Origin of the sequence: Clostridium puniceum, assembly GCF_002006345.1 — a bacterium.
GTDB classification, from domain to species: domain Bacteria; phylum Bacillota; class Clostridia; order Clostridiales; family Clostridiaceae; genus Clostridium; species Clostridium puniceum.
The window spans coordinates 57672-109416 of sequence record NZ_LZZM01000011.1 but is presented as its reverse complement, the minus strand read 5'-3'; the positions used below and the strand labels follow the sequence as shown (position 1 = coordinate 109416).

Sequence of the window (51745 nt, the reverse complement as noted above, 5' to 3'; positions counted from 1 at the left end):
AATATTAATATTTATTATGGGAAGCTTATACATGGTTTTAGAAGGTTTTTGGCGAGGGTGGACAAACATAAGTATGCTTTTTGTTGGAGGCCTTTGCGCTTTCTTAGTTGGTAAGTTAAACGAGCATTCAACTTTTTATGACAGAAAGATGTGGCAGCAATGTTTAATTGGCACTGTCATAACCTTATTTATAGAATTTATCAGTGGCTTAATATTAAATATGTGGTTAAGTTTTAATATATGGGACTATTCAAATACCTGGGTAAATGTATATGGTCAAATATGTTTACCATATGCTTTTTTATGGTTTATATTAATGCCATTATGTATTTATGTAGATGATTGGTTAAGATATAAGCTATTCAATGAAGAAAAACCATTAGGAGTGAAAGAAAATTATATAAATTTATTTTTAGGCAAATAAGACTTTAAGTAGTCTTTTTTGTTTTAAATCTCTTAGGAGGTACTGAGATGTACGGAATAAATGAATATGGCACAATCAGTTATGCAGATAACTTAGCTTTTACGGAAGAAGTAACAAAAAGAATACCTAATTTAATGAAGTATTTACCTAAGTATTATTATACATCAAATGTTATGAAAAATGTACAAGGTTCAAATGGAATTGAATTAGGATTATTAGATTATAAGCTGGATGATATATTAGATCAATTACTTATTGAAACGGCTACATGGGGATTAGATTATTGGGAGAAAGAATATGGATTAGAAACTAATAAGTTATTAAGTTATGAGGAAAGAAGAGAAATTGTAAGAGCCAAAAAGCGTGGTAGAGGGACAACAACTATAGCTATGATTAAAAACACCGCAGAAGCTTTTAGCGGTGGAGAAGTTAGTGTTATACCACATAATGAGCAATATTATTTCACAGTCCATTTTATAGGGATTAAAGGTATTCCACGTAATATGCAAGCCTTTAAGGATATGCTAGAGACAATAAAGCCAGCACATTTAAACTATGACTTTGCATTTACCTATAATACTTATGGGGATATAAGAGATAATTCATTTGATTATGGAAGGTTAGAAAATTATAGTCATGATTTAATCAGAACCACAGATGATATAAAGAAAGGGATGAATATATAATGCAACTTACAGGAAATTATGGATTAAAAAAGCCAGATCAAAACGATGCTTATAATATACAAAATGAAAATGATAATATGGATATTATAGACAGAGAAATGGGGAAAATAGAAGCTAACGTAGATAATTTAAAATTGGATGCAGCTAATGTAACTTTTACGAGTTCAATTACAGCCTTTAGTCAGTTAGGTAAAAACAAAGTAAATTTAGCATTAGATTACCTTTTTCAATTAGCCAATAATGGGAAACAATACTGGGTAGACGTTATTGGTTGGCCTTTGGTGGTTACAGATACATTTGCTACCCTAAAAAGTAAAACTCAAATAATTAAGAATACTATAGCCACAAATATAGTAAGTAAAGGCATCGCTGCTAATAATACAGATTCTTTAAGTAGCTTAGCGGATGCAATTAGTAGAATTAGTATAGAAAGTTTAGGTGGGTTGAAATATCAAAGAATAGAATATTTACCCAGTGATATTCTTATACAAGATAGTGGTAATGGGATAGAAGGTACAGCTCTAAAAAAAGTACTTCCTATATCATTCACTCCTAAATATATGATAGTAAATATTCAAAGTATACAAATTTGCATAAATTTTGTTGAACATACTATATTTGCAAATATGTATAATGATCATACAGAAACAAAGGCCACATTAAATGCTACTAATAACACGTATGTATATTCAGCTAGTACAGCCAGTAGGTATTTTGAATACAGCGATTATGGGAAAAGAATTGATATATGGGCACGTAGCATAACAGGACCACTTACGCCTTGCTACGTTGATATAATATATTAAGAAAATTTAATAAAGTTATAAGTAATAGAATAGCACAAATTAAGTGCTTTTTTTATTGCTTATTTTCAGATTATATTTAATCCTGTAAAAAATTACTAAAATTCTTAGATATAAAGGAATTTGTATTACGATTTTGGTTGGAATTTACTAAGATTCCAATTAGAATAAATATAGAGAAAGAACGCGCGTTCATTTATTATTAAATAAAAGGGAGAAATGATAAATGAAAAATTACTTTAAAAAGTTTAGTATAATGTTTGTAATGTTATTGACTGTTATAGGTGTTGGGATAATTCAAAATGGAAACGTTGCTAATGCAGCTACAGTTGGACAACAGTTAACTCAGCCTGAGAATGGATGGCGAAGATATGATGATTCAGATAGTAGGATAACATCTATTAATGTTGTATCAGATCCAGGTAGGTATGGGGGAAGTGTATCTTATAATCCCACATTAAAATTTTATGGTTGTAAAATAAGAATAATAGATGCCTATTTCCCAAGTGGGTATGCTTCAAACACTATTGTTACTATAGACGGTGTGCAATACCCTTCTTATAGTTGTATAGGTAGTACTCTTTATAAAGCTGTGGTGTTTGAAAAAAACAACCTAAGTTTAGGTGTTCATATTGTTAGCATAAAGAATGGTTATGCAGATGCTATAGATATTGATGATACCGGTAAATTAATTCCATATAATGAATCAATAATATTAGACAAATCATCACTGGACTTAAAAGAAGATGATTCAAAACAATTAACAGCAACAACAACTCCAGCAGGATCAGAAGTGGTATGGACATCAAGTGATGAATCAGTTGCAACAGTAGATTCAAACGGTAAAGTTACGTCAGTAAAGGAAGGGCAAGTAACAATAACAGCTCAAATTAAAGGTTCAGAAACAAAGGCTACTTGTGATGTTACAGTGGCACTTAAGGATGAAAAACCACCTGTAGATGAACCTGCTGGTGATGGGAACTTATATATAGAAATGGTAGACGGAAATATAAAACAAGCTCAAGGCCTTGATGTAACTGATTTTATTAAATGGTTTAAAAATAGAGATTTAGATGATAATGACAATCCAATATATAAAATTAAAAATGCAAAAGGTAATGTTGAATATTTAGTACATGATAAAGTAGTTGCATTTGAATTAAGATAATAAAATATTAATGTTTATATAGGCACTTACAGAAATGTGAGTGTCTTTTGTTATGCAAAAATAAAATGAAACTAGGAAGGTGACATATGAATGAAGTAAATATAATTATAGGGATGGCTTCAACTTTAATTGGAATTTTAGTTGGAGCTATTGGGCTTAAAAGAACATTTAAAAACGATGTTAAAGAGGAAAGTAATTCACAGACAAAATTTGAAATGCAACTTAATTATATATCCAGAGGTATTGATGATATAAGGCTTGAGTTAAAGGCACAGGATAACAAAATTAACAGACTTAGTGAAAAGGTTGCAAGGTTAGAGGAAAGCTCAAAATCAGCACATAAAAGAATAGATGATATAGAAAAGGGAGAGATGTAAAATGTTAACTTTAGATTTAAAATCAAGATTCAGAAATAAAACTTTTATTTTATCAATGCTAGGAGCAATAGTATTACTTATTCAACAATTAGGATTTAAAGATTTAATTCCTTCTAATTGGGTAGATATAGTAAATACGATACTTTCAATTTTAGTTATGCTAGGGATTGTTATAGATACTTCAACTCCTGGTGTTTCAGATAAAACTCAACATGTAGAGGAAAATAATTCAGATATTATTGATCCAGTAGAAGAAAATGTTATTGATACTGAAGCTATATTAAAAGAAAATGAAACTTTAAAAGCAACATTAAGTCAAGTTCAATCAGCTGTTGCAAATAATACAAATCAAGAAACTAGTACAGCAGCACAAGCCTAATTTCTAGAGTAGCCTTTATGGTTACTCTTATTTTAAATATGGGAGGAAATGATATTATGAAAATTGGATTAAGAGCAGGACATTCAGATAATTGCACTGGAGCTATTGGAATTGTAGATGAGCATGAACAAATGAAAAAGTATTATGCAGCAGTTAAAGCAGTATTTGAGCAATATGGACACATAGTAATTGATTGCAATAGCAATGGAAGTACTCCAGGTGCAGAACTATCAGAAGGTGCTAATAAGGCTAACAGTAACAATGTAGATTTGTTTATTTCATTACATATGAATGCAAGTAATGGACAAGGCCATGGAACAGAAGCTTTAGTTAGTAGTACAAGTAGCAAAGCCTACAGTTATGCAAATAATTTATGTAATAATTTTAATTTATTAGGTTTTACAAATAGAGGTGTTAAAACATCAACAAGCCTATATGAAATGAATAATGTTGCAGCTCCAAATATTATATTTGAAATATGTTTTTGTGACAATGAAACTGATATAGGCATTTATAATCAGTATTCTTGGGAGCAACTAGCATATAATTTGTGTAATGCAATAGATCTGAACATACCAAAGGAGGTTCCAGAAGCAGCAACTAACTTAAAAGCTGATAAAGGATATGTAGTTACTGCTTATTTACCTCATGCAAGTGCTAATTATGAAGGGGTAAATATTAATAGTGTATTAATTTATTTTAAAGGCATAGAGTGTTATGCACGAGGTAATTCTAAAGGAGTTTGGATAGAAACAGAATGGCTAGGTATGGCCAAATGTAAGGAATTGCAACAAGTTCTAGGAAACTTATTCTATACAATAGAAACAAAATAATTAAAAATGGAAAGAATTTTAAGGGCAGCATGGAGATTAATTTCTCTGTGCTGCCCTTTATTTTTTTGCTATAGATGGATGTATGTAAATAGTTTGACAAAATTTCCTAATAATATACAATTAGAGTATATAAATTTCTAAAGGGGGAATAATTAATGAATCAAAAATGGTATGAAAAAAATCTAGCAATTATATTACTTTTAATTTTCTTTTTCCCAGCAGGGTTATTTCTTATGTGGAAATATAGCAAATGGAACAAGGTGGTTAAAATAGTAATATCAATATTATTAGCATTAATTGTTATAGGTAACATGGGTAGTAAGAATGCTAATCAGACTTCAACAACAAAAACAGATACTGCTATAGTAAAAGAAGAAGAAAAAGCAGCAGAAGAAGCTAAGAAAAAGGCAGATGAAGAAGCTAAAGCCAAAGCAAATGCAGAAGCAAAAAAAGCTAAAGAAGATGCAGATGCAAAAATAGCGGCAGAAAAAGCTGCAAAGGATGCAAAAAATAATATACCTAAGGAATATCAATCAGCATTAAAAAAAGCAGATCTTTATGCTAATAAAATGAATTTATCTAAAAAAGGTTTATATGAACAATTAACATCAGATTACGGAGAAAAATTTCCTAAAGAAGCTGCACAGTATGCTGTAGATAATGTAAAAGCAGATTGGAAAAAGAATGCATTAGCTAAAGCTAAAACATATCAAAATAAAATGAGTATGTCTAAGAGTGCTATACATGACCAACTAGTATCAGATGCTGGTGAAAAATTTACTGAAGAAGAAGCACAATACGCTATAAATAATTTAGATAATTAGAAACAATAAAATAAAAAAAACGTACTAGAAACGTACTTATAAATTTTATAAAGTGAAAATATATAACATAATTCATATAATATGTACAATAAAAGTAAGGGGAAATACCATTAATTAACCCTTGCTTAAATATTTTCATAGAGTGGGAATAAAAAAATCTCTTTATTAATATATGTAAAGTTTTAAGCGTATAATATCAGGCTTTTTAAATATCTATATACTTATATGTATAACCAACTCATAACTAACAAAGTGACTTTAACCCATTGATTTATCAAGCCTTCAAATTCTCAAAGAGATAATATTTGGAGTTACAGAAACCCTACAAACACAGTGTTTGCAGGGTTTTCTTATATATAAAATCTTATGAAAACAGAGGCTGTAAATATTTTTGTATATTCTGATTTTCTTCTTAGAAATAATGGATAACTTAAGTGCTTATACTAATCCTTCATTTTGTCTAATGGTGTATATTTATAGTGTGTAAATTATTTATCCACTATGTATATTATATCCAACTAGTGGTAATAATATACATAGGGAAAAATATTGTTAAGGAACTTTAATTTTAGGATATATTCTAAGTTAAGGTTCTTTTTCTTATGATGTTTTTTCTAGTATATCACTAAAAACGACATTAAGTTGATTAATAACCAAATCCCAATCCGGATAATTTCTAGTCCATTTCTTGGCTACGCGTTCAACGGCTAAGTAAAGCATCTTTAATAAGCTATCATCATTAGGGAATATCAATTTGGTCTTTGTTACTTTTCTAAATTGGCTATTTAAAATTTCTATAACATTTGTAGTATATATTATCCTTCTTATGTTATCTGGGAATGCAAAGAATGCACTCAAGTTATCCCAATTATCTTCCCAACTCGTAACTGCGTTAGGATACTTATTAGACCATTTATCTTTCAATGATAGCAAATTTTCCATTGCAACTTCTTCATTGACAGCTTTATAAATTCCTTTTAAATCAGCTACAAATGTCTTTCTATCTTTGTATGGAATATACTTCATACTAGATCTTATTTGATGCATTATGCATCTTTGTATTTTAGCAAATGGGAACGTAGCACCGATAGCTTCCTTGAAGCCATTTAAGCCATCAACACAGAATATAAGGACATTTTGAATACCTCTATTCTTAAGATCGTTTAATACAGATAACCAAAACTTACTGCTTTCATTAGCTCCTATCCATATTCCTAAAACTTCTTTTTCACCATCTAAATTAACTCCAATTACAACATAGGCAGCTTTAACTACAATTTGTTTATCTTCTCTTACTTTATAATGTATAGCATCCATAAATATGAATGAATAAGCGTTCTCTAATGGTCTATTCTAAAGGTAATATTCTATTTGTTATATTTGATACAGTTTCAGCACTTATATCCACTCCATATAACTCTTTTATTTGCTCTGATATATCTCTAGTTGTCATTCCTGTTGCATAAAGGCCTAAAATTTTGTCCTCGATACCGTTAACGGATCTTTGGTGTTTAGCCACTATTTTAGGTTGGAAATCACCATTTCTATCTCTTGGTATATTAATATTTACAGGCCCTAATTCTGTTTTAACAGTCTTTTTTGAATATCCATTTCGGCTGTTATTATTAGTTTTCTCTACATTATTATATTTTCCATAGCCTAATGCTTCATCCATTTCAGCTTCTAAAGATTCTTGCAAAACATCTCTAAACATTTCTTTTAACGCATCCAATATATCATTTGCATTAGTAAAATTCTGATCCTTTATATATTCTCTTAATAATTCTTTTGACACATTTTCCATAAAAAAACTCCTTCTTGTAATAATTTGTTATCTCAATTATTGCCAAGAAGAAGTTGTTTTTATTCAGTTTACACAAAATTTTTTACAGAGCCAATAATTTATATGTTAAAAGTTGATCTATGTGCACAAAGTAAATATTTTCATTGTTATATAAATAAATTTTAACAACTTAAATCTAATATTTTTATTAAACCAGATTTAATATTCATGATTCCACTATTATGATTAAACAGGTTATCATAATCGTTTATTATCATTTTTATTTTTTGAGTATTTTCGCGTTTATAAGACCATATAGTTAACGAAAAATTAACAATCGATTGCTTTAAAATTTCTTTCCCATCTCGTAATGTTATAATTCCATTACCGTTAATAGTAGTAATTGTATGAAGATCAGAATTCTTATTGAATTGAGATTTGTTTATATTTTGAAGATTTATATTTTGTGGAAATCCCAATAAAATTACTGAATTAATATTACTTTTATTTTCCTTTTCTAATGTATACTTGATAAATTGGTTAAGAACTCCAGGAAATTCAGGTATATTTAATGTTATATTAAAAATTCCACGATAAAATGTATCGACAGTGTTATTAACACAACCGCGACCATTTCCAATAATGTTAGTATCACATTTACATTTTTTTGTTGAAATATTTTCACAACAATCATCACAACAATCAGATTTGGGAGGAATTATACTTATAATACTTTCAAGTTTTTCCTGTAAAAGGATTTGTAATTTCATTATTTCCCGTATAACTTTTTCAACTCCTTGATTAATTTCTTTTATATCTTTTGGGAGAACGGATTTACATTTATTTTTATCTAATATATATTGAATTTTTTCACCTTCTGCGTTTAGGATGTGTGCTAACCCCATTTCTTCCATAGCAATGGAAGCAATAATCATATCAATTGCTTGTTCTCTGGTTATATTAATAAGTGGAGTTATATTTGGAATATTGGGCATAGACATTATGATACCTCCTTAATAGTAATGTGTTTGCATATAAATTTTATGACCTTAAAAGGTCTGCTAATATTAAGTGAACCTTTTAAGATCAAAAATATTAAATTATACGGACAATCATAAGTGAAGCTCCAGCTGAAGAATTCAATAAAACAGCAGTACCTAAGAGTCCAAACAATTGCAGAGATACAGTTGAACCAGCTCCTAAGTTTATATTAATTTCATTCCTAAAGTTAGAAGTACTTAAACCAACAGCTATTGTTGAGGCAGTGTTTGGTGAACCATTGATTATGAGTCTAGAACCTAGTAAAAGTGCTGCAGTTGTATTTATAATATAAGAAATTCGATATAATCCAGCAGTATTTATTGTAAAAACAGTGTTTGCACCATTTATAGTAATATTAGAAGATGTTACTTGCGCATTAGGAAGAGCTATTAATGTTCCTGCTAATATAACAGTTATAGAAGAACCTGTAGTGTTGGCAGCAAATGCAGAAATAGCAGTAGGATTAGGTCCTAAAGGTCCCGTAGAACCAGAACTCCCAGTAAAGCCGATGTTACCCGTAACTCCGGTAGCTCCGATAGAACCGTTAGATCCTGTAATACCAATTGCACCAGTTGCTCCAGAGAAACCCGATTCTCCCGTTGCTCCAATTACACCTGATGGGCCTATAGATCCAGATGGACCGTTATTTCCAGTTGGTCCGGTGATTCCAATAGATCCAGTTGGTCCAGTAAGACCTTCAGATGGACCTACTAAACCAATAGGACCAATAGGTCCAGTTTCTCCGACAGATGCTGGAGAACTAAGAACAGTTTCTAATTTTGCTCTTAGTATTAATTGATTTTGAGAAATAGTGTCAATAAGATTTCTGACACTATTGTTTATTGTTATTACATCTTGAACATTAGGAATTCTTCCACTTAGACCTGGCAGTGTTCCTAATACAAATTGAATTTTTTCTCCTTCTGTGTTTATAATATGACTTAATCCAAGTTCTTCTAAAGCAATAGAAAATAAAATCATATTTAAGGCATCTTCTCTTGTAATTGAAGGACTTAGACTAGGGAAATTAGGCTGTGACATATAAACCCTCCTTCAGAACGATTTTTAACTTAAACGTAGGATCATAAGTGAAGCACCAGAGCTATTATTAAGCAACACTGCTGTTCCTAATAAACCAAATAATTGCAAAAGTATAGTTGTTCCCGCAGTTAAATCAATTAAAATCTCATTCGAAAAATTTGCCAAACTTATAAGTGGTGTTATTGTTGAAGCAGTATTTGGAGAACCATTTATAATAAGTCTTGTGCTTAAAGCCAAGGTCGCAGTTGTATTTACATAATATGATATTCTATAACGCCCTGAAGTATTTACAGTAAAAATAGTATTGCTTGCATCGACTGTAATATCAGAAGATAAGATTTGAGCATTAGGAAGTGGAACAGAAGTGCCTGCGACAACTACAGAGATTGAAGCGCCAGTATTGTTTTCGGCAAAAGCATTAGTTGCGGTGATATTACTTCCGGTTGCTCCAGTCGGCCCAGATGGACCGGTTGTCCCAGTTGGACCAGATGGACCAGTTGCTCCAGTTGGACCTATGGGACCGGTTGTCCCAGTTGCTCCAGTTGAACCAGTTGTCCCAGATGGACCAGTTGTCCCAGTTGGACCAGTTGGACCAGTTGAACCAATCGCCCCGGTTACTCCAGTCGGCCCAGGCACTCCAGTTGCTCCAGTTGGACCTATGGGACCACCAGATGGACCAGTTGCGCCAGTTGGACCGGTTGGCCCAATTGCTCCTTGCATAGTTGATGATTCTAAAGCATTTTGCATTTTAGAATTTAATAGTGATTGATTTTGAATAATACTATTCATAGTTCTTCTTACACTATCATTAACTTCAAGTATATCGTCTATTGTTGCAGCAGGGCCTGTTATGCCTGGAATAGTTCCTAAAACAAATTGAATTTTTTCTCCTTCTGCATTAATTATATGACTCAATCCAAGTTCCTCTAAAGCGATAGATGAAAGAATCATATTAATTGCATCTTCTCTTGTTATAGGTGGGCTTATATTTGGAAAACTAGGTTGTGACATAGTTTAATCATCTCCTATTGTATTATTGATAAGGTAATTTGTTCGAAAGCTTAGTAGCATTTTCCTAATTGACATATTCATTTGTTATATGATAATCTATTCAAGGATTGTAATCACAAATTTCTTTATACTTACAAAATGATCTGTTTGTCCCAAATAGATTAGCTGTATATTTGTTCAGAAGGAAAATCGCATAGTAATTAATAATTTGAATCAAATAGATGTCTTTTTCTTTAGTTTTAAAGTTCATCAAAAAGTGCTTCTAAATTTTAAAGATCTAATATTTCGTCATAGTTAATTCACAAGATCCAATCGTTGGTGTATTATCAATCATAAAATTTCTTGCATAATAAAAGTTCTTTTTCTAAATGAAATTTTAAATTTTATTAGTATGATTTTTGAATATTTCATCAGTTTTATTGATGAATCCAGTATATATTATAATAATTTTGTTTACTAAATTTTTTTAAACTTTCCAAACAATTGTATATATTTTTTTCTTAATGGAATGTGTAAAAATCATTTGAATAACAAAATTCGTTTTACATTCTGGCATAATAACATATATATATTCATATAGTAATAATATAATATGCTTAATTAAAAAAAGTGTTATATTAAAGCGAGCATTTGTAAATATATTTATAAAAGTGTTAATGCTTTAATACTTGCAAAAAATCAAAATATTATGGTAACAATGATATATAAAACTAATGATGGATTGAGTAAAATAGCTAAGCATAATTGGTTAAAGAGCTTTTCAATTTATAATAATTAAGAAGTAATTAGGGGCAATCGAACTACTTCTTATCTTTTATTAGTCTAATTCAAAAGGTTCACAATAAGTGCATTCTACAGTCTTAGGAGTTGATTCATGAGTACCTATTTTAATCTTGTTCAATGTACAATAATTAGCATCTTTACAATTATATTTGCACTCAGTTACAGAACATCCAAGGCCTTTCGTTATGTTTCATATTAATCACTCCTAAAAATTATTTTCTATAATATTGTTTGAGAAAATTAGATTTTTATACGTTAAAGTTTCTTTAAAATTGAATCTAAAAAAGAGCGGCAGATGGAGAAGAATCCAACTACCGCTTTAGTATTTTTTAATATAAACATCGAAAATGATAAATAATATAATATTAAAGTGAATGGAAAGTGTTACTTTGTAAAAGACTTATTAGGATACCTAATTGTGAACATAAAAAGTGTTACACAGTATTATATTCATCCTTAAATTCGTAAGCCAAAAAGAATCTCTATACTATATATTATATAAAGCTATTAGAAAAGTGCTATTTTTAATAAAATAGTTATTGAATAGCAATATCATATGTATAGAAAAAGTGGAAATCCTTTTTTGTTAGTTGTATCCTATTGTTTAAAAAAGATGCAGTCATTAATTTGGCTGCATTTTTTGTCCAAATGAAAAAGGCAGAGCCGAAGCTCCACCAGTCCATTTTGCAATATAATTTTAACTCTAATTTATTTAATATTCAAGTAGATAAATCAATAAAAATAGAGATAGTAGCGTGAATTATATTAAAAATACTATTTCTATTTTTAATATCAGGAGATCTATGATATTTATACATTTAGTATATTTTACAAAAGTACCAAATAATATACAATAATATTAAATATTCAAATATAGGAGGGGAGTAAGATGCATATATTATTTGGAGCATTATTTTTTGGATGTTTAGTAGAATTAGTTTTATTATTAGTAAAGCCCAAATGGTCAACATTAGGAAGAGAATTGCCTAACCAAAAGAAAACAATTAAAAAATTAATTATAACAACACTTGTTTTTCTTTTATTATTCGCAGTTACATCTGGGAAAAGTAATACTTCGACATCTACTAAAGCAACGACTAATAATAATGCAGAAGAAGTAATAAAAAAAGAAAGTGATACTAAACAAGGTGAAAGCAAAGAAGCATCAAAATCAGTAAAAGAAAATAAGGATAAATTTTCAATATCTTCAGAGCAAAATACAAATGCAGCTGTAGACGAATTAATATTACGTGGTAAGAGTGACTCTAAAAATGCTACAGATGAAGATATTAAAACAGCAAACAAATTTATAAATGACCATTATAATAATTATTGGACAGATAATGAAACAATGCATAAGACCATGTATTATGGATCCTTATTAGAATATGCAAAAAGAGATGAAGCTAAAGAGAATCAAAAAGGAATCGATTTTATAATATATAACTTAGGAGTAGATTCAGAGCAAGTTGTAAAATATGTTTATAGGAAAGCTGATAAAATAGAAGATGCTGCCACTCAATCAAATTTGGAACAAATAAAAAAATCATTAGCTAAAATTCCAAGTGATTATAAAAAATAATTCCCACACTTTTCCCGCAAAAGTTATAAATTAATATAAATTCAAATATATTAATTAAAACTTGAAAGTTAGATAAGTACAGAATATAAGCCAATATAAATTATAATAAATTTTAAAACAACTAATCCAGAAGTCATGGGATTGGATGGCAAGATTAAAAAATTCCTACATTATTATATATATAATTTTTAACCATACAATGTTAGGCTTTTTAAATATGTATATAAGTATATGTATAATTAACATACAAGTAACAAAATCATTTCAAAGTATTGATTTATTAGTGCGTTAAATTCTCAAAGAGATAATATTTGGAGTATATGGAATCCAACAAACTCAGTGTTTGTTGGATTTTTTACGTATAAAAATCTATGAAAACATACCATTTTGCATTCACAGCTAATACACAATTAACAAGCATTTATATTAAGTTAACAGCTTTTCTAAGCGCTTTAAGATCTTTGTGTATAAATTTTTGCTACAGTAATGAAGTTGTCAATGATGATAAATTTCTTGATTAATATTCTATTGTTAAAATTTGACTTAATTTTACCCTAATTTTGTGACATAACTGTAATACTATATATCTACAATTTAATTACAATATTAAACATGAAAGTAAAAGTATAACATAAAAAATGCTTTTATATTTAATATAGTATTATAATAAATGGAGGAAAAAGATGAGAAATAAACGTATTGCAAGTAAAGTTATTACAGGATTAATGTTGGCTAGTATGACTATATCTACTAGTAGTGTGGTGTATGCTGCTGATACAGTAAATAGAAGTTTAACTACTTCTACAATTCTAGATGCTGGAGTATCAAGTGGAGTGCCAACTCCGCCACCAGATGGCGGAGGAACTAATCCACCTCCTGATGGTGAAGATACAAGTGTTACCAGTGGACCTGCAGAATACTTATTAAGCGGACAAACTGTAACGCTAGCTAATCAACAAATTTCAGCTACAGACATTAACGAATCAATTGTTAAAGTTACTGATGGTGGAAATTTAACGTTAACAAATTCAAAGCTTACAAAAACGGGAGACTCTTCTGCTGATGGTAGCAGTAATTTTTATGGTCTTAATGCTGGCGTATTAGCAACAGCTGGTAGTAAGATTACCTTAAAGGATACGTATATAAATACAAGTGCATCAGGGGCTAACGCATTATTTGCAACGGGTGAAGGAGCTTATATCGAAGTATCTAATGTTGCAATCAAAACAACAAAGGATTCATCTAGAGGATTAGATGCTACTTTAGGGGGTACTGTAATTGGTAAAAATGTAAACATAAGCACTGAGGGAGCACATTGTGGCGGTTTAGCAACAGACAGAGGCGGCGGAACGGTATCGGTATCAAATAGTTCTGTTTCTACAGCTGGAGAAGGTTCACCTGGCATTTATTCAACAGGTGCAATTTCAGCTACTAACTCTAGTTTTAAAGCTACTGGGTCAGAAGCAGCTGCAATAGAAGGTAGAAATTCTATTACATTGACAAATTGTTCTTTATCAGGAGATTTAAAGCATGGAGTAATGATATATCAAAGTTTTTCTGGTGATGCTGAAGTTGGTAAGGGTACCTTTACAATGACTGGTGGTTCACTTAAGGCAGCAGTAGGACCACTATTCTATTCTACAAATACAGATGCAGTAATAGATATAAAGGATGTTGCTCTTGAAAATCCATCAGGTAAACTCTTAATAGCTAGCGCTGATAGATGGGGGACTACTGGATTAAATGGTGCAAATATAGATTTTACAGCTGATAGTGAACAACTTAAAGGAGATATAACTTGTGATAGTATAAGCACAATTATAGCTACATTAAAAAATGGTACAACACTAAAAGGTAGTATTAATGCAGATAACACGGCTAAGAGTGTAGTTTTAAGCTTAGATTCAACAAGTTCTTGGAATGTTACAGGAACTTCTTATCTAGCAAAATTAACTGATAGTGATACAACATTAACAAATATAAAAGATAATGGAAATACTATTTACTATGATTCAAGTGCAAATAGTTGGCTTAATGGCAAAACTTATACCTTAACAGATGGAGGTAGTCTAATACCAATTAATAATTAATAATAAAGCATAATAACTATAAATACATTAGAAAATATATTTATAGTTATACTGTAAACCATCCAAATATTAATATTTATATAAAATAGAAAAAATTAAGCGTCCTACAATAAACGTAGACGCTTTTTTCATTTGCTCAGCCAATATGAGAGTTTAAGTATTCATTCAAAGCCCAACACTTTTTTTAGATAATAATAGTTACTCTGAATAATTAAGGTTGTATAGTAAACAATATATTATATAACTGAAAATAATCGGAGTATAGAGAGGTGGAGAATTAATGAGAATCAAGACGGTTCTAATAGTATTTTGCATATTTTTCTTAATATTTGGTATACCATTAAAGGTAAGTGCAGATGAAAATAAAGTTCAACATATAGTATTAATAGATCCAGGGCATGGAGGAATTGATGGTGGAGCAAAATCTAAGAATGGAACAATAGAAAAAGACATAAACTTATCAATATCTATAAAGTTAAAAGCTGAATTGGAAGCAGCTAATTATATTGTATATATGACAAGAGCAGAGGATTCGCAATTGGATTCTAGAAAAGCAAAAGATTTAAGTGCACGATGCCAAATGAAAAAGGACACTAAATGTGATATGTTTATATCTATTCATCAAAATATGTTTCCACAAGCAAATTGTTTTGGAGCGCAAGTTTGGTATGCTTCTAATGACGATAGTAAAGTTTTAGCAGAAGACATTCAAGCATCGTTAAAAGAAACAGTAGACGATAAAAATAAAAGGATTGCTAAAGCTGCTAAAGAACAATACAAGATATTAAGGGATGGTTACGAAGCTCCATGTGTTCTTGTAGAATGTGGTTTTTTATCTAATTATGAAGAAGAACAAAAATTAAAGACTAGTGAGCACCAAGATAAAATAGTAAAAGGAATAGCAAGTGGTGTTAATAAATATTTTGAACGTAAGAATAATTAAATTTTTATTTAGAAGAAATAGTTCCAACTTTTATACTATTTCTAGGTGTGTCAATGGAATAATAAGAATTATTTATAATTAAAAACAAACTATATAATATTAAACTAATTAGAGCGATGATTAAAAAATAAATTATTACAGTGATAATTTTAGTTGATTTTTGATCAGCCATAGTTTGACCTCTTAATATATAGATTATATTTAATTATAGTAGCAAAGAGTTATAAATATGAAAATATATAGTTAAAAAATAAAAATAACTACTACGAAATTAAAAAAACTTAAGATGGATTAATTTAATATTTATTATTCCAGAGAGAAAAGTATATTATTAATAAGCAATATTTTAAAAGAGCTAGATGGAAATAAATTTATTTAGGGTTGTAAATAACAAGAATTGCTTTTAAACTTATTATGTAGTAATAAGTAGAAAATTTTTAAGAATAGAATTTGATTATTAATAATCATTTCTATTCTTATGCAAGCAATAATATAGAGGAGTTGTTAGAATGAGAGAAATAAATGTTGAACTTATTAGAGATGCTGTTAGAAATTTATCCATTGAAGCAAATTATTTTTTAGGTTCAGATATTAAAGAATCATTGAAAAAGTCTAGAGAAGAAGAAACTTGGGGGTTAGCGTCAGAGGTTTTAGATAAGATAATTATTAACTCTGAAATTGCAAGTAATGAAGAAATGCCGATGTGCCAAGATACAGGTATGGCATGTGTATTTATTGAAATAGGACAAGATGTACATATTGTTGGGGGAAAATTTGAGGATGCTATTAATGAAGGTGTACGCAGAGGATATGAGGATGGATTATTAAGAAAGTCAGTTGTAGAAGATCCTATTAGAAGAGTTAATACAAAGGACAATACTCCAGCTATAATTTATTATGACATAGTAGAGGGAGATAAGGTTAAGATTACATTGGCGCCAAAGGGATTTGGTTCAGAAAATATGAGCAAAATAGGTATGCTTAAACCTTCTGATGGTTTAGAAGGGGTTAAGAAATTTATAATAGATACTATTAAAGCGGCAGGTCCCAATCCATGCCCACCAATGGTTATAGGTGTTGGAATTGGTGGAACCTTTGATAAGGCTGCATATTTAGCTAAGAAAGCATTACTTAGACCTATTAATATAAGAAATAAAGATGAGTTTTATAGGGATTTAGAAATAGAACTATTAGAAAATATAAATAAATTAGGAATTGGACCACAAGGATTTGGTGGAAAGACTACTGCTTTGGGACTAAATATAGAAACTTATCCAACTCATATTGCAGGATTGCCTGTAGCAGTAAATATAAATTGCCATGCTACTAGACATAAAGAAATCATAATATAAAGTTAATAGAGTATTGGAGGAAAAATGCTATGGAAATTAAATTAGAGACACCTCTTACAGAAGATAAAATATTAAATTTAAAAGCAGGGGATAGTGTTTTATTAAGTGGAGTGATTTATTCTGCAAGAGATGCTGCACATAAAAGATTAATAGATTTATTAAATGAAGGTGGAGATCTGCCTTTAAATATAAAGGATGAAACCATATATTATGTTGGGCCATCACCAGCTAAACCAGGTATGGTAATAGGGTCAGCAGGACCTACAACTAGCTATAGAATGGATGCTTATGCACCAACATTAATGGATCTTGGATTAAGAGGCATGATAGGTAAGGGTGCAAGAAATGAAGAGGTAATTGAATCAATTAAGAGAAATAAAGCTGTTTATTTTGGTGCTATTGGAGGTGCAGCGGCATTAATAGCTAAGAGTATTGTTAAATCTAAAATAATTGCATATGAAGATTTAGGTGCTGAGGCTATAAGAAAAATGGAAGTTAAGGACATGCCCTTGGTTGTTATTATAGATGCGGATGGGAATAATCTTTATGAATTAGGACAACAAGATTATTTGAATTCAATTAAGTAGAGGACTATATATTTGGAGAGGTTGTCATAAAATACATAAAAACTTTAGATAAAATTAAAACTATTTACAAAATGAAATGAAATTGCATTTATTATAATATGTCTCATTTATTAAAATATAATAATTTGTAAACATGCATTTGTAATAGTTATTTATTTTTTAATCACGAAAATATAAACAATCAACAATTATAACAGAAAAAAGGAAGGAGTTGTGGATAAACTAAACTCCTTTCTTTTTTCTGTGGATTGTTTTAGATATTATTTTAACTGACTAAAACAATAATAATTTCGGTAATAAAAATATATATAAATTCTAATTAATAAAATTTATATATTAATAAAGCCTTTTCCTCTGACCTCAGATGCATCAACTATTGTTATAAAGGCTCCAGGATCTATGCTATGGATATTAGTCTTCAATTCAACCATTTGACGAGAGGTTACAATACAATATAACATTTTCTTTTTATCATGAGTGTATTCTCCTTCGGCCAATAGAGATGTAATGCCTCTATTTAAATCATTAATTACATAATGAATAATTTCTTTTTCTTTTACAGTTAATATTAGAAGTAGTTTCTTACTACTAAATCCTTTCAACACCTTATCTAGAACTATACTTTGGATAAAAAGAGAAACTAAAGTATATAATGCTTCAGGAATACCTGAAATTATGGCTCCTATTAATATTATTATTAAATTAAGAGAAAAGCCTAAACCACCTATATTGAAGTTTGAATATTTTTTTCTAATAAGCATGGTTATAATATCAGTTCCACCAGTAGAACCATGACGTAAGAAAACTAATCCATAACCAATACCACATAAAACTCCACCATAGATACAGTAAAGCAGCAAATCTAAATTATCTAGAGAGACTAGGTGTGCTAAAGGTTTAGTTATAATTAGAGAAAACGAAAGTGAAAGCATTCCTAGTGTTGTGTAAATTATAAATGATTTATTAAGTTTTCTAGCTCCTATTAGCAGTAGTGGAATGTTAAGAAAAAACACAGCAACACCAACAGGTATTCCAAATGTGTACTCTAAAAGTAATCCTATCCCAGTAACTCCACCACTTAAAAGTTTCGCATGAGATAGAAAAATATTTACCCCTAAAGAGGAAATCGTGCAACCTAAGAAAATAAGTAAAGCGTCAATAATGTTAGATTTAAATTTGTAATATGTATTCATGAAAATGCTCCTTTAAAGTTATAAGTCTCTTAAATATTAATACACGTTGTTAATCAAAAGTCAATATATAGAATAAATAGGGAGTCTTTATTGAAAAAATACTTTTTATAGGAGATAATGTGTTTAGGTAAAATTAATAATTTTGTGATGAAATGATTAATAATTTGTTCTATTAAATATGGAAAAATATTTTTTGTATTAAAGTTGAAGAAAATTTTAATATGATATTAGTATTATTAAATTACCTATTTATAAATTTAAAAAGAATATTAAGGGTAATTTAAAATAAGAATTAAAAAGAATTTAAAGTAAAATTAGTTTTTAGTAAAAGAGTAAAAGGAGAACTACATGAATAGAATTAAGCTTCCAGGAAAAGAGAAATACAAGAAGATATTATTAGTAATTCTAGTTATAATAACAATAGGAACATTGTTTTATGAGCATAATAAAAATCTCAAGGAGAAAGAAAGAAAAGCACAGCAAGAAATAGCTACAGATAAGCAGGAGGATAACAATTCTAGTAAGGATAAAAAACGTGATAGTGTAATTGCTGAAGATAACTCGATTATTAACGAAAGTAAAGCGACTACTAATGATCAAACTCAAAATAGTATAGTAACTAAAGAAATTGTGAAGGAAGAAAATTCAACTGATAAATTAACTAAGGAGAAAAAAAGCTATTCGAATAAGGAAAATGAGCTATATAATCAAGCATACACATTATTCTTTTCTCGTGATTATAATGGTGCAATTGACAAGGCGAATATTCTTATAAATGAATTTCCAAACAATCCAATGGGATATAATATAAGGGGGATTGCAAAGTCTTATAATGGAGATTATAACGGTGGACTTAAGGATATAGATATTTCCTTAAAAATTGATGAGAATTATGGATATGCAAGATTTAATAAGGCGCTTACTTATGAATTGTATGGCAATATGGAAGAATCATTAAAGTGGTATAATAAAGCTTTAGAAGTTGAAAAATATGTGTGGACTTACTATGGAATATCATCTATATACGGTAGAAGAGGTGATATAGATAACACAATGAAGTATTTAAATAAAGCAATTGAAATGGATGCAGCTGTTAAAGAAATTGCTAAAGAAGAAGAAGATTTTAATCCTGTTAAGGATTTTGAAGCTTTTAAGAAAGCAGTATATAACTAATAATTCATATAAAAATATAAGCTTAGGGATAAATAGTTAAATCCAGGTTTTGAGATAAATAGTTAAATTGAAATATGTAAAGTGAAACTTTAGGAGGAGTTAACATGTTCAATGTATTAGTAGTTGATGATGAAAAGGAAATAAGAGATGCTATTGAAATATATTTAAGAGGAGAAAATTTAAAGGTTTTTAAAGCACAAGATGGTTTTGAAGCTTTAGATATTCTTGAAAAGGAAAAGATACATCTTATTGTACTTGATATAATGATGCCTAGACTTGACGGAATAAGAACTTGTTTGAAAATTAGAGAAAAGCAAAATCTTCCTATAATAATGCTATCTGCTAAGGGAGAAGATTCAGACAAGATATTAGGATTAAATGTAGGAGCAGATGATTATATAACAAAACCTTTTAACCATTTAGAATTGGTTGCTAGGGTTAAATCACAATTGAGAAGATATGAAAAGCCATTGAGTGTTGAAGAAGGCAAAGATATAATTAAAGTTAAGGATTTAGTTATAGATACTATTGCAAAAAAAATCACATTAAGGGATGAAGAAGTAAAGGTAACAGCAACAGAATATAAAATACTTCATTTATTAGCAGCAAATGCAGGTAAGGTATTTTCAATAAAAGAAATATATGAGAATGTATGGGAAGAAATATTTTATAAGAGTGAAAATACAGTAACTGTACATATAAGAAGGATAAGAGAAAAGATAGAAATAAACACAAAAGAGCCTGAGTATATTAAGGTGGTGTGGGGAATTGGTTACAAAATTGAAAAGGAAGATTAAATTATATTTTAGCAGTATTTATTTAATTGATTTAATAGTAATAGGATTAATGACATTAATTTTACTTTCAAATTTAGGAGATTATATACAAGTAAATAAAGCCCACCATGATTTAGCAGTTAAGCAAATTAAGAATAGTGCAGGAGAATTAATTTCATTGTCTATAATATATGTAGCTTTTATTACAAAGATTATTCTCATAGTAAAAAGAAATCCCAAATCACCCAAAATTCAATCTAATTATATTAAGAACATGGTTTTTGTAATAAAAAATGGATTTCATTATAAAGAAACAAGAAATACATTAGTAATATCTATAGCTATGGCAGTTATATTACTAATTGCATATTTATATTTTCTTGCGACAGGTGGATATGAAAACAATATTGTTGTTAGGCTATTTCAAACATATCCTTTTAAAGGCAGTATTTTTGTTATTATTATTCTATTTTTAACTATGATGTTCGCATTAAAAAGGACTTTAGACATAATAGTTGTAAATGATGCTCTTAGAAAGTTTAAGGAAGGAAATTTACAAGAGGATATTAAGCTTGAGGGCTCTCCTCAAATAAAAGAATTAGCTGAAAATATTAATTCAATAAAAGCTGGATATAAAGAAATCTTAGAAAATGGTGTTCATAATGAGAAGTTAAAAACAGAACTAATATCAAATGTATCGCATGATTTAAAAACACCCTTAACTTCAATAATAAATTATGTAACTATATTAAAGAACGGTAATATAACAGAAGAAGAAAGAGCTGAATACCTATTAATATTAGAAAAAAAATCTTTAAAATTAAAAGTTTTAATTGAAGATTTATTTGAAATGTCAAAAATAAATAGTGGACGAATCAAATTAAATAGAGAATTAATAGATATTTTATCTTTGATACATCAAGGAATTGGTGAATATAGCACTTTATACGAGGAAAAGAATATTTCTTTCAAAGTAACAACAGACAAAGATGCGATATATATGGAGCTTGATGGCAGGTTAATGTCTAGAGCTTTGGAAAATATAATAATTAATGCTTTAAAATATTCATTAAATGATACTAGAGTTTACATTAATGTTAAATTAGAGGATAATTGTGTAAAAATAGGCGTAAAAAATATTGCAAATTATGAAATGGACTTTAATGAAGACGATATGTTTGAAAGATTTGCAAGGGGAGATAAGTCTAGAAATTCAAAGGTTGAAGGTTCTGGTCTAGGACTTGCTATAACAAAAAGCATAGTTGAACTTCATGGTGGAGAAGTTAAAATAAAAAAGGAAGGTGATATGTTTAAAATTTATTTCATTCTTCCTATTAACAAAGAATAAAAAATATTAAAGAATAAAATTTATCAATTAGGTAGTTAATCTATGAAAAATTAAAGATTAACTACTTTTTATATATATATTTATTAAATTTGGAGTTTTACAATTAGTATAGTAAGAATTATAATATACGATATGTTGTATGAAAAATTAAAAATATGTGTAAAAAGCACAATATATAGTGGAGGTAATATAGGATGTTGGTGTTGAAAGAATTATGCAGGGATGCTGTTTGTGGAATTAAAGATGAAGATGGAATCTATAGCGAAGATAAATTATTGAATGCTTTAGGTAATATTATAAGAGATGGTATGAATAGTAGTGAAATAAGAAAATCATTGATTCAAGTCTCATTAGAATTAACCACAGATATGGAACCTGATTGGCAATATGTAGCGGCTAAGATATACACTTATGAGGTATATGAAAAGGTTAGAGTAAATAGAGGGGTAAATAAGGATAAAAATCTATATGAAGATTATTATGAGTTAATTAAGGATTTAACTGAGAAGGAACTTTATGGAACTTATATTTTAGATAATTATTCAAAAGAGGATATTTTAGAACTAGAAAAAGAAATAAAATCAGAGAGAGATTTTTTATTTAATTATAGTGGAATAGATCTTTTAGCTAAGAGATATTTAGTTCAAGATTATAATAGAAATCCTATAGAACTTCCACAACAAATGTTTATGGGAATAGCTATGCATCTTGCAATTCCAGAAGAAAAGGGAAACAGGGTATATTGGGCAAAGAGATTTTATGATGTGTTAAGTTCATTAAAAGCTACTATGGCAACACCAACTATGTCTAATGCAAGAAAGCCATTTTACCAATTAAGCTCATGTTTTATAGACTCTGTAGAAGATAGCTTAGAAGGAATTTATAAATCTCTTGATAATTTTGCTAAGGTATCTAAGTTTGGTGGCGGAATGGGAATTTATATGGGAAAAATTAGAGCATTAGGCTCTGCTATTAGAGGATTTAAAGGAGCATCTGCTGGAGTAATACCATGGGTTAAATTATTTAATGATACAGCAATAGCTGTAGATCAATTGGGCGTTAGAAATGGTTCAGTTGCAATATGGCTTGATGCATGGCATAAGGATATTCCTGAATTCCTTCAAATAAGAACTAATAATGGAGATGATAGAAAGAAGGCTCACGATGTATTTCCAGGTCTTTGCTACCCTAATTTATTTTGGAGACTTGCAGAAAATGATATAGATGCAAATTGGTATATGATGTGCCCTTATGAAATTAAGAAGATTAAAGGATATGCACTAGAAGATTTTTATGGAGAAGAGTGGGAAGAAAAGTACTATGAATGTGTAGAGGACAACAGAATTGAAAAAAGAGTCATGTCAGTTAAGGATTTAGTAAGAATGATTATAAAGAGTGCAGTAGAAACCGGAGCTCCATTTGCGTTTTATAGAGATATTACTAATAAAATGAATCCTAATAAACATACTGGAATGATATATTCTTCAAATCTATGCAGTGAAATAATGCAGAATATGAGTCCTATGAAGATACAAAAGAGTGAAACCTTATTAGATAATGAAGATAATCAATTTGTAGTTGAAAAGGTGATACCAGGAGATTTTGTTGTATGCAATCTTTCATCAATTGTACTTGGAAATGTAAATGTGACTAATGATGAAGAAATGGAATATGTTATTGAAACTCAAATTAGAGCTATGGATAATGTTATTGATTTAAATTATTATTCTGTTCCATTTGCTGAGATTACTAATAAAAAATATAGGGCAATAGGACTTGGAACAAGTGGATATCATCATATGCTTGTTAATAATAAAATACATTGGACTGCAGAGGAGCATAAGGATTTTGTAGATAAGGTTTATGAGAAAATAAATTATCATGCAATAAAAGCAAGTATGAAAATATCAAAGGAAAAAGGAAGTTATAAGGAATTTAATGGCTCTGATTGGTATAATGGAAATTATTTTGAATTAAGAGATTATAAAGATGATAAATGGAATGAATTAAGAACAGAAGTACATGAATTTGGAATGAGAAATGGATATTTAATAGCAGTTGCACCAAATGGTTCAACTGCCACTATTGCAGGCACCACAGAGGGGATAGATCCTGTTATGGCTAGATTTTATTTAGAAGAGAAAAAGGGAAGCATAATTCCAAAGACAGCGCCAAATCTTTCAGAAGATAATTATTGGTATTATAATTCAGCTTATAATATAGAGCAGTCTTGGTCTGTTAAGATGAATGGAATAAGACAAAGACATATAGATCAAGGTCAATCGTTTAATTTATATATAACAAATAATTATACTATGCGACAAATAATGAATTTATATATAGAAGCATGCAAAAACGGAGTTAAATCAATTTATTATGTAAGATCAAAATCCCTTGAAGTAACTGAATGTGAGAATTGTTCGGCGTAAGTGAGTCGAGTTTCCTTTAAAAAGTCCAAATCTATGATTTGGGTACTCAAACTTAGTTAACTCGTGAATACGAGTTAACTTCCTTGAAAAAAGATTTGAAGACTTGAACTTACCCAGCGAGAGAATGTGAGGTGGTTTCCTTCAAAAGATTTGGCTGAATCACTTATTTAGCAAATACATGTGAGCTGACTTCCATAATTGTATAAAGAATAGGAGAAGAAAAATGAATATAAATAAAAAACCTTTATTTAATGAATTTGGAGATAGAGATATTAATAAAAAGAGAATAATAAATGGAAATACTACAAATTTGAATGATTTTAATAATATGAAGTACAACTGGGTTTCGGATTGGTACAGACAAGGAATGAATAATTTCTGGATACCAGAAGAGGTTAACCTTTCACAAGATTTAAAAGATTATCAAAATTTATTAGAGGAAGAAAGAACTGCATATGATAAGATATTATCATTTTTAATATTTTTAGATTCTATCCAAACAGCTAATCTAAGTAATATAAATAATTATATAACAGCAAGTGAAATAAATCTTTGCTTAACAATTCAAAGTTTTCAGGAAGCAGTACATTCACAAAGTTATAGTTATATGCTTGATAGTATATGTTCCCCTGAAAAAAGAAACGAAATACTTTATCAATGGAAAGATGATGAAATACTTTTAAATAGGAATAAATTTATAGGTGATCTATATAATGAATTCATTAATAAACCTACAACACATAATCTATTAAAAACTATTATGGCTAATTATATTTTAGAAGGTATATATTTTTATTCTGGATTTATGTTTTTCTATAATTTAGAGAGAAATGGTAAGATGCCAGGTTCAGCACAAGAAATTAGATATATAAATAGGGATGAAAATACTCATTTGTGGCTTTTTAGAAATATTATAAAGGAATTGCAAAAGGAGAATCCTGAATTATTTACACCTGAAGTGAAAAATGAATTAAGAGAAATGATGAGAACTGGTGTAGAACAGGAAATTTTATGGGGACATTATGTTATTGGAGATAAAATACAAGGAATAAATAAAAATTTAATAGAAGAATATATAAAATATTTAGGAAATAAAAGATTAAAAGAGATAAATTTAGAACCATTATTTAAGGGATATAATCATAATCCAGCTTTATGGGTAGATAGTTTATCAGATGCGAATTCTGTTAAGACAGATTTTTTTGAAGCAAGATCTACAGCATATGCAAAAGTAACAAGTTTAATAGATGATTTATAATTAAATTTATATAATGTTGATATAAATAGGAAAAATGTGGTAAAAAGATAGAAGAAATTAGAGTTCTTTAGTAAAAAATCATAAAAAACGGTTAAATTAAGTTAAACTTTTTGTGAATTATGTTATAATAAAAAAGGTTTATACTTAAAATAAGACAGAATGATTATAGCAAGAAGCAAAAATTATACTTAATTATGAGGAAATTAATAATCAAGGAGGAGTTCCATATTATGAAAAAAGGTATTGCTGCATCTAAGGGATATGCAATAGGAAAAGTATTTGTACAAGAAAACGAAGAGATTGTTATAAGTGACGCTAAAATCACAGATATAGGTGCAGAAAAGGATAAAATGCAAAAAGCATTAGATGATTCTAAAGCACAATTAGAAGTTATTAAAGCTAAAGCAGAAAAAGAAATGGGTGCAGAAAAAGCGGAAGTATTTGAAGCACACATCACATTATTAGATGATCCAGAATTTACTGGAGCAATGATGATGGAAATTGAAAATAACAATGTAAATGGTTTAAAGGCAATTGAAAGCGTTACAAATACTTTTGTTGCTATATTTGAATCTATGGATAATGAATACATGAGAGAAAGAGCTGCTGATATTAAAGACGTATCTAAGAGAATACTATCAAACTTCGCAGGAAAAGGCGGAGATTCTTTTGCAATAACTGAAAGCAATACAATAGTTGTAGCTCATGATTTAACTCCATCTGATACAGCAGGTTTAGATAGAACTAAGGTTGTAGGATTTGTAACAAACATTGGTGGAAGAACTTCGCATGCTGCTATAATGGCTAGAACTTTAGAAATTCCAGCTGTACTTGGCTTAGGTGATATAACTGAATGTGTTAAAACAGGAGATACAATCATACTTGATGGAATAACTGGAGATATAATTATAAATCCTTCAGAAGAAGTAGTTTCAGAATATAAAGCTAAAAAAGAAAAATTCCAAGCTGAACAAGAAGAATTAAAGAAATTAATAGATGTTAAAACAACTACTAAATCAGGTAGAAGGATTGAAGTTTGTGGAAACATTGGTAAGCCAGAAGATGTTCTTAGTGTTTTAGCAAACGGTGGAGACGGTGTAGGATTATTTAGAACAGAATTCTTATACATGGATAGAGATAGTGCTCCGACAGAAGAAGAACAATTTGAAAGTTATAAGTTTGTTCTTGAAAAAACAGCAGGTAAGCAAGTTGTTATAAGAACTTTAGATATAGGTGGAGATAAGACTCTTCCATATTTACCATTACCAGAAGAAATGAATCCATTCTTAGGATACAGAGCAATTAGACTTTGTTTAGACAGAAAAGATATATTCAAAGTTCAATTAAGAGCATTACTTAGAGCTTCTATTTACGGAAACCTTGCAGTTATGTTCCCAATGATCTCAGGATTAGAAGAATTTGAGCAAGCAAAAGAAGTTGTTGAAGAGTGTAAGGCTGAATTAAAGGCTGAAGGAAAAGAATACTCAGAAAAAATTCAATGGGGTATTATGATTGAAATTCCAGCAGCAGCAGTTTACGCTGATGAATTAGCTAAACATGTTGATTTCTTCTCAATTGGAACAAATGACTTAATTCAATATACTTTAGCAGCTGATAGAATGAGCGAAAAAGTTTCATATCTTTACAATCCAATGCACCCAGCTGTACTTAGATTAATAAAGATGACTATAGATGGAGCTCATAAGCACGGTAAATGGGTTGGAATGTGTGGAGAAATGGCTGGAGATGAAGCAGCTATCCCTACATTAGTTGAATATGGATTAGATGAATTCTCAATGAGTGCTACATCAATCTTAAATGCTAAGAAAATAATGTTAGAACAAGAATAAAATATAAATTTTTATAAAGTTAAAGGCTATCTCAGTTATTGAGGTAGCCTTTAATAGTTGTAAAGTATAGTTATAGGGTAATTTATAATTTAAGATAGATAGTGGTTAATTAAATAGGTTACAATATATGTGCACATGACTACACTTATAGATTTAAGATGGTAATTTCTAATCAAATAAAGTTATTTTTATAATTTATTTGATTAATTAAAACTATAGTTTTAATTTAATTGTAATAACGATAGAGGATATAATATACTAGTAGTAAGAGACATGTTATATTTAAGAGCGGTAAGGTGATATTTATGAATAGAAGGGTTAAAAAAGCCTACGATAAAGCCATGGACTATTATGAAAAAGGTAAAATTAACAAAGCATTAGAACTATGTGAAGAGATATTATCAGAAGGATTAGATAATGCTCCAGTATTAAATTTTAAAGGGTTATTATTATACCAAAAGGGAAATTTAAATGAAGCAATCACTGTATGGAAAATAAATGAGGATTTAAACAATGATGAGATTGCAAGAAATTATATAAGAGATTCAGAAGCAGATGAAAAGAGATTAGAGCTGTATAAACAAGGTGAAAAAGCATTAAAACAACTAAATATTGAAAGGGCTCTGGAATTATTTAAAATATGTTTAGAAAGTGACTTTAATACAATTAAAGTAAATACAGGAATTGGAATATGTTATCAAAAAAAAGGTGATTTTTATAAAGCTAAAGAATATGTTGATAAGGCTTTAAGAATAGATCAAAGTGCAGTTACAGCTAAAATTATTCAGAAGGAATTAAAAGAAAATGGAATTTATTCAGAAGCTAAAAATTCTTCAAAGGGCTTTTTAATTGGAGTAACAAGTCTATTTGTAGTTATCGCAATTGTTGCTGGAGGTTATTTAGTTTTTGCAAAATTTAAGAACAAAGATTTTTCTGGAATTATAGAGCAAGTAAAGAATATTGGAACTAAACAAGAAAAAGATAGTAAAACAGTTGAAGAAAAAGAGAATACAACAGAGGAAAGTAAAGACTTTATAGAGATTAAAGAGTCTGCAGCACAAGAAAAAGATCAAGAAAGTCAAGATGCTAAAGCAGAAGAAATAGTTAAAGAAGGACCTCAAAGTAAAACACTTGATACAGAAAAGTTAAAAACGTTAATATCAAGTAATGATTTAGATGGAGTATATGAGCAACTAAAAGATGTTAAAGCAGAAGCCGTAAGCAGTGAAGGGGCTGAAATATATAATAAAGCTATTAAGCTAATGAAAAATGAAGGTGTATTAAAATTTTATGATTATGGATTATGGTATTTTAATCAAGGTAATTATAATGATGCTGAAATTTCATTGGACAAGGCTTATACATATTGTGAAGGAAATAGTTACAAAGAGCATGTCTTATTTTACAGAGCAAGTAATTCCCTTAAAAAAGCAGAGGATAAGATTGCACTTAAACGATATGAAGAGTATTATAGTCAATATCCCAAGGGGGTATATACTGAGGAAGCATTATATCAATTAGCATTATTGACTAATTTTGCTGACAAAGAAAAGAGTAAGAAATATGCAAATACGCTAATGAATAATTTTCCACGTTCTATTTATGTAAATGATAAGCTTGCTACTATAGCTAGAAGTTAGAACATAACTTATGAAAAATAAAGTAGGGAGTGTTATATTAATTAATAAATTTGGACAATATAATTGAATAGTAGAATATTAAAAAGTAATAATTCAAATTTTGTATTATTACTTTTTAAATATTCACTATTTTTTATTTTACATTAGTATTATGATTTTATTTTAAAAAAAGTATGATGTCCTATAGTAGTTTGATTAAATTTTTCTGTATCTTTCATCCAATTGCACGTTGCTATGCTTGGATTATAGAAAAATAAAGCATCATTTGTTGGATCAGCACCTTTAATTGCATCGTATACTGCATCATAGCAATCCTGATTTGGATTAGCATTTATTTTACCATTTTTAACACAAGAAAAAGCATTTTTTTGAAATATAACTTCCTGTATAGTATTTGGAAAATGTGGATCAATAGTTCGATTTAATACTACAGAAGCTACAGCTACTTTCCCAGAATATGGTTCGCCAATGCTTTCAGCATAAACAAGTTTTGCCATTAAATCTATATCTTCGCCCGTTATGTACAATTGTTGAGTAGCGTGATCAAAAACTTCTAAGACCTCATTATGTTTTCCAATAGATTTGGAGTTAATTTCTATATTAGTATTTAAATAATTTTTATTAGATTCTTGATTTTCAGGAATCTGCATAGTTTCACTACAAGTCTTGCCTAAATCTGAGGCAAAGACTAGACCAATATTAATAACGGAAAGATATAGTATTAAAGTAATTACAAAAATACTACATGTCTTTTTCATAAAAAACCTCCTTCGGTATAGTGCAACAAGAATATTATTACCAAAGAAAGTAATAATATACACTATTTATTTTTATAAACTTCTAATACAATTTGTTTATGAGTTTAAACTACCCTTAACGGGGATTAATTAAGATTAAGAAAAAATTATAATAAAAATAATTAAAAAGTAAGAAAATAATAATTGTCTTTATATCTAAGTGTATAGTATTTGTTGTATAATTTTTATTAAGAGAAGAAAAGAGGTGAGAATTTTGAGTGAATTTTTAGGAATGGTTGGAAAGAGTTTTTCCAATATGTCATTGTGGTCTGTATTGGATATTTTAGTGGTATCATACATTTTTTATAAAGGCTATATGTTAATAAAAGAAACTAGAGCTGAGCAATTATTAAAGGGAATCGTATTAATTATAACTCTAATTCCAATTAGTTATGTACTAAAGCTAGATATGTTATATTTTATATTAAACAAGACATTAACCATAGGGGTATTAACTGTAATCATAATTTTTCAGCCTGAAATTAGAAGAGCTTTAGAACATTTGGGAAGAACAGCCTTTGATGATAAGCATTATCCTAATAATAAAGAAGATTTAAATACAACTATTAATGAAATTGCGATTGCTGTTCAAAATTTAGCTGAGAGTAGAACTGGAGCATTAATTGTAATAGAGCAAAGTACTGGATTAAAGGAATTGATTGGTGCAGGTACACTATTAGATGCAAATGTAACAGCTAATCTTTTGGAAAATATATTTGTAGTCAATACTCCACTTCATGACGGGGCAACAATAATAAGAAATAATAGAATTCTAGCATCAGGTTGTGTATTGCCATTAACTGATAATAATAGAATTAATAAGAAGCTAGGAACTAGACATAGAGCTGCAATAGGTCTATCAGAGGTATCAGATGCTCTAATTATAATTGTATCCGAAGAAACAGGTGTAATATCTTTAGCTATTAATGGCAGAATAACAAGAGGATATGACAAAGAAAAATTGAAGAATATAGTACTAAAAATAATAGAAAATAGAAATGAGAAAAAAGTAAAAACAGCAGGGGAGAGGGTGAAGTCATGGATAAAGGTGAAGGCAGAACATTAATTGTAAAGATTATTTGTGTACTGTTATCACTTGGTTTATGGCTGTATATCTCAATTGTAGAAAATCCACTTAGAACATATGAATTAAAGAATATTCCTGTAGAACTAATTAATCAAGAATCTTTGACTAATTCAAAATTTACAATTGTTAATAAACAACAGTTCACAGTGGATTTAAAATTAGAAGGGCCATCAAGTGAAGTAGCAAAGGTTAAAAAAGAAGATTTTAAAATCGTTGCTGATATATCAGCTTATGCATTAAAAAATGGAGAAAATACTATACCAGTTCAAATAATAAGTTATCCTGAAAATATTAATATTAAAAATAATGGTTTTTTAGGGATAAAAGTTAATTTAGAAGAGTTGGTTAAGAAGGAATTTACAATAAAATCAAAAGTAAAAACTACTTTTAAAGAAAATATTTATGAGAAAGAACAAAGTATATCTCCAAGTAAGGTGACAGTAACAGGCGGAAAAAGTTCTATTGATAAAATTAGTGAAGCTATTTTAACAGGTGAAGAAAAAGATATAGATAAAAATATCAGAAAAGAGTATGAGATAAAATTTGTAGATTCATTAGGTAACGAAATTGGTGACGTTGAAGCTGATAATAAAACATCACAATTATCAATTACAATAATTAATGGTAAAGTTGTGCCTATAAATTTAAAAACTGTAGGAAGGGTTTCAGCAGGTTTTAAAATGGATGGTTATGAACTAAGTAAAAACAGTATAAATATTATAGGTGATAGTCAAAGTTTAGAAAAAATACAAGCAATAGATACTGAATTTGTGGACATGTCCTCTTTACAGGAAGATCATGAATTTGATACTAAGCTTAATATACCAGAGGGAATCTCAGTTCAAAATGGAGAGAATAGTGTTAAAGTTAAAATTAAGGTGTCAAAAGAAGAAAATGTAACTAAAAATCTAGTGTGTAATGTACAATATATTAATTTAAATGAAGGGCTTTTATTAGAGTCTTCAAAGCCAACTGTAAATGTAACATTAACTGGAACTCAAACAGCGGTGGATAAGGTTAGTTCGGAAAATATAAAGGTTATATTAGATTTATCTAATGTAAAAGAGGAAGGAACTTTTGATTATACTCCACAGGCAACACTTGTAAATGCAAATGATGTAACCATATCCTCTGTAGGAAGTGCTAATATAGTGGTTAAAAAGAAAGCTTAAGGTTACGTATCAAAATAAACTATAACACTACAATAAAAATTTTTTATATAATTATACTTAAATTGAAGTTACTTAATTTAAGTATAATTTTGTTAACTGTTAATTCCAATATATATCTTAATAATTAGCCACAGTAGGAGTATGCTGTGGCTATTTTGTGGTATAATTTTTCTATATTTATTTAGTTTGAACTAATTTTATATAGGATATAATCTTATTGAAAACTACATTATAATTTAGAAAGGCAGGGTAAAAATATGGCCATAAGGATAAGCAATATAAGTTTAGAGTTAGATGACGACTTAGATGTTTTAGAAAATAAGGTATGTAAGAAATTAAATATATCTAAGGAGAACATTAATAAATTAACTATAATAAAGAAAAGTATAGATGCAAGAAAAAAAAATAATATAAAATTTAATTATTGTGTTGATATATTTTGTGATAAAGAAAAGAAGGTACTTTCAAAAATACATGACAAAGATGTAAAATTTGAAGAAATCAAAGAAGTTGAACCATTGAAAGCTGGAATTCAGGAATTAAAAACTAGACCTGTAGTAATAGGTTTTGGTCCAGCAGGAATTTTTGCTGCATTAATATTGGCAAGGCAAGGCTACAAACCAGTAGTATATGAACGTGGAGAAGATGTTGATACTAGAACAAAGACAGTTGAAAAATTTTGGAATACTGGGGAGTTAAATCTTGAATCAAATGTTCAATTTGGTGAAGGTGGAGCGGGAACCTTTTCTGATGGAAAGTTAACAACAAGAATAAAGGATCACAGGTGTGCATTTGTATTAGATGAATTAATAAAAGCAGGAGCGCCAGCAGAAATTAAATATGAAAGCAAGGCTCATGTGGGAACAGACCTTTTGAAAGGTGTAGTTAAGAAGATAAGGGAAGAAATAAAAAGTCTTGGAGGAGAAGTTAATTTTAATTCTAAGTTAGATAAGATAGTATATGAAGATGGGAATTTAAAAAGTATAATTGTTAATGGAAATGAAAAGCTATGTACAGCTTTAGTGCTTGCCATAGGTCATAGTTCAAGAGATACATATGAAATGTTGTTTGCAGAAAAAGTTTCAATGGAAGCTAAGGCATTTGCTATAGGTGTAAGAATTGAACATCCTCAGGAATTAATAAATATCAGCCAGTATGGAGATAATCACAAGCATCCCAAATTGCAAGCTGCAGACTATAGATTAACTTATCAAAGTGAAAAATTAAAAAGAGGGGTATATTCATTTTGCATGTGTCCAGGTGGAGCAGTAGTATCAGCTGCTTCAGAAGAAGGCAGATTGGTGTCTAATGGCATGAGTTATCATGCACGAGATTTAGAAAATGCTAATTCTGCATTAGTTGTTACGGTTTCTCCAGAAGACTTTGAAGGAGATTCAGCACTTCGAGGTATGGAATTTCAAAGATATTATGAAGGCTTAGCTTTTAAATTAGGTGGAGGCAATTATAGAGCTCCAGTTCAATTAGTTGGAGATTTTATGAAAGATAGACCTTCAAGTAAATTAGGTAAGGTAACGCCAAGTTATACTGGAGGGTATGAATTTAAAGAATTAAAGAATTGTTTACCTGAATATGTTATAGAGGCACTTAAAGAAGGTATTATGAATTTTGATAATAAGATAAAAGGTTATGGTAGCGAAGACGCGGTTTTAACGGGCATAGAAACTAGGACTTCAGCACCAGTTAGAATTCATAGAGATAAAAATCTTGAAAGTGAAAATGTATGTGGACTTTATCCAGCTGGAGAAGGTGCAGGTTTTGCAGGGGGAATAATCTCAGCAGCGGTTGATGGTATAAGAGTTGCAGAACAAATAATTGAAAAATTTAGTTTGCCAAAATAAACACAATCAAAAAAATATTAATTAAATTAAACTTTTTTATAGATATTAACTTAAATTCAGTGAGTAAATTATTAGCTGATATAAATATATTTTGTATAAGGAGTTTTGCAAGAAAATCAAGCTATATCAATGTTTTTAGATTTATTACTGAATTTAAGATATATTAAGAGTTAATTAAATGATGAAAATAACGAAAAAAAGTTTTCTGAAAATTTAGCATTTCTAGATATTTTTTGTTACAATAAGAAAAGAGAGAATTTTTTTAATTTAGATTGATATAAATTTAACAAATTAATCATAATTAAATTTAAAAAAATTATTATTAATGTAAGAGGTGTAAAAATGAGTAAAAACTTTGAGGACTTATTAGCAATATTAAAGGGTGTTGAAACAAAAAAAGTAGCAGTAGCAGTAGCACAAGATGAACCAGTGTTAGAAGCAATAAAAGAAGCTACAGAAAAGGGAATAGCTCAAGCAATATTAGTTGGAGATAAGCAACAAATACATGAAATAGCAAAGAAAATAGATTTAGACTTATCAGATTATGAAATAATGGATATTAAAGATCCAAAGAAAGCTACATTAGAAGCAGTAAAATTAGTTTCAAGTGGTCATGCAGATATGTTAATGAAAGGTTTAGTAGATACGGCTACCTTCTTAAGATGTGTATTAAATAAAGAAGTAGGCTTAAGAACAGGAAAATTAATGTCACACGTTGCTGTATTTGAAGTTGAAGGATGGGAGAGACTATTATTTTTAACAGATGCAGCATTTAATACATACCCAGAACTTAAAGATAAAGCTGGTATGATAAACAATGCAGTTGTAGTTGCACATGCATGTGGGATAGATGTTCCTAAAGTAGCGTCTATATGTCCAGTTGAAGTTGTAAACACAAGCATGCAATCAACAGTTGATGCAGCATTATTAGCTAAAATGAGTGATAGAGGACAATTTAAAGGTTGTATAGTTGATGGACCTTTTGCTTTGGATAATGCAATATCAGAAGAAGCAGCTCACCACAAAGGTGTTACAGGACCAGTAGCAGGTAAAGCAGACGTATTATTATTACCTAATATAGAAACAGCAAATGTAATGTATAAAACATTAACATATTTCTCAAAATCAAAGAATGGTGGACTTTTAGTAGGTACATCAGCACCAGTGATCTTAACTTCAAGAGCAGATTCTTTTGAAACAAAAGTTAACTCAATTGCTCTTGCAGCATTAGTTGCAGCAAAAAAATAAAGAGAATTAATTTAACAATGCATAATATGTGAGTATTTTCTTTTGTATGTTCACATATAGTTTTGCATTGTTATTTTTGATATAAATTTAAGGGGGATTCAAAATGTCATACAAATTATTAATCATTAATCCAGGTTCAACATCAACAAAGATAGGTGTTTATGAAGATGAAAAAGAATTATTCGAAGAAACATTAAGACATACAAATGAAGAAATCAAGAGATATGATACAATATATGATCAATTTGGATTTAGAAAAGAAGTTATATTAAATGTTCTTAAGGAAAAGAATTTTGATATAAAGACTTTAAGTGCTGTTGTTGGTAGAGGTGGGATGCTTAAGCCAGTAGAAGGCGGAACATATGCAGTTAATGATGCAATGGTAGAAGATTTAAAGGTTGGAGTTCAAGGACCACATGCTTCTAATCTTGGTGGAATAATTGCTAAGTCAATTGGGGATGAATTAAATGTTCTATCATTTATAGTAGATCCAGTTGTTACAGATGAATTATCAGCTGTAGCCAGATTATCAGGAGTACCAGAACTTCCAAGAAAGAGTAAATTCCACGCTTTAAATCAAAAAGCAGTAGCTAAGAGATATGGAAAAGAAAGTGGACAAGGATATGAAAACTTAAACCTTGTAGTTGTACATATGGGTGGAGGCGTTTCTGTTGGTGCTCATAACCATGGAAAAGTTGTAGATGTGAACAATGCGTTAGATGGAGATGGTCCATTTTCACCAGAAAGAGCTGGATCAGTTCCAATTGGTGATTTAATAAAAATGTGCTTCAGTGGAAAATATAGTGAAGCAGAAGTATATGGTAAGACAGTTGGAAAAGGTGGATTTGTTGGATATCTAGATACAAATGATGTAAAAGGTGTTATAGATAAGATGGAAGCAGGAGATAAAGAATGTGAAGCAGTATATAAAGCATTTGTTTATCAAATTGCAAAAGCTATTGGAGAAATGTCAGTAGTATTAGAAGGTAAGATAGACCAAATTATCTTTACTGGAGGAATTGCATATTCACCAACTCTTGTTCCAGATCTTAAGGCAAAAGTTGAGTGGATAGCTCCAGTTACAGTTTATCCAGGAGAAGATGAATTATTAGCTTTAGCTCAAGGTGCTATAAGAGTACTTGATGGTGAAGAACAAGCTAAAGTATATTAGTAAATAAAAAGAGCATTTTGAAATAATTTTCAAATTATTTCAAAATGTTTTTTCTTTTTATAGTATTTTGTTAATAGAATTATTGAAAAGTATTTAAAAGATTTTAGGTATTACATCTATTGCATAAATAAGTTATTGTAGACAAAAAACATAAAATAAGTGAAATATGACTGACATTATATGTGTGAATTCTTATGTTGGTCTTTTTTTGTTAAATATAAATAAGTAAAAAATAAAAAAACTAGTCTATTTATATCCCTAAACTACAACCAAATGATATAATAGTCGTATTAATATTTGATTAAAAACATTATTAGAGATAATGTAGTAATTAGTAAGAATAATTGGGGTAGGTTATGGAAAGATTTAATTATATTTTAAATGATGAAAAATACATATATTATTTGAAAAGAAATAAGAGTTTTGAAAAGGGCAGAAAGTTTTGCAAGCATAATTTAAAGCACTTTTTAGAGGTAGCAAGGATTGCTCAAGTAATAAACTTAGAAGAAAATCTAGGCTTTGAAAAGGAGCTTATATATACAACTGCAATTTTACATGATATAGGGAAATCTTTTCAGTATGAAAATGGGACACCACATGAAATTGCATCTTCTGAAATTGCAACTGATTTTTTAGAAAAATATGAATTTAGTAGCAAAGAAATTGAGGTTATAAAACAAGGAATATTAGGTCATAGGGATAAAAAGAGTGAAGGCTTCTCAAGGCTTATATACAAAGCAGATAAGCTTTCAAGATTATGTTTCACGTGTAAAGCTAAAAATGAATGTAATTGGAGCGATGAAAAGAAGAATTTTACCATATATTATTAGGAGGTTTTGGAGAGAATGAAAATAGGAAATAAAGAATTTAAAATTGGGGAAAGAACATATATTATGGGAATATTGAATTTTACTCCAGATTCTTTTTCTGATGGAGGAAAGTTTGATAACATAGATGCAGCTATAGAGCACGTAAAGGAAATGGTAGAAGCTGGAGCAGACATAATAGATATAGGAGGAGAGTCTACAAGACCCAATCATACACCAGTAGAAGAAGCAGAAGAAATAAGTAGAGTAGTTCCTATAATAAAGGCAATAAGAGAAAAATTTGATATTCCAATATCTATAGATACATATAAAGCCAAGGTAGCTGAAAAAGCAATAGAAGCTGGAGCAAATCTTATTAATGACGTATGGGGATTCAAAAAGGATAAGGATATGGGCAAAGTAGCTGCAAAATATAGTGTGCCTTGCTGCTTAATGCATAATAGAGAAAATGAAGATTATAAAGATTTAATGGAAGATATATTAGAAGATTTGAGAGAAAGTATAAAAATAGCTAAAGATGCTGGTGTGAAGGATGAAAATATAATATTAGATCCGGGGATAGGCTTTGCTAAAAGTCATGAACAAAACTTAGAAACTATGAATAAGCTGGAGAGACTTAAGGAGCTTGGTTATCCAGTACTATTAGGTACGTCAAGAAAACGTATGATAGGATTTACTTTAGATCTACCAGTAGAAGAAAGAGTAGAAGGAACTGTTGCTACAACAGTTGTTGGAATAATGAAGGATGCATGCGATTTTGTTAGAGTTCATGATGTATTAGAAAATTCAAGAGCTGCAAAGATGGTAGATGCAATTGTAAGAAGATAGGATGGATGAATTTTGGATAAAATGTATATAAGAGAATTAGAGTTATTTGGTTTTCATGGAGTTTTTGAAGAAGAAAAAAGACTAGGGCAAAAATTCATAGTATCCTTAGAACTTGATTTGGATTTAAAAACAGCAGGAAGGACTGGAGATTTAAGTAAGTCAGTACATTATGGTGAATTATGTGAAAAGGTAGATAAAGAATTTGTAAGAGAAAGCTATGAACTTATAGAAACTGTAGCTTTAAATTTAGCAGAGTTTATTCTTAATCAATATAAGATTATAAATGGGGTTAAAGTATTCTTAAAAAAACCTTGGGCACCAGTTAAAAAGCATTTAGATACTGTAGAAATAATGGTTGAAAAAAGAAGGCATAAAGCTTATATAGGTTTAGGTTCTAATATCGGAGATAAGGAAAAGTATTTAAAAGAGGCAATAAACAAATTATCAGATGAAAAAAATATTGAAATAGGAAAACAATCTTCATTTATTATAACAAAACCATGGGGGTATTTAGAGCAAGAAGATTTCTTAAATGCAGTAATGGAAGTAGAAACAACATTAGAAGCAGAAGAACTAATGGATTTATTGCTTAAAATTGAAGCAGAATTAGATAGGGAAAGAACAATAAAGTGGGGGCCTAGAACTATTGATTTGGATATAATTATGTATGATGATTTAATTTCTTCTAATGAAAAAGTAGTTCTCCCACATCCAAGAATGCATGAAAGAGAATTTGTATTAAAATCATTAAATGAAATAGCACCATATCTTATGCATCCTGTGCTTAATAAGAGAGTGTTTACCTTGTTAGAAGAGCTTAAATAGATATAGAAAAGTGAAGGCTGAATGACAGGTGAAGGATGAAATCCTCACAGAGAAAGTTTGAGAGCCAAATATAAAATGCCCACAGGGAATGTTCGAAGCACAACCAAGAACATGTTAAGAAATTAGGAAGTAGTTACAGCATCAATTCTCAATTATTACATTTATATTTAATCAAGAATTAGATGTGGTACAGTTACTTTGTTTAAACAAAAATATATATTTTATTAAGAAATATAGTGTATATATAAGGAGTATTTTATGAGAAGTTCATTAAAATTTACAAACAAATTGAATATGTTATCTGAAATGGAGGTTGAATCTAAGTTTCAAATATTAGAATATGAGAACTTAGACGGAGCGACTGATGCAGAAACAGCTTTTGGTTTAAATGCAATTAGACAAAGCGGAATAAAGTTAAAACAAATAAGAATAATATTAAATGATAGTGCAGTAAAACTTGAACCTAATTCTTTAAGTTATATGAAGGGAAATATAGACATAAAGAATAAGTCAGGCGGATTATTAGGTTTTGGTAAAAAGATTATAACTAGTAAATTAACTGGAGAAACAGCATTTAAACCTACTTACAGTGGAAGTGGAGATATATTTTTAGAACCTTCTTTTGGACATTTTGCATTGGTAGAATTAGAAGATGATGAAATAATAGTAAGTGATAATATGTTTTATGCTTGTGAAGATGGAATTGATGTTAATGCAGCAATACAAAAGAATGTTTCCTCTGCATTTTTAGGAAATGAAGGTTTATATCAAACTAGGATAGAAGGCAGCGGTATTGTTGCACTTAAGGTTCCAGTTCCAGAAAGTGAAATTTTTAAATGTATATTAATTAATGACACCTTAAAGGTGGATGGAAATTTTGCAATTTTAAGAACAGGAAATATTGAATTTTCAGTGGAAAAATCATCAAAATCAATAGTAGGAACTATGGTTAGTGGAGAAGGCTTAGTAAATGTATATAGAGGTACAGGAGAAGTTTGGTTAACTCCAACCAAAAATGCATATAAGGATTTAAAAATAGGAAGAGTAATTCAGATAAATAAATCCCAAGCAGAGCAAGACAAGAATGTATAATTAAACGTTAAGAAATTCTAAAGGAGTTTCATTTTTTATTATAAGTTATTAATGACTTATATTTTATATATAGAGAGTATCAAAATATATTTAATACTATGTTATATTAAAGTTGTAAAGGATGTTATACATGGTTATAATTAAATATAAATAATTATACAATAGAGGTGATAAGGTGAGTTCTTTAGAATCAAAAATTAAAAGTAAAGAATTAGATTTGTTTTTTAAAGCAATTTTAGAACTTAAAGATATAGATGAATGTTATAAATTTTTTGAAGATGTAGCTACTATAAATGAGGTTAAATCATTAGCCCAAAGATTGCATGTAGCAAATTTACTTAAAGACAAAAAAACTTATTCGGAAATAGCTGAAATAACTGGTGCAAGTACAGCTACTATAAGCAGAGTTAACAGATGCTTAAATTATGGAAGTGATGGTTATAATTTGGTGTTAGAAAGATTAAATTATGGAAAATAGATATTTTATGTAGATTAATTTAAGAAAATGGTAACTTTTTAATTAGATTAGTAGATTGTAAATACGCAGGAAAAATATTATACTATTTAAGGTGAAACTCATATAAAGTTACAAACAATGTTGTCTTTATGAGTGCTTAAAAATATTATAGTAATTGAATAGCTATAATAGAATAAAAAAGTGAGGTAAAATTATGGGTAGAATGTTCGGGACCGATGGAGTTAGAGGAATTGCAAATACAGAATTAACAGCAAGGATAGCATACGATCTTGGAAGAGCAGGGGCATATGTATTAACAGAAGGAGCTCATAAACCTAAGATATTAGTTGCAAAAGACACAAGAATATCAGGAGATATGCTTGAATCAGCATTAATAGCAGGAATATTATCAGTTGGAGCTGAGGCAGTAGTGCTTGGAGTAGTACCGACACCAGCAGTTGCATATTTAACAAGAAAATATGGAGCTGATGCAGGTGTAATGATTTCTGCATCACATAATCCAGTAGAATATAATGGTATTAAATTTTTTAATGATAAAGGATACAAGCTTTCAGACGAATTAGAAGATGAAATTCAAAGAGTTATTGAAACTGATTTTGAGGGAGTTCCAAGTCCAACTGGTACAGATTTAGGAAGAGAAACAATTGAAGTATCAGCATTAGATGATTATATAGAATTTGCTGAAGAAACAATACCTTATAGTTTAAAGGGATTAAAAGTAGCATTAGATTGTGCAAATGGAGCTGCATACAAGTCATCAGTAAAGGCTTTTAGAGAATTAGGTGCTGATGTATTTATAATTAATGATAATCCAGATGGAACAAATATAAATGAAAATTGTGGATCAACGCATCCAGAAGAATTAATGGAATATGTAGTAAAGAAGAAATGTGACATGGGATTTGCCTTTGATGGTGATGCAGATAGATGCTTAGCTGTTGATGAAAAAGGTAACTTAATAAATGGAGATTTTATATTAATGTTATGCGCAAAATATTTAAAAGAGATTGGTAAATTAAAGGATGATACTTTAGTTGTAACTGTAATGAGTAATCTAGGTTTAGATATTGCATGTAAAAGAGAAGGAATTAACTTAGTTAAAACTAATGTTGGAGATAGATATGTTCTAGAAGAAATGGTTAAAGAGAAATATGTTTTAGGTGGAGAACAATCAGGACATGTTATATTCTTAGATTATAACTCAACTGGAGATGGATTAGTTACAGCACTTCAAATTGCAGGTATAGTTAAGAAGAAGGAAGCTTCATTATCAGAATTATGTTCAATAATGAAAGAACTTCCACAAGTATTAGCTAACGCTACAATACCAAATGACAAAAAAGATTTATATTTGACAGATGATGAAATACAAGGTGAAATAAAGAAAATAGAAGATGCTTTAAATGGAGTTGGAAGAGTTCTTATAAGACCTTCAGGAACAGAACCACTAGTTAGAGTTATGCTTGAAGGTGAAAATCAAGAGGAAATAGATAAGATGGCACATGGTTTAGCAAATTTAATCGAAAAGAAATGTAACTAATATTAAATTATTTTATTATAACTATATGTAAAAACAAGAATATCGAAACAAATGTAAAATAAGAGATATAGAGATTATATACAGAGGAATTCTATTAAAAATAGGGTTCCTCTAAATTATACAAAAAAGTTAGGAGATAGCATTATATGAGAAATAAAAATGATATACTTAATAATAAAGTATATATTGGAGCAGCTTACATAACAAATTTTTTTATAACAAATTTTTGGTTTTTAGTGATGTTATTACCATTGATTTTATATATGTATAAATTTGAGGGTAATATTTCAATGCCAATAATGTTATTGCTTTCAATTTTAATGGGACCGGCAATAACTACTCTTTTTTCAGTAATGGGCAAATTTTTAAGAGAAGGTGAGATATCACCAACAAAAGATTTCTTTCATTTTTATAAGTTAAATTTTTTTCAAAGCCTATTAGTAGGTATCATATTAAATATAGCAATAAGTATTACATATTTTGATATGGATTATTTTAGTTCTAGTGGAAATCAGATTTTTTCATATTTCTTTTTAATTTTGTTAGTACTAGTAATTATGATAAGTATGTATATCTATCCCATTATATCTAGATACAATATAAGAATAGGGTATTTATTTAAGCTTTCAATAAATTTATTAATAAAAAAGATATATATAAGTTTAAGCTGTATATCAATAATTGTTATAGTATTTGGAATTTTGAGAATCACAAGATTATCGTTAATAGCATTGCTTTTTGGAGCAAGTATAATATGTTATTTAATAATGAGAATAGAGAGAAAAATGATTGATGAATTGGAAGAAGGGATAAAAGAAAGATATAACCTATAGATTTAAAAGTCCCCAAACTGTTAACAAAGCCATATGAGACAAGATCTCATAGGAATTAATTTTAGAGATTTTCGTAAATTATATTAAAGTAGCAAAATTTATGTTCTTTGCAGAAATGACTACTACTTAAAAAAATCAATGGGTTAAAAAATTCCACAGCTTTCAACTGTTAGAACGATATTCTTTTGGGGAATAACCTGTAATTTTTTTGAATTGTCTCGTAAAATAATTGCTATCATTAAAACCGCTTTCATAGGCTACATCACAAATTCTCAGTGTACTTTTCCTTAGTAATAAACATGCATATTGAATACGGAGCTTAAGAATGTAGCTCATAGGGGTTGTTTTGTAATTTTCTTTGAAAATTCTATTAAAATGCCTTACTGAAAGTTTTGCTTCATAAGCCAGCTCATTTAAATTAATCTGTTCTTGAAAATGATTTTCCATGTATGATATAGCTTTTGCTATATTTATGATATTGTCATTCATATCTAAACTAATGAGATCATATTGTCTTGATAAAAAAACGACCAACTCCATAAAGTACGAATAAATCATTGTTTTGTATCCTTGATATCTATGGTTATATTCGTTAATAATATCAGAAATAATTTCTCTTACTTTTTCATAATTGGAAAGTGTCAAGTGAAGCTTACTTTTAAAATTGTGTTTCTTTACTAAAAAGGGCTCAATGACAAAAAGTGCTTGATATCCTGAAGACTTTCTCAAGTCATTACCAAACTCGTGTAAATGATCTGGTTTGTACATAATATTGCAAATCTTTAAATCACAGGTATTTTTATAGCCGTGAGAAGTATTACCATTAATCACAAATACCTCTCCCTTTTTTATAAAATATTCTTCTGAATCTACTACATGAGTTGCTGTACCATTTAATACAATTACTAATTCAGAAAAATCAGAATGGTAATGGATGGGCATATCCATATCATGCTTACCATATTGTATAAAAAAAGGGAAATTATCTTCTTCTGTAAAATAGTGCAAATACATAGAATCCATTTTATACACCTCATATTAATATAAATTAAAGCATCTAGAGAATAACAATGTAAAAATTACTATTATATATGTCTATATAATGCTAGTTATAGGCTAAAAAGTCAAGGAATGCTTAGCTTTTATGTACTATAATTCTGTTAATAGCAATAGTTAATAATTATTGATACTTTTACAAATTTATACTTTATTAATATTAAAATAAAAATATTTTTATTATGAAAGGATGTTTTAATTATGAGGTTAATCAAAGCTGATGCTAATATAGTAAAGGGTAATCATAGTAAAATGTTTAAAGAATGTGTTGGATGTGGACGTGCTTATGAAGGACTTTTAGCAGAACAACAGAGACATATGAAAATTGTTAGTAATGAATGTGGTTTTAAATATTTAAGATTTCATGGTTTGCTACATGATGATATGGCTGTTTATAATGAAGATAGCCAAGGAAATCCCATTTACAATTGGCAGTATATAGATTTACTATATGATTACATTATAAGTATAGGAATGAAACCATTTGTAGAATTAGGCTTTATGCCACAATCTCTAGCTAGTGGTACAGAGACTGTATTCTGGTGGAGAGGCAATGTAACACCACCAAAATCCTATGATAAATGGGAAAAATTAATATATGAACTTGTAATGCATTTTACAAGAAGATATGGACATGATGAAGTAAGCCAATGGTATTTTGAAGTTTGGAACGAACCTAACCTTAGCGGATTTTTTACTGGTGATATGGCCGAATATTTTAAACTTTATGAAGTAACTTCAAAAACAATAAAAAATATATCTAGTGATTACAGAGTTGGAGGACCTGCTACAGCTGGTTGTGGATGGGTAACTGAATTTATAGAATTCTGCTATAACAATAAAGTTCCTGTTGATTTTGTTTCAACACATACCTATGGGGTAGATGGATTCTTAGATGAATTTGGAGTTCAGCAGCTCTTTCTTGATTCAAATCCTGGAGCAGTAAGTGATGATATAATTAGGGTACAGGAACAAGTTAAAGTATCTCCTATACCTAAATTAGAAATACATTTTACGGAATGGAGTACATCATATTCTCCAAATGATCCTATTCATGATTCATATCATTCAGCAGCATATATACTATCAAAAATAAAGAAATGTGAGGGAAAAGTTAACTCAATGTCGTATTGGGTATTTTCTGATATTTTTGAAGAACCAGCTCCACCCAAAACACATTTCCATGGTGGGTTTGGTTTATTAAATGTACAAGGATTAAAAAAACCTTCTTTCTTTGCCTATAAGTATTTAAATAAATTAGGCGAGTTAGAACTTAAATGTAATGATGAAAATGCATGGGTATGTAAAAGTGATAAAGGTATTCAAGCTCTATTATGGGATTACACACATATTGATCAAAATAATATGTCAAATCAAACGTTTTATAAGATGGATTTACCATCACTGCCTGCTGAAAAATCTCAGTTATGCTTATCAAATTTAAAAACTGGTAAATATCAGCTGTCAGTATATAGTGTAGGTTATAAGCAAAATGATGTATATACTGAATTTTTAGATATAAATTATAGTGGTACTATGTCAAAAGAGCAAATTGAAATATTAAATTCAAAAACAACAGGACTACCTGTAATACAAACATATATCACAGTTAAAGAAGGAATGGATTTCACATATGAGATAGATATGAGGCAGAATGATGTTTATCTTGTAACTATAGAATCGATATAAGTAAAAACATTTCATTAATTATATATACCAAAGTTTACACTACCTGTAGTAGTTGGATAGATAAAAAGATTAAAGTATGATTCAATATGCTGCTTTAGTCTTTTCTATTTCCCAATGAGTATCCTAAGTTTTAAGCTACACTGAAGTAGCAAAATTTATTTTGTTGTTAAAGACGCAGTGAGTGCCTATCTTGCCATTGATTCAGACGCTTGATTTCTTGTAAAGCTAAATATTAATTATAAAAATAACTCTAATTTTTATATGAAAACATATACATTTTTATGGGTAGTCCAAAGTTAAAATTAATATTAATATTAGTGTATTGTAAGGAATTAAACAAGGAGGTACATAGATGCAAGTTTCAGTTGTTGATGCAGAAAATATAAGATTTAAAAGAAAAAAAGAAAAGAAAATTTCATGGAAACTATTAAAAAAACAAAGATTCCTAATATTTATGTCACTGCCTTTTGTTATTTGGATAATAGTATTCAAATATTTGCCGCTAGCTGGGTGGTCAATGGCATTTCAGGATTATAAACCAGGAAAATCAATGTTTGACCAAACTTGGGTAGGGTTTAAACATTTTAAGGTATTATTTAATGAGCCGCAATTTTATCAATCATTGCAAAATACTATAGCAATGAGTTTGTTAGCATTAGTATTTGGAACAATATGTGCAATTACTTTTGCTTTATTATTAAATGAAATTAGGAATATTAAGTTTAAAAAGAGTGTACAAACTATATCATATTTACCACACTTTATTTCATGGGTTGTTGCTGCGAGCATAATTACAAGCATACTTGCACCAAGCGGAATTATGAATGAATTATTAATGAACTTTCATATAATAAGTACACCAATAAACTTTATGTCAGACCCAAGTCTTTTCTGGGGTATAGTTACAACAGGAGATATATGGAAAGAAATGGGCTGGAATGCAATAATATATTTAGCTGCTATAACAGCAATAGATCCAGAACTATATGATGCAGCAAAAGTTGATGGTGCAGGAAGAATAAGACAAATAATAAGTATAACACTACCATCAATAAAACCAACAATTATAGTTTTATTAATAATGAGTATAGGAAATTTATTAAACATAGGTTTTGAAAAGCAAATGTTACTTGGAAATCCAATAGTTGCAGATAAATCCTTAGTAATAGATAAATATGCATTAGATTATGGTATTGGAATGTTTAGATATTCATTTGGTACCGCTATAGGTATATTTAAATCAGCTGTTAGTATTATCTTGTTATTTGGTGCTAATAAATTAGCTAAAAGGGCTGGCGAAGGCAGTTTAGTTTAAATAACGTTTTAAATTAACTAAATTTATTTAAGGAGGAAGTCTGATGAGAAAAAAAGTAAAAGTGTTTGATATAGTATTAATAGCGTTTATGACAATTATTGCAATAATAACTATATATCCATTTTTAAATGTTTTAGCTATTTCATTAAATGAAGCTACAGATACAGTTAAAGGTGGAATTCATATATGGCCAAGAGAATTTACGCTGCAAAATTATAAGGAAATATTTAATGGAAGCAGTAAACTTCCAACAGGGTTAATAATATCAGTACTTAGAACTGTAATAGGAACCATAACTGGTGTTTTAGCTAGTGCTATGGTTGCATTTGTAATAAGTAGAAGAGATTTTGTATTTAATAAGCTTGTTACAATATTATTTGTACTTACAATGTATATTGGGGGCGGTCTAATTCCAGAATATATGCTAGTAAAAAATGTTGGATTAATTAATAACTTTGCAGTATATATATTACCTGGTTTAATCAGTGCATTTAATGTAATAGTTATTAGGTCATTTATTGATGGATTACCTCCAGCATTAAATGAATCAGCTATGATAGATGGAGCAAATGATTTTATAGTATTTACAAAGATAATATTACCACTGTGTTTACCAGTAATTGCAACAGTAGCACTTTTTATAGCTGTTAGCCAATGGAATAGTTGGTTTGACACTTATCTTTATGCAAGACAAAATGATGGGTTGACAACACTTCAATACGAACTGATGAAGGTTATGAATAATGCATCTGCTAGTACAAAAGTAGATCCTAATAATCCATTATTACAAGCTTCTAGTGTTAATCCAGAATCGATAAAGATGGCAATAACAATGGTTGCTACAGCTCCAATATTATGCATATATCCTTTTGTACAAAAATATTTTGTTACAGGTATGACCTTAGGAGCTGTAAAAAGTTAAAAATGGGTATATTTAATAATAATATTTTATATTAATACAATTTAAGGGAAGAGGGTAAATATTTATGAAAAAAAATAAAATTTTATCGGTAATAATGTCATTCACTCTAATATCTACTTTAATGGTGGGATGTGGTAATAGTAGTGCACAAAAAACATCTGCTGCTAATAGTGGCGAAATGGATAAAACTCCGGTAACATTAACATTCTTTACTAAAGATGCAACAGAAGATATGCTTTTTGATGATGAAGTTGCTAAAAAGATAACAGAACTCACTGGGGTAACGTTGAAAATAACTCATCCAGTAGCAGGTGATGAACAAGCTATTCCATTAATGATAGCAAGTGGTGATTATCCAGATTTAATTTTTGCTAAAGGGGATACAGGAAAGTTAGTAGACGCTGGTGCTATTATTAAGCTTGATGATTATATTGAAAAGAAAGGCAATAATCTAAAAGCATTATATGGAGATCAATTGAAGAGATTAAAATATAGCTTAGAGGATCAATCAATATATACAGTTGGATCATATGGTGTTCATACAGAAGTATTCGATCCAAATGGTACAATGCAATTACAACATGCAGTTTTAAAAGAACTAGGATATCCACAAATAAAGACATTAGCAGATTATGAAAAAGCTATAAAAGATTACAAAGCAAAATATCCTGAAATCAATGGTAACAAGACCATAGGAATGACATTAATGGCTAGTGATTGGAGATGGTTAACTACTTGTGGAAATATAGCAGGTGCAGTAGCAGGAATTCCAGATGATGGACAATTTAAAATAGATGATGAAACTCAAAAGGCTATATACAAATTCCAATTACCAGAAGTTAAAGAATATTTTAAATGGTTAAATGGTATGAATGCACAAGGATTATTAGATCCAGAATCATTTACACAAAAAGAAGATGCATATCGTGCAAAATTATCTAAAGGAAATGTATTAGGTATTACAGATGCCAAATGGGATTATGATCAAGCAATTAAAACGCTAGTTGCAGCTGGAATGGATGAAAGAACATTTTCACCACTTTCAGTTACCTTAAACGATAAGTGCAAAGATCAATCACTAAGGGATTATGGTTATGCTGGTGGTTATGGAATTGCAATATCTTCAACTAGCAAGAATGCAGACAGAGCGTTCCAATTTCTAAATTGGATGGCGTCAGATGAAGCACAAGTATTAGTAAACTGGGGAATAGAAGGAAAGCATTATAAGGTAGAAAATGGAAAGAGAGTTTTATTACCAGAAATACAACAACAAAGAAATAGCGATAAAGATTTTAAGAAGAAGACTGGTATAGGTTCATATATATATCCATTCCCACAAAGAGGAGATGGAGTCATGGATCCAACTGGAAATCCATATTCAATGAATACTCTAGACATCTATGTTTCAAACTATAATAAGGGTGAAAAAGAAACTTTAGCTGGATACGGTAAGAAGTCTTGGGTAGAATTCTTCCCACCAGCAAAAGAATTTCAACAATCTAAACATGGTCAAGCATGGCAATTTAATGTTCCAAGTGATAGTGATGTAGCTATAATTCAAAAGAAAGCTGATGATTATACTCAAAAAGCTATAACGCAAGCAGTTCTTGGAAGTCCAGAAGCCTTTGATGGAGCTTGGAATAAAATTCAAGAAGATCTTAAGGCTATGGATATTGAAAAACTTAATGATGGAATTAGTAAAATAGCAGCAGAAAAGATCAAGCTTTGGAATTAATAATTAATTAAAATATTTCTTATAAGTATTACTTTAAAACCATCATATAGATTTCTGATAAATTGAAGGAGAGGATAAACAACAAAAGGATTATCCTCTATTTCATTGCATTAAATTATAAAATGTTAATTAACTAATAGTTAGGATAAAATATATGAAATTTCCTTAGCATACGGTTACAAACTCATACTGTATAAAAACAAATTAAATATATATACTGAAATTAAATTTATACATTAAAGTCAGTTCTATATGCCAATTATAATATGGTTTTATTGTGAAATCATTATTTCAACCTATATAAAAAATGAATTAATTAAAAATTATTAGAAAAGACAATATATAAAGGAGTGTTAATATGAAATTTAGTAATGGATGTTGGTTAAACAAATCAGGAGTGCAAACATTTAGTCCACAAGAAATTTATAGCACAAAAATTGAGGAAAATCTGTTAACAGTACATGCACCTTGTAGCAAGATCTATAATAGAGGTTGTACTCTTGGAGGGCCAGTTATAACATATAAAATTTCATCGCCAATGGAAAATGTTATAAGGGTAAGAGCTTATCATTATATGGGAGAAGAAAATAAAAGTCCAAGTTTTGAACTTTATGAAAATAAAAATACTACAGTTTTAATAGAAGAAAATGAAAATAACGTTATATTCAAATCAGGAAATCTTAAGTTAGAATATGATAAAAATACAGTAGAAATGAGTTTTTACAGAGGAAATCAAAAATTAACTTCAAGTAAAAGCAGAGGATTAGCTTATGTAAAAACTGAACCAGAAACTAACTTCTTAGAAGCCTCAGATAAAGGTATTTATATGAGAGAACAGCTGCAATTAGCTGTAGGTGAACTAGTATATGGGTTAGGAGAAAGATTCACTCCATTTGTAAAGAACGGACAAACAATAGAGGTATGGAATGAAGATGGCGGAACAAGTACTGAACAATCTTATAAGAATATTCCATTCTATCTTACTAATAAAGGATATGGTGTATTTGTAAATCATCCAGAAAAGGTTTCTTTTGAAGTGGGATCTGAGAAGGTTACTAAAGTTCAATTTAGTGTACCAGGAGAATGTTTGGATTACTTTATTATTGGTGGAGCTTCAATGAAGGAAGTAATTGAAAACTATACGAGCCTAACAGGAAAACCAGCAATGCCACCAGCGTGGTCATTTGGATTGTGGTTATCTACATCATTTACTACAAACTACGATGAAGCAACTGTAAATGAATTTGTAAATGGAATGAAAGATAGAGATATTCCACTCAGAGTATTCCACTTTGACTGTTTCTGGATGAAGGAATTTAACTGGTGTGATTTTGAATGGGATAACAGAGTATTCCCAGACCCAAAAGGAATGCTTAAAAGATTAAAAGAAAAGGATTTAAATATCTGTGTTTGGATCAATCCATACATAGCACAAGAATCAAAGTTATTTGAAGAAGGAAAAGCAAACGGATATTTCATAAAGAAAGCTAATGGGGATGTATGGCAATGGGATATGTGGCAGCCTGCAATGGCAATTGTAGATTTCACAAATCCAGTAGCATGTACATGGTATTCAGCAAAATTAAAGGAATTAATGGCAATGGGTGTTGACTGCTTCAAGACAGATTTCGGTGAACGTATACCAACAGATGCCGTTTATTTTGATGGTTCAGATCCATATAAAATGCATAATTACTATACTCAAATGTACAATAAAGTAGTATTTGACACTATCAAGGAAATTAAGGGCGAAAATGAAGCAGTTGTATTTGCAAGATCAGCTACAACTGGAGGACAGCAATTCCCTGTACACTGGGGTGGGGATTGTGAATCAGATTATGAATCAATGGCTGAAAGTTTAAGAGGTGGATTATCACTTTGTATGTCAGGTTTTGGA

At 29.3% G+C, this 51745-nt stretch carries 44 protein-coding genes and 1 pseudogene (1 of these 45 running past the window's edge); 37 read left to right on the top strand and 8 right to left on the bottom strand.

The window, feature by feature from the left end:
- The first annotated feature begins 1 nt into the window (after position 1).
- The 8 genes from CLPUN_RS01035 to CLPUN_RS01000 all read left to right on the top strand — a co-directional run bounded on the left by CLPUN_RS01035 (position 2) and on the right by CLPUN_RS01000 (position 5494).
- A complete protein-coding gene (locus tag CLPUN_RS01035) occupies positions 2-424 on the top strand; it encodes a putative ABC transporter permease (RefSeq protein ID WP_242954008.1) in 423 nt (140 codons plus the stop codon).
- 47 nt (positions 425-471) lie between these two features.
- Positions 472-1110, top strand: coding sequence for a YmfQ family protein (locus tag CLPUN_RS01030; RefSeq protein ID WP_077845531.1), 639 nt, complete (start codon positions 472-474; stop codon positions 1108-1110).
- Positions 1110-1916: a hypothetical protein gene (locus tag CLPUN_RS01025; protein ID WP_077845530.1), complete on the top strand. Its 807-nt coding sequence runs from the start codon at positions 1110-1112 to the stop codon at positions 1914-1916. Before CLPUN_RS01030 ends, CLPUN_RS01025 begins: the two co-directional genes overlap by 1 nt.
- Positions 1917-2139: 223 nt before the next feature.
- A complete protein-coding gene (locus CLPUN_RS01020) occupies positions 2140-3081 on the top strand; it encodes an Ig-like domain-containing protein (RefSeq protein WP_077845529.1) in 942 nt (313 codons plus the stop codon).
- An 86-nt stretch (positions 3082-3167) separates the two neighbouring features.
- A complete protein-coding gene (locus tag CLPUN_RS01015; RefSeq protein WP_077845528.1) occupies positions 3168-3458 on the top strand; it encodes a hypothetical protein in 291 nt (96 codons plus the stop codon).
- A gap of 1 nt (position 3459) precedes the next feature.
- Complete coding sequence (locus CLPUN_RS01010) at positions 3460-3837, top strand: phage holin (protein ID WP_077845527.1); 378 nt, start codon at positions 3460-3462, stop codon at positions 3835-3837.
- 56 nt (positions 3838-3893) lie between these two features.
- Entirely contained in the window at positions 3894-4670 is a 777-nt protein-coding gene (locus CLPUN_RS01005) for an N-acetylmuramoyl-L-alanine amidase (RefSeq protein ID WP_077845534.1), read from the top strand.
- A 155-nt stretch (positions 4671-4825) separates the two neighbouring features.
- Complete coding sequence (locus CLPUN_RS01000) at positions 4826-5494, top strand: Ltp family lipoprotein (RefSeq protein WP_077845526.1); 669 nt, start codon at positions 4826-4828, stop codon at positions 5492-5494.
- 600 nt (positions 5495-6094) lie between these two features.
- On the opposite strand, the pseudogene CLPUN_RS00995 reads toward CLPUN_RS01000, so the two are convergent.
- From CLPUN_RS00995 to CLPUN_RS29315, 5 genes and pseudogenes are all read right to left on the bottom strand, one after another.
- A pseudogene (locus CLPUN_RS00995) lies at positions 6095-7298 on the bottom strand (IS256 family transposase).
- A 161-nt stretch (positions 7299-7459) separates the two neighbouring features.
- Positions 7460-8278: an alpha-helical endospore appendage domain-containing protein gene (locus CLPUN_RS26855; RefSeq protein WP_143328949.1), complete on the bottom strand. Its 819-nt coding sequence runs from the start codon at positions 8276-8278 to the stop codon at positions 7460-7462.
- 94 nt (positions 8279-8372) lie between these two features.
- Positions 8373-9359: a BclA C-terminal domain-containing protein gene (locus tag CLPUN_RS29080; RefSeq protein ID WP_077845525.1), complete on the bottom strand. Its 987-nt coding sequence runs from the start codon at positions 9357-9359 to the stop codon at positions 8373-8375.
- Positions 9360-9383: 24 nt separating this feature from the next.
- A complete protein-coding gene (locus tag CLPUN_RS29075; RefSeq protein WP_077845524.1) occupies positions 9384-10370 on the bottom strand; it encodes a BclA C-terminal domain-containing protein in 987 nt (328 codons plus the stop codon).
- 817 nt (positions 10371-11187) lie between these two features.
- Complete coding sequence (locus CLPUN_RS29315) at positions 11188-11271, bottom strand: hypothetical protein (RefSeq protein ID WP_341423583.1); 84 nt, start codon at positions 11269-11271, stop codon at positions 11188-11190.
- Positions 11272-12042: 771 nt separating this feature from the next.
- Here CLPUN_RS29315 and CLPUN_RS00970 point away from each other — a divergent pair.
- From CLPUN_RS00970 to CLPUN_RS00950, 5 genes are all read left to right on the top strand, one after another.
- A complete protein-coding gene (locus CLPUN_RS00970) occupies positions 12043-12735 on the top strand; it encodes a hypothetical protein (protein WP_077845522.1) in 693 nt (230 codons plus the stop codon).
- A gap of 683 nt (positions 12736-13418) precedes the next feature.
- The gene (locus CLPUN_RS00965) at positions 13419-14825 is read left to right on the top strand and encodes a hypothetical protein (protein WP_077845521.1); all 1407 of its coding nucleotides are present in this window, start codon (positions 13419-13421) and stop codon (positions 14823-14825) included.
- A gap of 280 nt (positions 14826-15105) precedes the next feature.
- Positions 15106-15768 (top strand): N-acetylmuramoyl-L-alanine amidase CwlD, encoded by a 663-nt coding sequence (gene cwlD / locus CLPUN_RS00960; RefSeq protein ID WP_077845520.1) that lies wholly within the window; start codon positions 15106-15108, stop codon positions 15766-15768.
- A 509-nt stretch (positions 15769-16277) separates the two neighbouring features.
- Entirely contained in the window at positions 16278-17120 is an 843-nt protein-coding gene (locus tag CLPUN_RS00955) for a fumarate hydratase (protein WP_077845519.1), read from the top strand.
- A gap of 29 nt (positions 17121-17149) precedes the next feature.
- Positions 17150-17707 (top strand): Fe-S-containing hydro-lyase, encoded by a 558-nt coding sequence (locus tag CLPUN_RS00950; RefSeq protein WP_077845518.1) that lies wholly within the window; start codon positions 17150-17152, stop codon positions 17705-17707.
- A 329-nt stretch (positions 17708-18036) separates the two neighbouring features.
- On the opposite strand, the gene CLPUN_RS00945 is transcribed toward CLPUN_RS00950, so the two are convergent.
- Positions 18037-18900, bottom strand: coding sequence for a YitT family protein (locus CLPUN_RS00945; protein WP_077845517.1), 864 nt, complete (start codon positions 18898-18900; stop codon positions 18037-18039).
- Between the two features lie 348 nt (positions 18901-19248).
- Here CLPUN_RS00945 and CLPUN_RS00940 point away from each other — a divergent pair, with 348 nt between their 5' ends.
- From CLPUN_RS00940 to CLPUN_RS00910, 7 genes are all read left to right on the top strand, one after another.
- Complete coding sequence (locus CLPUN_RS00940) at positions 19249-20073, top strand: tetratricopeptide repeat protein (protein ID WP_077845516.1); 825 nt, start codon at positions 19249-19251, stop codon at positions 20071-20073.
- Positions 20074-20177: 104 nt separating this feature from the next.
- Positions 20178-20870, top strand: a complete 693-nt coding sequence (locus tag CLPUN_RS00935; RefSeq protein WP_077845515.1) for a response regulator transcription factor — start codon at positions 20178-20180, stop codon at positions 20868-20870.
- Positions 20842-22197, top strand: a complete 1356-nt coding sequence (locus CLPUN_RS00930; protein ID WP_077845514.1) for a sensor histidine kinase — start codon at positions 20842-20844, stop codon at positions 22195-22197. The genes CLPUN_RS00935 and CLPUN_RS00930 overlap by 29 nt, the downstream gene beginning before the upstream one ends.
- Positions 22198-22391: 194 nt before the next feature.
- On the top strand, positions 22392-24626 hold the full coding sequence (locus tag CLPUN_RS00925; protein ID WP_077845513.1) for a ribonucleoside-diphosphate reductase subunit alpha: 2235 nt from the start codon (positions 22392-22394) through the stop codon (positions 24624-24626).
- Positions 24627-24849: 223 nt separating this feature from the next.
- Entirely contained in the window at positions 24850-25884 is a 1035-nt protein-coding gene (locus CLPUN_RS00920; RefSeq protein ID WP_077845512.1) for a ribonucleotide-diphosphate reductase subunit beta, read from the top strand.
- 230 nt (positions 25885-26114) lie between these two features.
- Positions 26115-27734: a phosphoenolpyruvate--protein phosphotransferase gene (gene ptsP, locus CLPUN_RS00915; protein WP_077845511.1), complete on the top strand. Its 1620-nt coding sequence runs from the start codon at positions 26115-26117 to the stop codon at positions 27732-27734.
- A gap of 305 nt (positions 27735-28039) precedes the next feature.
- The gene (locus CLPUN_RS00910) at positions 28040-29374 is read left to right on the top strand and encodes a tetratricopeptide repeat protein (protein ID WP_077845510.1); all 1335 of its coding nucleotides are present in this window, start codon (positions 28040-28042) and stop codon (positions 29372-29374) included.
- Between the two features lie 149 nt (positions 29375-29523).
- On the opposite strand, the gene CLPUN_RS00905 is transcribed toward CLPUN_RS00910, so the two are convergent.
- Positions 29524-30132: a cell wall hydrolase gene (locus CLPUN_RS00905; protein WP_077845509.1), complete on the bottom strand. Its 609-nt coding sequence runs from the start codon at positions 30130-30132 to the stop codon at positions 29524-29526.
- 271 nt (positions 30133-30403) lie between these two features.
- Between CLPUN_RS00905 and cdaA the strand changes: the two genes are divergently transcribed.
- From cdaA to CLPUN_RS00845, 12 genes are all read left to right on the top strand, one after another.
- Entirely contained in the window at positions 30404-31237 is an 834-nt protein-coding gene (gene cdaA / locus CLPUN_RS00900) for a diadenylate cyclase CdaA (RefSeq protein WP_423237270.1), read from the top strand.
- A complete protein-coding gene (locus CLPUN_RS00895; protein WP_077845507.1) occupies positions 31210-32430 on the top strand; it encodes a CdaR family protein in 1221 nt (406 codons plus the stop codon). Before cdaA ends, CLPUN_RS00895 begins: the two co-directional genes overlap by 28 nt.
- Before the next feature lie 257 nt (positions 32431-32687).
- A complete protein-coding gene (locus CLPUN_RS00890) occupies positions 32688-34289 on the top strand; it encodes an NAD(P)/FAD-dependent oxidoreductase (protein WP_077845506.1) in 1602 nt (533 codons plus the stop codon).
- Between the two features lie 342 nt (positions 34290-34631).
- Positions 34632-35537, top strand: coding sequence for a phosphate butyryltransferase (gene ptb, locus CLPUN_RS00885; RefSeq protein WP_077845505.1), 906 nt, complete (start codon positions 34632-34634; stop codon positions 35535-35537).
- Between the two features lie 103 nt (positions 35538-35640).
- Positions 35641-36708 (top strand): butyrate kinase, encoded by a 1068-nt coding sequence (gene buk / locus CLPUN_RS00880; RefSeq protein WP_077845504.1) that lies wholly within the window; start codon positions 35641-35643, stop codon positions 36706-36708.
- 356 nt (positions 36709-37064) lie between these two features.
- The gene (locus CLPUN_RS00875) at positions 37065-37538 is read left to right on the top strand and encodes an HD domain-containing protein (protein ID WP_077845503.1); all 474 of its coding nucleotides are present in this window, start codon (positions 37065-37067) and stop codon (positions 37536-37538) included.
- Positions 37539-37553: 15 nt separating this feature from the next.
- Complete coding sequence (gene folP / locus CLPUN_RS00870; protein WP_077845502.1) at positions 37554-38363, top strand: dihydropteroate synthase; 810 nt, start codon at positions 37554-37556, stop codon at positions 38361-38363.
- Between the two features lie 12 nt (positions 38364-38375).
- Positions 38376-39188 (top strand): 2-amino-4-hydroxy-6-hydroxymethyldihydropteridine diphosphokinase, encoded by an 813-nt coding sequence (folK, locus tag CLPUN_RS00865; RefSeq protein ID WP_077845501.1) that lies wholly within the window; start codon positions 38376-38378, stop codon positions 39186-39188.
- 258 nt (positions 39189-39446) lie between these two features.
- A complete protein-coding gene (locus CLPUN_RS00860; protein ID WP_077845500.1) occupies positions 39447-40280 on the top strand; it encodes an AIM24 family protein in 834 nt (277 codons plus the stop codon).
- Between the two features lie 175 nt (positions 40281-40455).
- Positions 40456-40758 (top strand): YerC/YecD family TrpR-related protein, encoded by a 303-nt coding sequence (locus CLPUN_RS00855; RefSeq protein WP_077845499.1) that lies wholly within the window; start codon positions 40456-40458, stop codon positions 40756-40758.
- A 193-nt stretch (positions 40759-40951) separates the two neighbouring features.
- Positions 40952-42298 carry a phosphoglucosamine mutase gene (glmM, locus tag CLPUN_RS00850; RefSeq protein ID WP_077845498.1) on the top strand — a complete coding sequence of 449 codons (1347 nt, stop codon included), beginning with the start codon at positions 40952-40954 and terminating at the stop codon, positions 42296-42298.
- Positions 42299-42444: 146 nt separating this feature from the next.
- Complete coding sequence (locus CLPUN_RS00845; protein WP_077845497.1) at positions 42445-43131, top strand: DUF624 domain-containing protein; 687 nt, start codon at positions 42445-42447, stop codon at positions 43129-43131.
- Positions 43132-43293: 162 nt separating this feature from the next.
- Here the strand turns inward: CLPUN_RS00845 and CLPUN_RS00840 are convergent, their stop codons facing one another.
- Positions 43294-44154: a helix-turn-helix domain-containing protein gene (locus CLPUN_RS00840; protein WP_077845496.1), complete on the bottom strand. Its 861-nt coding sequence runs from the start codon at positions 44152-44154 to the stop codon at positions 43294-43296.
- A 234-nt stretch (positions 44155-44388) separates the two neighbouring features.
- On the opposite strand from CLPUN_RS00840, the gene CLPUN_RS00835 reads away from it, so the two are divergent.
- From CLPUN_RS00835 to yicI, 5 genes are all read left to right on the top strand, one after another.
- Positions 44389-45876, top strand: coding sequence for a GH39 family glycosyl hydrolase (locus CLPUN_RS00835; protein ID WP_077845495.1), 1488 nt, complete (start codon positions 44389-44391; stop codon positions 45874-45876).
- A gap of 352 nt (positions 45877-46228) precedes the next feature.
- Positions 46229-47191: an ABC transporter permease gene (locus tag CLPUN_RS00830; protein WP_077845494.1), complete on the top strand. Its 963-nt coding sequence runs from the start codon at positions 46229-46231 to the stop codon at positions 47189-47191.
- 43 nt (positions 47192-47234) lie between these two features.
- A complete protein-coding gene (locus CLPUN_RS00825; protein ID WP_077845493.1) occupies positions 47235-48113 on the top strand; it encodes a carbohydrate ABC transporter permease in 879 nt (292 codons plus the stop codon).
- Between the two features lie 64 nt (positions 48114-48177).
- Entirely contained in the window at positions 48178-49848 is a 1671-nt protein-coding gene (locus tag CLPUN_RS00820) for an ABC transporter substrate-binding protein (RefSeq protein ID WP_077845492.1), read from the top strand.
- Between the two features lie 358 nt (positions 49849-50206).
- On the top strand, positions 50207-51745 hold the 5' portion of the coding sequence (gene yicI, locus CLPUN_RS00815; protein WP_077845491.1) for an alpha-xylosidase. The gene runs 810 nt beyond the window's last position; the window shows 1539 of its 2349 coding nt (coding positions 1-1539); the start codon lies at positions 50207-50209; the stop codon falls past the right edge of the window.

Bases quoted from the DNA above. Each gene is read 5' to 3' on its own strand.
- CLPUN_RS01030 (WP_077845531.1), top strand. From the start codon at position 472: ATGTACGGAATAAATGAATATGGCACAATCAGTTATGCAGATAACTTA.
- CLPUN_RS01025 (WP_077845530.1), top strand. From the start codon at position 1,110: ATGCAACTTACAGGAAATTATGGATTAAAAAAGCCAGATCAAAACGAT.
- CLPUN_RS01020 (WP_077845529.1), top strand. From the start codon at position 2,140: ATGAAAAATTACTTTAAAAAGTTTAGTATAATGTTTGTAATGTTATTG.
- CLPUN_RS01015 (WP_077845528.1), top strand. From the start codon at position 3,168: ATGAATGAAGTAAATATAATTATAGGGATGGCTTCAACTTTAATTGGA.
- CLPUN_RS01010 (WP_077845527.1), top strand. From the start codon at position 3,460: ATGTTAACTTTAGATTTAAAATCAAGATTCAGAAATAAAACTTTTATT.
- CLPUN_RS01005 (WP_077845534.1), top strand. From the start codon at position 3,894: ATGAAAATTGGATTAAGAGCAGGACATTCAGATAATTGCACTGGAGCT.
- CLPUN_RS01000 (WP_077845526.1), top strand. From the start codon at position 4,826: ATGAATCAAAAATGGTATGAAAAAAATCTAGCAATTATATTACTTTTA.
- CLPUN_RS26855 (WP_143328949.1), bottom strand. From the start codon at position 8,278: ATGTCTATGCCCAATATTCCAAATATAACTCCACTTATTAATATAACC.
- CLPUN_RS29080 (WP_077845525.1), bottom strand. From the start codon at position 9,359: ATGTCACAGCCTAATTTCCCTAGTCTAAGTCCTTCAATTACAAGAGAA.
- CLPUN_RS29075 (WP_077845524.1), bottom strand. From the start codon at position 10,370: ATGTCACAACCTAGTTTTCCAAATATAAGCCCACCTATAACAAGAGAA.
- CLPUN_RS00970 (WP_077845522.1), top strand. From the start codon at position 12,043: ATGCATATATTATTTGGAGCATTATTTTTTGGATGTTTAGTAGAATTA.
- CLPUN_RS00965 (WP_077845521.1), top strand. From the start codon at position 13,419: ATGAGAAATAAACGTATTGCAAGTAAAGTTATTACAGGATTAATGTTG.
- cwlD (WP_077845520.1), top strand. From the start codon at position 15,106: ATGAGAATCAAGACGGTTCTAATAGTATTTTGCATATTTTTCTTAATA.
- CLPUN_RS00955 (WP_077845519.1), top strand. From the start codon at position 16,278: ATGAGAGAAATAAATGTTGAACTTATTAGAGATGCTGTTAGAAATTTA.
- CLPUN_RS00950 (WP_077845518.1), top strand. From the start codon at position 17,150: ATGGAAATTAAATTAGAGACACCTCTTACAGAAGATAAAATATTAAAT.
- CLPUN_RS00945 (WP_077845517.1), bottom strand. From the start codon at position 18,900: ATGAATACATATTACAAATTTAAATCTAACATTATTGACGCTTTACTT.
- CLPUN_RS00940 (WP_077845516.1), top strand. From the start codon at position 19,249: ATGAATAGAATTAAGCTTCCAGGAAAAGAGAAATACAAGAAGATATTA.
- CLPUN_RS00935 (WP_077845515.1), top strand. From the start codon at position 20,178: ATGTTCAATGTATTAGTAGTTGATGATGAAAAGGAAATAAGAGATGCT.
- CLPUN_RS00925 (WP_077845513.1), top strand. From the start codon at position 22,392: ATGTTGGTGTTGAAAGAATTATGCAGGGATGCTGTTTGTGGAATTAAA.
- CLPUN_RS00920 (WP_077845512.1), top strand. From the start codon at position 24,850: ATGAATATAAATAAAAAACCTTTATTTAATGAATTTGGAGATAGAGAT.
- ptsP (WP_077845511.1), top strand. From the start codon at position 26,115: ATGAAAAAAGGTATTGCTGCATCTAAGGGATATGCAATAGGAAAAGTA.
- CLPUN_RS00910 (WP_077845510.1), top strand. From the start codon at position 28,040: ATGAATAGAAGGGTTAAAAAAGCCTACGATAAAGCCATGGACTATTAT.
- CLPUN_RS00905 (WP_077845509.1), bottom strand. From the start codon at position 30,132: ATGAAAAAGACATGTAGTATTTTTGTAATTACTTTAATACTATATCTT.
- cdaA (WP_423237270.1), top strand. From the start codon at position 30,404: ATGGTTGGAAAGAGTTTTTCCAATATGTCATTGTGGTCTGTATTGGAT.
- CLPUN_RS00895 (WP_077845507.1), top strand. From the start codon at position 31,210: ATGGATAAAGGTGAAGGCAGAACATTAATTGTAAAGATTATTTGTGTA.
- CLPUN_RS00890 (WP_077845506.1), top strand. From the start codon at position 32,688: ATGGCCATAAGGATAAGCAATATAAGTTTAGAGTTAGATGACGACTTA.
- ptb (WP_077845505.1), top strand. From the start codon at position 34,632: ATGAGTAAAAACTTTGAGGACTTATTAGCAATATTAAAGGGTGTTGAA.
- buk (WP_077845504.1), top strand. From the start codon at position 35,641: ATGTCATACAAATTATTAATCATTAATCCAGGTTCAACATCAACAAAG.
- CLPUN_RS00875 (WP_077845503.1), top strand. From the start codon at position 37,065: ATGGAAAGATTTAATTATATTTTAAATGATGAAAAATACATATATTAT.
- folP (WP_077845502.1), top strand. From the start codon at position 37,554: ATGAAAATAGGAAATAAAGAATTTAAAATTGGGGAAAGAACATATATT.
- CLPUN_RS00860 (WP_077845500.1), top strand. From the start codon at position 39,447: ATGAGAAGTTCATTAAAATTTACAAACAAATTGAATATGTTATCTGAA.
- glmM (WP_077845498.1), top strand. From the start codon at position 40,952: ATGGGTAGAATGTTCGGGACCGATGGAGTTAGAGGAATTGCAAATACA.
- CLPUN_RS00845 (WP_077845497.1), top strand. From the start codon at position 42,445: ATGAGAAATAAAAATGATATACTTAATAATAAAGTATATATTGGAGCA.
- CLPUN_RS00840 (WP_077845496.1), bottom strand. From the start codon at position 44,154: ATGGATTCTATGTATTTGCACTATTTTACAGAAGAAGATAATTTCCCT.
- CLPUN_RS00835 (WP_077845495.1), top strand. From the start codon at position 44,389: ATGAGGTTAATCAAAGCTGATGCTAATATAGTAAAGGGTAATCATAGT.
- CLPUN_RS00830 (WP_077845494.1), top strand. From the start codon at position 46,229: ATGCAAGTTTCAGTTGTTGATGCAGAAAATATAAGATTTAAAAGAAAA.
- CLPUN_RS00825 (WP_077845493.1), top strand. From the start codon at position 47,235: ATGAGAAAAAAAGTAAAAGTGTTTGATATAGTATTAATAGCGTTTATG.
- CLPUN_RS00820 (WP_077845492.1), top strand. From the start codon at position 48,178: ATGAAAAAAAATAAAATTTTATCGGTAATAATGTCATTCACTCTAATA.